The sequence below is a fragment of the Candidatus Bathyarchaeia archaeon genome (genome assembly GCA_035283685.1).
In the GTDB taxonomy this organism is placed as follows: Archaea; Thermoproteota; Bathyarchaeia; order Bathyarchaeales; family Bathyarchaeaceae; genus DATETJ01.
Window position 1 is genome coordinate 1 of the sequence record DATETJ010000004.1, and the last position, 57671, is coordinate 57671.

The following is a 57671-nucleotide window of genomic DNA, read 5'->3' on the forward strand; positions in this document are numbered from 1 at the left end:
TCAGGGTTGAATTGCACATTGACAGAGCCGCCCAAAACGACTATCAACGTGCCCACCGCGGCGAATCCGATTCCAGAAGCCTGCCCCCTGCTTATTCGCTCCTTCAGTATACTCGTTGAAACAACAGCTATGAAAATGGGCGAGAGAAAACACGCAAAAATAGCTGCGATGGACGCGCCAGCCATCTTGATCCCCGTATACTGAGCAAGATAGAAGAAAGTGACGCCAGATACAGCCAGCAACGCCAAGATGGGTAAGTCGCCTCTGTGAACAAAGGCTCTGTCGCCCGATTTCTTAACCGCTCTCAACAAAAGAGTCAAGGCAAAAAGCCCCCCAGCTAACAAAAACCTGAAAGTCGCTATGGAAATAGGCGTTAAACCCTCTACCAACGCCAACTTAACAACAACAAATGAACTGCCCCAGAACAAGATCAAAGCGACCAGCAGAAGGGTCTCAAGTTTTCCAACAGGCTTTCTTACCATAGCGCACAAGATTTCAAAACAAACCTATAAACCGTTGCAGCCAAACCCGCACGAACTAGCTCACTGCATCAACGTTACTCTATCATCTCGATACACAGGCACTGTTCCAAAATAGTCCAACTTACACGAAAACACCACATCCTTCTCAAATCCAAGCTCGACTAAATGCCGAGCATGCCTCGACTTCATCACATACTCGCGTAAAGCATCCTTCACCCGCTCAAACGCGAAGACAGCCGCCAAAGTCTCATCTGAAAGCTCAAGCCCACCAGAATGAAACTTGGAGGCAATTGCGCCAGCACAAACGAAATCCTCCAACGAGAACAAACCTTTCTCACCAGCCAAAACGAACGAAACATTCACTCTCTTCTTCTGGGCAATTTCCACAGCCTTGCTCGCAACAGCCTCGGCGTTCAGGAATGCTCCAACAAGAACATGCTCAGCCCTGCGGCATCGAACTATCGCGGCAGTCCCGCTTGTCGTCGTCATAATCACGGTTTTCCCTTCTACGATTTCGCGTACAAACTCTAATGGGGAATTTCCCAAATCGAAGCCTTTGGGTTTACGTCCCTGTTTTTCTCCCGCCAGAAGGTAATCTGGATGCTGTTCACGCAGCTTGTAAGCTTCTTTCAGAGTCTCTGTTGGAATCACAGCCTTGACCCCATCAGCCAGAGCGTTAGCGATGCTGCTGCTGCATCTCAAAACATCAACAGCGATAATCAAGTCTCCACGTTTGACCGCCTTTGGGGCATCCTTCGCCGAAAACTCAACATCGACCATTACAGACATGCTGCTTTGCCACAATGCTACCCTCAGCATCAACGACTCTTAACGCTTATCCACACACCCAAACCAACTTACCAGAGAGTATTTCGTCAGTTCTTGTTCAGTCGTAGGTAGAATACGTACATGGTTTCGATCTTTCCATATGGTCCTGCTTCCTTTAGACCATAGGCTTCTTTGTATCCCCGTTTTCGGCATATGGCTACTGCAGCAGGGTCAAACGCGTAGTAGACAAGCGAATCATAGCCTTTGCTTCTTATGTAATCCTCGAAGAAATCGAAGAACTGTTTTCCATATCCTTTTCCTCTATGCTGCTCTGTTAACCATAGCTCGTGAAGTTCGATGAAATCCTTCTCTTTTCCCATGAACCCTTGCAGGATTTCTTTGTCTTCTTTTTTCTCTAGGGTCACCTTTCCGGTGTTCTTCCGTATCGGTTTTATGCCAAATCGCATGACCGATGATTTTGTCATTCTCTCTGAACACAATAAGATTGAACCTTCCACTTTCAAGACTCCTCCTTAAGCTGTCGAGCTCTCCCTCCGCTGTATACTGTCCGAGTCTTGCCAAATATCTACTGAACTCCTGAAAATCACAACCCTCGACAAACCTCATGGTATTCTGCGCTCTTCGAGATTGGCTATAACCTTTCTGGAAAAGTCATTTCCCAAAGCCATTCAGTGCTGCCTCACATTACCAAGTTCCCAGCAAAGACAACTCAAAACTGAAGACATAAACTTGGGAATTGGATCCTGAGGATCTAAACCTCGACCTGACCGCCAACCCACAAACTGCACAGCGCGCGCAAAGTTATTATCACCCTTTAAAGCGATTATTCCTAGATATGAAAATGAAAGCGATTGTACGCACCAAATACGGATCGCCAGATGTTCTTCAGCTTAAAGAGGTAGAAAAACCTACGCCCACAGACAATGAAGTACTGGTAAAAGTCCATGCGGCATCCATAAACAAAGCTGACTTGTATCTCCTAAGAGGACCTTTCTTGGTCCGACTAATGGGAGTAGGGTTCCTAAAACCTAAGAACAAATTGCTCGGATCTGATATAGCGGGGCAAGTTGAGGTGGTTGGCAAAAACGTGAAGCAGCTTCAGCCAGGCGATGAAGTGTTCGGGTGGCGTGGCCAAAGGGCTTTTGCAGAGTACGCATGTGCTCGTGAAGATGCGGTGGCGTTGAAACCAGCCAACGTAACATTCGAGGAAGCAGCCGCCGTGCCTGTAGCGGCAATCACCGCTTTGCAGGCTCTTCGCGACAAAGGCAATGTTCAGCCCGGACAAAGGGTCTTGATTAATGGAGCGTCTGGTGGTGTGGGCACGTTTGCAGTGCAGATTGCCAAATCATTTGGGGCTGAAGTCACGGCTGTGTGCAGCACGGGGAAGTTGGATATGGTGCGCTCGATCGGTGCAGACCACGCGATTGATTATTCGCAGGAAGATTTCACTAAGAGTGGACAACGGTATGACTTGATTATCGCAGTCAACGGATATCATTCGATTCTAGATTATAGGCGTGCATTAAGCCCGAAGGGAATCTATGTCTTGGCGGGAGGCTCCAAGATTCTGGCTGGATTATTCCAGGCTGTAGTATTGGGTCGATTGATCTCGATGACCGGAAGCAAGAGGATGGGTTTCATGGGGATAGCGAAAATGAACCTGAAAGATTTAGTTTTTTTGAAAGAGCTTCTCGAAGTCGGCAAGATAAAGCCAGTCATAGATAGACGTTACACGCTAAGTCAGGTTCCTGAAGCCATGCGGTATTTTGAAGAAGGACACGCCAAAGGAAAAGTAGTAATAGCATTGGAACATAACCCGCCAGAAGCTGATTGAATCGCGCCAACTTGCAGACAAATCACAGGCGCGCGCGACGCTGCCACGTTCTTTTTCACACACGCAAATTTTTAGAGGCAGACCTTCTGAAACATCATTCTCAACATGCTATCCTCTAAAAGGTGTTTGCGCGCGCTAAATTATTAATGCAATCGCTCGCGCATGCAGTTTTGAGTGTCCGAATAAGTGTATCGCCGTTTTTCGAAACGTTTTTCACGTCCATTATACCAAAAGGATGTGATAGAATGGCGAATCTAAGATGCGAAATTCAACCCGACAGCAATGCCGAAGTCACGCGACTTGCACGCCGACAGATATACGCGACGGTGCATACATGGCGAACTTTTGCACATGTGCACCTAAACGCCGACGGTTCGGGATACGTGCAAATCACGCGCGACGGTTCGGCGCTTTGCGAAACGATCAACTTTAATGGAGAAGTGAAAGAGTGATGAGCGGCGCGCCTAAGTGTAAGAATTGCGGCGAACTATTGCTTAAAATGGTGAACGTTGACAAAAAAGAGCGCGGTGGCGGTCGGTTTGTTTGGGTGTGCGGCAATATCACCAATTATGCGCGCGTTAAAGACGCGTTCGACTATACGCACTTAGAAGTTTATTGCGCACAAACGAAGGCGAAAGAGCAATGACAACCGAATACACCGAAGCGGCGTTCTTAGATTATGTGAAGACGTCGCGGTCGAAAAACACCTATGCGATGTACGTTTTAGGATTGCGAAAGTTCAGCGAGTGGTATGAGAAAAGCATAGACGAAATTCTGAAAGAGCGACGCGCTGACGTGCAGAGCGGCGATTTATTCCAATCGCAACGCTTCGCGCGAGAAGTTGAAAAATTCCACGCCGACTTAATTGCACGCAACCACACGATAAGCAGCGCAACGACGATGACGGGCGCGATAAAAGCGATTTTCAAATTCTATGCAATGCCCGTACAAATAGGACGCGAAGCAACGAAGCGCGTACAATCGACACAAGACGTCACGCCAAGAATCGACCAAATAAAAGCAATGTATCGCGCGTGTGACAACTTGCGCGACCGACTCATAATTCAACTTGGCTTAAATTTGGCGTGGCGAATCGGCGACGTACTGAGCTTAAGACGCGACGAATTACCCGACTTGACGCAAGACGCGCCGATTGAGTTTCAACGAATCACGCAAAAAGAAGGCATATTGTCGCGCACGTTCTTAAGTGACGAAACGGTCACGTTGCTTAAAGAATACTTGGACACGCGCAAGACCGACGCGAACCCGTACCTATTCCCTAGCAACATAGGAAGCGCGCGAGCACTTGACGCCGTGACGGTCAATAGAATGCTTAAGTCAATCGCGCTCGCGTCGGGTATCGTGATCCCGACGGAAAAACGAATAAGGTTTCACGCGTTCCGCAAGCGATTCTTAAGCGAGTGCGCAAACTTGCGTATTGACGTGAATGTTGCAAAAATGCTAACTGGTAAAACCGTCGAGCCGTCAATGCTTGCATACTTAAGCGACGTCGATTTGAAAGAGTCGTTCTTAAGAATCAGCGAGCGCTTAAGATTGACTGAAAAGAAGGCGATCACAACGGCAATCGAACCAAGCGAGTTAGAAAAGCGCTTAGACAAACTTGAGCGAAAACTCGGTTTAATCGCTGCGATGAATCCCGAAATCGTACGGCGCGCCGACGAAAGACTTGAGCAACTGTTAAGCGAGTTTCCGACCGAAAAAATGACAATGAAAAAGCGAAAGACGCCGCTGACGCTTGACCAAAAACTCGACTTGATAAGCGACTTGGAATACGCGAAGATGATTCGTGAAAACGGCAACGGCGACAACGGAAACAACGAAAACGGCGCTTAGCGCCGCTCTTTTTTTTATATGTCTTGATTTGTACATACTAGCTCGTTTATGCGCGCTGTCGGCGTGCGTGTTTGTTTCTTTTGATCAAACCATAAGCGACAGCGACGGCGCGAGCAACAACAGCGAAGGTTTGTTTAGACAATCGTTCAATAATGTCGCTTTTCGCATATCCGTAATAGACGCATACCACGGGGGGTTGAATCTTGCGCATTATGCTGAAAACGGGATATTTAGGCGCTAAGAACTATATCGCAAAACATAATGCGCCGAATCAAAAGCCATTCGGCGAAGAACTGTGACCAGAAAAATCTTTTCGTGGTTATTAGGCGAAGCTGTCAGAAATTCCGACAAATTGGCAAAAACGTTATAGAGCCTGCAATTGAAGGCACATCTATAAGAAGGCGAAAAGCATGCGTGAAACCCATCAAAATTCCTAGAAGTTACGGGAATTGGGTTCTATATGAAAACAAGTAAAGAATTGAAGATTCTTAAAGTAGTTTGCAGTCAATGTAAGACGCTTAATCTAATTCCTATGTCATTTGAAGGCGAACATGTCAAGTGTGAGAAATGTGGGAAAATATTAGTTGCCAAAGAATAGTGTTCTCTGGCTATAGAAGAATAATGAATGGAAAGTTCAGAAATGATAACCATCAGTATTAAGTTGACTTTGTTGGTCTTAGTTCTGCCTGTTCTTTCAATAGTCATGGTTTTCGTTGTTGGCTTCTATTTCTACAGAGAGAGTTTTGATGCTTCTGCACTCTCTACATCAGTGTCAAGTCTCCTTTCTGCGGTGCTTGTGATTTTGTTAGTATGGGAAAGACTTAGAGACTCTCTATCTAAGAAACTCGAATACCTACACAAGAATTTCCTTTTCAGATTATTCTTAAATGTAAGAGTAAGGAGAGACTCCCTCTTTCACTCTCAAGATGAAGTGAAGAGGCTAAGAATCGACTTAGAGAAATACGGCAAATTCATGAATTTTTCACTTTACCCTAGAGGTTTAATGAGCCAAATTGATTCGTTCTTATCTTTACATGCTGAATTCTACAAGAGATTAAAAGAGATAGAAGGGTTAGCCGAGAAACAAGATGAAAAGGCAACCCAGCATCGAGACTTGATTTGGGACTATGTTGGATTAAAACCAGATTATCGTTCTACCTCTTACACTGCTGACGCCGAGGAACGATACAAAAGAATAACACAGAATATAACAAAAGAGCATCCACAATTAGTTGAAGAGGCAAAAGACTTGCTTGAGAAGACCATACGGTTAGAGAAGAGTCTATTTGAGAAACTTGAAGATTTCCTTAAAAGTAACAACTTGAGACTTGAAGAAGAGCCAAGTCGTTGGTAAAACAGTTTCATTCTTCTCTGCCTTCTCTTTTCCTTTCAGTTTGAGACCTAGTGTTAAAAGCAATCATTCAATGTCTTTCTTAGAGGTGGTTTTATGGACTTGGAGCATTTAGGAGAACCATGCAAGGACTGTAAAACCAGTATTCAATGGCTAAATCATCACTGTCCTAAGTGTGGGACTAGTTATTGTTTCACTTGTGCCTGTCGTTCTGGCTGGAAATGCCCAAAATGTGGAAATGAACTGGTCTGACAGAAGTGCGGAAACGTTATAGCCGAACCAAAAGAACTAATTAGAATCATAAAAACTGAGGATAGATAGTTGGTTCTCTCTGCTCACAAATTCTCTATTTTTTGTTCTATGAGTCTCTTAGTGCGTTTTTGATTAATGGTGATAATAAACGTTTGACTGGATACATTTCAACATATCTTAGTTTCTTAAAATCCTCTGAGATGAAAAACCAAATTTCTTTTGAGCAAGTTTCTGTTGTTGCTATGGCTTTAACGGAGATTTTGTGAAATCCCACACTTTTAACGTGTAAAGATGGCATGTCTATTGGATGTCTCTGTTGGGCAGTTAATCTCAACCTTTCACTATTTGGTAGTCTCCCAAGCGGGATTGGTTTCTGTCTCTTTCCGTCTATGTAAAGAACATATTCATGAACCATAATCTCTTCATATCCAATATTTGCCAAGTCGACCGCAAAACTGAAACCTTCGTTAAATTGCAAATCTGTGTTCGGAAAACTTGCTTCTTTTATTCTTAGAAAAGTTGACGGTTTTGATAGCGTGCCGTGATAGTCTGCCTTATAGACACTAAGAGTCTGACTGTGGCGAATTAAAGGAACAGAACCTAGCATCTCTAATTCTGGTCTTTTGCTCAACTCAGCCCATACAAATGCAAGAGTTAGTAATGCAATAACAGCAGATGATATTACTTCGGGCAATAACTCAAATTTGCCGATTATAATTACATAAAGAGCCAAGTAAAAGAAAACCACACAAACATAATAGCCAAGAACGAAACATCTAAAATCGTATTTCCTTTTTAATTCTAGGAGACGGAGAATTGGAATCACGAAAAAAACCATGATAGCGAGAACATAGATTGCAAACTGTCCGAAATCGAACATTTTTCGTGCCCATTGAGTTCTACGATGCAGAATAATATTTGTTTATCCATTTGTGAGCATGGTAGAATATTCTTCTATGCAGAAAAATAATCCTCCTACCACTTTAGAAACTTCGACTTTTTTCTGAGCCTAGCCTAATTTTTTTCTAGGCTTATGCAGAGTGCAGAATCATATGCCTAAAGAACTGTTTAGACGCTTGAACACTATACGGTTTGCGTTTGAGAGAGCGATTTTTGAACACTCTGTTCACGTAACCGCTCAGAACGGTAAGCATGGTTGAAGTGTTGGATTATCCGACGGTTCGTTGGGTTCATTCAAGCGTTTCGAATAGCCCATCAACTTCTTTTTTGTCGGGCGCTTTTATGTTCAGAATTCTTTTTTTACCTTTAGTGAACAATCCGATGTATAGATTCGTTGTCTTTATTGCATTGCCGTATGTAAGTTTAATCAACAATTCGTGTGTAATTTGAGCAAGATTAAAAATCCAAGCGCCTCTATGCGATTCTCTTTCAAAATGTTCTAAGAAAAATTTCCGCAATTTTTCAGAATCTTGTAAGACTTTTGACGCATGGATTTTTTGGGATTTGACATAGTCTTTTAGTAGTTTCTCATCGGCTAAGGCGTCGAAAAGGATTTTGAAGGCTTCGTGCAGTTTATACTCAAATTCGGTTGTTGCTGTGGCTCTGTAAACCACGTGCTTATGTGAAAGTTTTACTTTTTCAACAGAACCACGTGCTATATGAAGCCGCAAGTCTTCGTTAAGAGTTCTGCGACTAATTTTTGACGTTTTCACTAAGTCTTCGAAACGCATTTCTGAATCTTTAAGTAATTGCAGCAATCTCAACCGTCGATGATGCTGGTCGTATTTTGTGCGCATTGACAATAGTTTCACCAATAGGTATACGATTCAAAACCTATTTATAAGGCTTTACCCACACGTCATAGATGTGAAGTATAATGTCCGAAAAAGAAATGGTTGCGGAAGCTGAATCAGACGCGCGAGAACTTGCTGCGCGTGATTTAACTATTCCACGCAGTATGTCTAATTTCTACGCTGTGATTGATGCGCTTAACCCGTTGCTTGCATGGGCGCGGAATAAGGGCTACACGCAACAAGTTGGCGAAACATTATTGAAGCAGCAAATCGAAGAGCGAGAAAAACTTGTAATGCCACGAAGGCTTGCAGAAATAAAAAACAAGCAACTTCAAGAACAAAAGAAAACTGAACACGCATGGGGTTTGGTTGAGAAACACCTTTTTCCCACGTTAAACGGCGAAGCCGTATCGTGGAATACCACAGTCAAAGACGGTCAATCAAAATATGCCGAACCTATCCGTGATTTGGTGCGTCGTGCTTTTTGCGAGATTCAACGAAAAGTAGGTGAAGATTTCGAACAATGGTTACATGACGACTATGACGGGCGTGAAAAAGCATACTCTGTTGACCGCTCAGAGTTTAACGGCTCTTATGAGACGAAAAAGCAAAGATTCTTCACGTTTCGCATTGGTTTGAAGTGGAAGGTGCGGATGGAATGAGTGAAGAATATTTTAAGCGGGCGTGGGTTAAAAGGGAAAACCCGTTCGGTTTTGTCAATTTGGATGACGTTCTACCCGAAAAAACACCGCTTAAAAAAACTGCAGAAGATTTGGGTAAAGCCGCACTTGCCTATCAAAAAGCCCATGAGGAATACGAACGTGCAAGAACACAACGAGTGGAAGGTTTAGTTGCGCCCGAAGCTTGCGAACCGACCGAAGAAATGAAGCGCACGTGGCGTGAGCGTGAGCGAGCGCCGTGGGAAAGGTGACGCACGAGCGGGTGCGCGTGCAACACGGCAGCGAGCGAAGACGGCGTAATGTCACAGCGCCGTTTTTCGCTTGTTGATCTGTCGGATAATCCGACAAAAGTGACCATGCGGCGGCGTGTAAGGCGTGCGCTTGAAAGTCAACCGCTTCTTTCGCACGCCCGCACGCCCGTTGCAACACAACACTATTAAAGTGAACAAAAATGCATGCAATGCGCAACAAAACTGTTAGCGTAAAAGTGCGTGGAATTAGAAAGCGAATCGAAGGCGTGCTAAGAGCCGTTGATAAAGGCGAACACGGCTTCGGCAACTTAATCGTCGAACGCAACGGCGCGCGCATAATTATGCGTGGCAATATGGTTGTAAGCGTTGCGCTCGTTGACCAGCCTAAAGTTCCATGTGATTTTGTCGAATCTCAAAATCCACACGGCGTATGTCGATTCGACGGCGCTTCTTGCAACATTCCTGACCGTGACGCCGAACAATGCAAAAAAGTTGTCGTTGTCGATTTCATAATTACCGACGCGGTGTAAAATATGGATGTCCACTTAAAATGCTCTCAATGCTCACACGAACTAACCGAAAGACAAGTCTATTGGTTGCACGTTCAAACGCCACACAATTCAACACTTTATTTTTTCGATTCTGAAAAATGCCGACGTGACTGGATTTTACTTCATCAACCGCTACTAGAAAAAGCGTCACACATCACTAGATTTGAAGACACGTTAGAAGGCTATTTTACGCGTCCGAACGTCGGCGTTATTGGAAATTGTGGAAAGATTTGATAATGGAGATAAAACGCCTTTTTTTCTCCATTTTCGGAAGCGCAAAAACGGCTCAGAAATCGGAAAGCGTCGCGGATTGGGCGTAAAACACGGTTTTTCGGGTATGGTGTTATAATGGATGTGTTAGACCTATACACAATGCGTTATCCAAGTTTTTGGGCGCTTGATACCGAGTTTTTAATGAGCGGGCGTGTAAACGCGCCCGAAGATGTTATGTCGGTTCAATTCAGTAATGGTGATATTCAAAACAGTGTTGTGTTAGAATCGGCTGACGCGCTTAGAGTGTGGCTTGATAATCATAAATTCGTTAAAGACTGCTTCGCATTCGTTGCGCTTCCCGATTTAGCGAGTGTCGAAGAGTGGTTAGGCGTCAAACACGTGTCTTACAAATATCGTGGTTCACAGCTTATTGGGCGCGTCGCTTATGGTTCAACAAAAATGATGGTTTACGACGCGCGTCCGTTGCTTCAAAACTTTGGGCTTCGGCGCTTGGAAGATTGTGGGCGTGTAGTCGGTTATCCGAAACTCGCTAAACCCGCATGGCTTGGGCTTAGGGCGTGGCAAAACGAATCTGAACATCAAGCGTTTATAGAGTATGCGCGCGCCGACGCTGTAATCACAAGCCGAATTGTCAAGTGGTTGTATGAAAGTTTCGGCGCTAATCCCGTGGTTCACGCGAGCGCGGGAACGCTTGCACGCGACGAGTTCACGCTTTCTAAGCGTTTGAAGCGTGTTAAGAAAACCGTCGTTTTGCCACCACTTGAGCGCTTGGTTAAGGGTTGTTGTTATGCGGGACGGTCGGAAGGGTTCACGGTCGGCTTTACGCCTAGCATTGTTTACAATGATGTGCGCTCGCTTTATCCGTGTTGTTTAGTTGCGACGCGGGCGCTTGAGATTGTGGACGCTGTTGAATGCCGGACAAGCGATTTAGCGCTTGATTCGGATGATTCTGATTTAAACGAAACCCGTTTTGGATGGGTTGAAGGCGTTTTTGACGTTCCGAATAGTCGATGGGATGGTTTACCGTTGCGCGGCGTCAACAACTTTTATGCGAACGGCGTCATATCGGGTTTTTATCACACTTTCGATTTGAGCGCGGCGAACGCTCAAGTCTTGCATGTTGCACACGCTTACAAACCCGTCTTTCAACCCATCCAAGCGCATAATCGTTACGCGGATTTGTTGCTTAATCGTTTAGATCACAAACTTAGTGTAAACGAGAATATGTTTGCAAAAGCGATTTTGAACGCTCTAAGTGGTAAACTTGGACAAGCTCATCCACTTGCGCGCACAAGCAACTTTTTTGCTTATTCAACCGTCTTAGCGCATAGCCATTTTGTTATGAGTAAGCTTTTTGATAAGTGTGAAATGCCGATTTTGGCTATGGACACGGACAGCGTTTTTAGTCAATCTGATATGAGCGCTAAATATTTTGAATTAACCGACGGCGAACACATAATTCCAATATCTATGGACGCGAAAGGGCGCGGCGATTTGGCGTTTTTCCGTTCTAAGAATTACATTCTTAAACCGTTCGACGGCTCTGAACCCGTTATCGGGCGTCATGGGTGGATGTATTTCTATGAAGATTTCTTAAAATTATTCGATGGTTCGGTTAAGGAATTGCACACGCGCGCCGACATTAAACACACGCTTTTGACACGCCAAAAAGAAGCGCAAAAATTGGCTAAGGGAAGATGGAAAACCAAGCCCGTGCGTTTAGATTTGGCGAAAATTAAAGCGTTGCTTTTTGCTGATAAGAAGCGCCGACGTGAAACGTATGATTCTTATGGGCTGGTGATGGATAAGCGAAACGTTGATAGTCAAGCGTGGCGCTATGAAGATTTAATGAACATGAAAAATGAGAATCCATTAAACTTTCCAATAATTGCGTGATTCTCACAGCTTTCATCTACTCGAAAACGGCGCGCGCTCATCTACTTGATTTTTGTGAGATTCACCTACTCGAATTTTGCGAGCGAGCGACGCGACATCGACACGTCTTTACTTATAGGCGAGCTTACTATATTGTGGACGTTGAAAGACGTGTCGAAAAATAAAGCGCTTATTCGGGCGCGAAAGCGACAAAGAAGTCGATTTGTTAATGCAAGTTGAAATGATGTCATGAACCAATCAAATATTCCCCACAAGTCATAAGAACTGATACAGGGAAAGATGCGATTAATGATTTGACATGAAGAAACTCAAGCCTGAGGAAGATGCGTTTGGTCAGGAGATTTGGGCTTGCTACAAGGGCGAAGAAGCTTCTGAGATAGTAGAAAGGGATGATGGCTACTTTAATGCATCCCCAAAGGGTCCTAGACTCTATTTCTCAGAGTATGAAAATTGGGATCCAATTGACAGAAAAGCTGTGGAATTTGTGAAAGGAAGAGTTCTGGACATCGGTTGCGGAGCTGGCAGACATTCTCTGTATCTGCAGAAAATGGGTCTTGACGTATTGGGAATTGACAGCTCTCCTCTTGCGATCAAAGTCTGCAAACTGAGAGGCTTGAAACAGGCGAGAGTTATGCCAATTGAAGAATTGAATTTCAAGCCCAACTCTTTCGACACGGTTATCATGTTGGGGAGCAATTTTGGATTATTCGGCAGTTTTGAAAAGGCTAGAAAAATACTGAAGAAACTGCATAAAATGACTTCTGGGAACGGATTGATTATTGCCTGCACTCGTGACACATACAAGACTGACATTGCTGACCATCTGGAATATCACAAGCTCAATAAGGAAAAAGGCAGAATGGCGGGACAATTGAGAATAAGAATAAGGTTCAGGAAATGCGTTGGCAGATGGTTCGATTACCTGATAGTGTCCAAGAAAGAAATGGAAGAGATACTCAAAGGAACAGGGTGGAAGATCAGGGAATTCATAGATTCCGGTGACTCATTATACATAGCTGCTATTGAAAAAACCTAATAGCGCGCTCATTTTCCTTCCAAGAAGAGTTGTTTCGGCATTCTGCCTTGTTTCTTGCCGGCGTAATTGTAGAGTATGGTCGCCATGCTCTTTTCTGCTCCTGCGAGACCGTACACTCCCGCGTGTTCACTATTAAAATGACGATCAACCCGCAACCAAACAAGGAAGTAGTCAACAAACACGCGGCGCAGACTACTACTTCTGAGCAGAAACCAGCTCGGCGTTATTACTGTTTCTAAGCGGAAGTTAATAACATCTGAAACAGAAACCCACTCCACATTGCCATGATTGACGAAGCCACGCCCAAACCTGACGCAAGACAGGGCGCAAACAGAACCCAGAGCACCATACAAGAACCCAAACAGACCCCAAAAAACAACGCCCAAACTCGTTGATGTCACTGGGAACACTCTGACGACGACGCGCACACAGCCACTGCCACAGCGTGGTAGAAGAAGGCTGAAGGGAAAAGCCGCCTTCTTCTTTCAAAATCTCTTTCACCGCAGCGCCATCAACATAGCACATGTTAGTGTTTCTTAGGCAACGTCAACACTAACACCAGCACTTCCGGACAGTTCAGCCGCCACCATCTGGATAATGATGTCACTAAGAACATTGACGACGACGCCCACACACGCTTTCCCTCGAAACCCCCACATTGGAACAACCACAGAACACCACAACTCCCTTCCACACGCTCACGCGCACATAGCAAACTTAAATCCCAACCACACATGAATAGCCTAAATAACATAAACAAAAAAGGGTCACAAACTTGACACAAACCAAAGTCACACCCGAACCCTCAAAACCCCCAGAACCCCCTCCAATAACCGCCACACTAAAAAACAACAACATAACCGTGTCCTCACCAGAGAACGTTAACGAATTAACCAGCCGAGGCTACGGCACCAAACAGAACAGCAAACTAGCACTCGCATACTACGAAGCCCTCTACCTAACCAGCAAAAACATAATACAAGTACAACAGGCCAAGCCCAAAAAACCACTAACCTTCCAACAACTACTCAACCACTACAAAGCCACTGACCCAAACGCATGGGCAAAATACCTCATATACCGCGACCTACGCAGCCGAGGCTACGTAACCCGCGAAGGCTTCGGACTAGGCACAGACTTCCGCATGTACGAACGCGGCGAATACGGCACAGCCACAGCCAAATACCTCATACACGGCATCCAAGAGGGACAACCAATCACACTAGAGGACCTAGCCCAAACCCTAAAAACCGCGAACACCCAAAAAAAAGAACTCGTACTCGCCGTACTCAACCGCAGAGGCGAAGTCGTACACTACACCCTATCACGACTAACCCTAAAAAAGAAACAACTCCCCCAAGAGTGAAAGCACATTGCCACAATTCCAACCCGTACGCGGCATGAACGACTACCTACCCCAAGACGCCAAAAAAATGCGCTACGTAGAACAAAAAACGCTGGACATAGCACAACTCTACGGCTACGACGAAGTCATCACACCCATAGTAGAATCATACGAACTCCTAGCAGCCAAAGCCGGCGAAGAAATCCGACACCGAATGTACCAGTTCAACGACATGGCAGGCAGAAAAATCGCCCTACGCGCCGAATTCACACCCTCAATAGCCCGACTAGTCGCCACAAAAATGCAAACCATGCCCAAACCACTAAAACTCTTCTGCATGGGCAGCCTCTACCGCTACGACGAACCACAACTCGGCAGATCCCGCGAATTCTGGCAAGCCAACTACGAACTCATGGGCACAACCAACCACGAATCAGACACAGAAATCATAACACTAACCAGCCACCTACTCGACACAATCGGACTACGTAACCACTACCTCAAAATCGGACACGTAGGCATACTAAGAGGAATCCTAGGCCAAGAAGGCGTAACCGAAGCCCAACAAAACCAAATCATGCAACAACTCGACAAAAAACAATGGAACCAAGCCCTAACAACAGCACAAAACACCAAAGCCTCACCACAATGCCTCCAAACACTAAAAGCCCTCATCAAAACCAAAGGACAAAACCCAACAAAAACCATACAAAAAATACGGAAAACAGTCCAAAACTACGAAACCGCGAGCAAGGCAACCCAAAACCTACAAGAAATAACCGAACTACTCAAAAACAGCGGCAAAAAATCCGACATCCTAATCGACGCAGGCTTCGCCCGCGGCCTAGAATACTACACCGGAATGATCTTCGAAACCTACATACCAGAACTGGAACGAGCAGGCCTAGCCCTCGGAGGCGGAGGACGCTACGACACACTCATCGAATTATTCGGCGGCCAACCCACACCTGCAGTTGGAGTGGCACTTGGAATAGACCGCATAGTCTTAGCCACAGACAAACAAAATGCTCTCCTAAGCCCACCGGACACAAAACGTGTCGCTGTCATCCCACTAAAAGAGGAAACGCTGACACAAGCCTACAGAATCACTTCAACTCTCAGACAAGCAGGAATACCAGCAGAAATTGAACTCATGCGACGCACAGTCTCAAAGGCTCTATCAGACGCCGACCGAAAAGGCTTCCACTACTCAGTTCTCATAGGACAAGAAGAGGCTAAGAAAGGCACAGTTACATTGAGAAACATGAAAAAAAGAGAACAAAAAACAACCTCAACCGAAGAACTCATCACAGAGATTGCGCAGCAGAAATAGGCTGAATAGACAGCTGTTCCACAGACCTTTTTCTAGTCCGCAATCGTCGGAACCCTTCAGCCGCAAACGCCACCCAGCCTAATACGCCCAAAACAAGAATGAGGGTTTCAAAAACCAACAACAAGTCCATTGTAGCTGGAAAAAAATTCGCAGCAACTTTCGGATCAAAGAAATAAAAGTAATAGTTGAAATACCAGTGCAAGAGAATCGGCGCCTCGAAACCATACGCAATATATGTAACCGCAAAAAAGACCCCTTGGACAAATGTCGACGTAATCTTGCCCACCTCCCAACCAACCGGGGAGAGCACATGAGCCAACCCGAAAATCGCTGACGCAGCCACAATCATGGCCCATTCCAGTGGACTAATCCCCCTCCACACTCCATGTTCACCCACATTACGTAATCCAGCCATTCTCTTAGCTCCCTCAGGGTAGATGAAGGCAAAGACAACGAGCCTCAAGCGGCCTCTCACTGCAGACAAAGTTCCAACGTTTCGCCCAGCCAGAAACACATAAAACACTATTAGCAAACCAATAGGAACAAGCCTAAACGCCAGTTCTTCAATCAAAGGCGCATAAGCCAAATTCAGAAAAGCCTCATGTGCATTTGGAGGTAACTGCGGCTCTCCAGTCTCTACGCCAACAGCGCTCTGTGAAAGAATAATTGCCAAAGCCGCAGTCAAACACATGCTAGAAAGCAAAGGCATGGCAAACAAGAAATTATCGAAGGCATCTTGAACCCTGCCAGACACGGATCTCTTCAAAACGTCATGAAAACTCTGTCTCCACTTCCAAGCAGCCAAGAAGCATATCACATAGATTATCCAAATAACCGAAAAAACCGAGCCCACACGCAACGGAAACGGCGTATAGAACCCCACAAGAAAAAGGACCAATATAGGAAAAGGAAATGACCGCATGCCCAAGGCCAACCCTTCTGGCGTGAAAAAGAAAAAACCATAGCCCATGAGATGAACGAACACAAAGGAAGCCACAATAGTGATGGCAACTAGGCTGTACATGGCGAAGGCAAAAGACTTGACTGAAGAGCCTGACTGCGCAACTCCCACAACATAAACGCTCCATTAGAGCACTCTAAGCAACGCGGTTCTATTAATATTAACTACACAGTGAGGATACAAGCCTCTTTTTGCTATTTTTGCAACACAATGGAGTCCAGTTGCAGAAAACAAAAATAGGACCTCGACATAATCTTTAGATAAGCCCGGAGGTGTAAAAGGACGAAAATAGCACCCTTCGTCTTGATGTGCATTGTAGTACTCGCTGTGGGTTCGAGCATCGGCTTTGCACTACTTTCGGACATGACGCTCCAATTGGAAACAAAGACCTCATTCGAAGGTCCAAAGCTCACGCAGACTGTGACACAGGCTTTTCACATAATGGGCGATCCAATCGACGACCCTAAGCCAAACAACCACAATAAATGAGACCTTAATCAAAGAAAAAAGCAGCGCACAAACCATAGACTGGGAGGGAGACTGTCTATAAGCCGGCTTGAAGACTACGAGTGGATGCTCCACTACATGAAGACACTTGACCCTGTCAACGCAAAAATCATCGAAGCCTTAGGTAAGAACGATCCACGCAACTTATTGGCGTTGGCCAAGAAAATCGGTCTTCCACCCACAACAGTAACGTTCCGCATCAAGAAACTGATGAAAGAAGACTTTCTCAAGATCAAAGCCAAGATCAACTCACATAAGCTCGGTTTGATGAAAGCAGTACTAATTGCCGCCACAAACCGAGGGCATATTGAAGCCTTGCTGAAGGCTGTTGAAAATGCCGGTTACTGGACATACACAGCGCATTGTTATGGAAGATTCAATGGAGTCTATGCGGTCTTCTCTTTTCCCTTCGAATACAAGGCAGCGCTCGAAGAGTATCTGGAGAAAGCCAGACAACTGGGCGTTATCTCAAACTATGTGCTTTTGTGGACAACGAACATCTTCGAAGTCGCTCCAAACTTCACGTGGTTTGACTTTAAACGCAAAGCCTGGAACTTTGCCTGGAACGAGTGGCAGAACGAAATCCTGACCTCATCATCAGAGCTTCCTGAGCGCCTCATTGACCCAAAGTCCTACGAAATCGAAGTGGACTACATCGATCTGCTCATTCTAAAGGAGCTGGAGAAAGATGGACTTCAGGACTTCACTGAACTTGCGAAGGTGACCAAGATTACGCCTCAGGCAGTGAGACATCGCTTCCTACAGCATGTTCTTAGACGGAACTTGGTCACTGAATACGAAGTTGCGATCTTTCCATATCCGTTACAGGTGTCGGATCTTTGCGCGTTTGTTTTTGATTTCGCCGATGAGAAAGCGATGGCCAAGTTTGCCAACTCTTTGATTGACAAACCCTTTGTGATTAACCGCGCCAAAGTTATAGGAAAGAACTCGCTTGTTGTCCATTTCTACATTCCCAAGGTTGAATTTTCCCACTTTGTCGAATTGTTGAATCGTCTAGCCGTTGAAGGGATTATTGAAGACTTTTTCTATGTATCATTGGACGTAGGATCATTCAAGCGTCAAACGGTCTCATACGAGTTCTTCAACAACGGCCAATGGACATACGAAGCATCAGGGACCGTTGACAAACTAACAAGAATCATGCCCATACAACTTAAAGCGAAAACCCCCTGAGAAAGAGCAAAGTCAACGTTTTATTTTTAACAAGCAGCCCTACTCCTTATGGTGAATTACAAAAAGTCTTTTAAGGCTGTTTGCTGTCTTATATACAACTCGTGAATGGAAGGTTAGGAAAAGAAGGTTTTCGAATCTTCTTTTACTCCTTTCTCTCTCTTCAGCTCTGCTAGCCTTCCATTCACAAACAGAAGTTACAGAGGCTTTGCGATATTGTCTCCTATGGTTTAAAACGTTTTTGGAATTATCTTCTATTGATTCTTAGAAGCGGGCGGGGTGGGATTTGAACCCACGACCACAAGCTCTCTTCGGTGTTTAGGAGGCTTGCGCCCTATCCGGGCTAGGCTTCGGTAGAGGTTCAGGTCAAACTCTCTATACCCGCCCAAGATCCGCCCGCCAATCTGTTAGCCCCATGGGCTGTTATAATAGTAGCGCCAATCGAACAGATCTTTCTATCTGACCCCCACCCATGTGACGTTATCCATTCTATTCGATGTGGATCCATGCATCTAAGATGGTCTAATGCACTTTCCGCGGCTTCTCCAAAACGTTCAACTCTACCTCGACATACTAAAGTTTCATTAGGACTACGATGGTTAAGACTTTCCCATAACAATTGATGAACAACGCTGAGAGAAGGTGAACAAATTGCTCTCATGGCTTGTAAACGATCTTCTTCGCGTTCTGAAACGGGCAAGACCCTACGAGTTCAAGGTTGTCGTCATGCCCGATTTCTTCATCGACCGCTTCGTTACATATCAGGGCAGTTCAGAAGAGTTCTCATCAGCAGTGGCTGAAGTCGCTGAGAGGAGAGGCGGAAACATACACGGAATCAAACAGATGGAATTGAGAGGCGGAAACGCGGCCAATACTGCCGCAGGCTTAGCATCTCTAGGCGCCAAGGTCTATCCGATCATAACAACGGACACATTTGGATTTCACCTCCTCAAGTTCTACTTGAGAGCCTTGGGCGCAGACCTTTCCTACATAAAAGACGATGGAGAAGTGGGTTTAACTACAGCCATTGAAATCACGCATGAGAAAGAAAGAGTTAACATTATGATGGGCGACTTGGGTTCTTTGCCTGATTTTGGTCCCAAGAATCTTGCCGAAAGGGACTTCAAACTGCTCAGGGAAGCTGACTATGTGGCCGTGTTCAATTGGGCTGCCACTCGTAAATGGGGCACCGAACTCGCACAGATCGTTTTCAGATATGTCAAAGAAAAGGGAAAGGCAAAAACGTACTTCGACTCAGGTGACCCTACCCCCAACAAAGAGAACATACCCAGACTTCTGAGAAACGTGCTCCAAGCTCGCCTGTCAGACGTGTTAAGCGTGAACGAAAACGAGGCCTTTCAATACGCCAGCCACTTAGACAAAAGAGTCAGACGATTAAGACGCAAGCTCGATCACCATGAAATGGCAAAGGAGTGTGCCCGGATCCTATCAAAGAATTTAACAATTCGTGTAGATCTTCACACCACGGCCTTCTCAGGGTCTTTTGTAAAAGATAACGAGGTTATGGTGCCCGCTTTTCCAGTTAAAGGACTGCGATCTACAGGTGCGGGAGACTCATGGAACGCAGGCAACATCTACGGCGATGTACTCAAACTTCCAGACTCGTGTAGACTGACATTGGCCAACGCAGTTGCAGCTTATTATGTCTCCAGCCCAAAGGCAGAGCATCCTACCCTACCTAAGCTGATCGAATTCTGCCAAGAAAGAACGTAGACAACTAACCGCCTACGAACTTCAGAATCCTTTGTTCCAACCTGTCTAGAGTTCGAAGACGCTCAGTAACCTCATATTTGAGAATCTTGAAGGTCTCCGAGGCTATCGGGTCTCTGCGATGCAGTACAGAAAGGTAGAGACTTATCATATCAGCGGTGAAAAGCAAATAGAACATCCTAGTCAACAGGTTTTCGCCTTGGGCCCAGATTTCAAGAACGCTCTTGGCCCTTTTTTCAAAGAACCTTGCTTTCAATGTCTCGATGCGCGTACTCACTTCTTTGGGTTCATCTTCACTTCGTAACAAAACTAATGTGTAGTGCTTGAGAATCTTCGACGATGCTTCCCAACTCATGATTTCATTATGATTCAACTCAGGAAAAACGTCACATCTGGCTGGTAGCTTGCAATTCTCGTTCACTTGCGTCTTGAAACGCAAGCCCACGCTACGATACGGTCCGTGAGCATAAATTACAGGAATTGTTCCGAAAATCTGTAGAGCTGCTTTCTTTGCAGAGTTTCTCTCAATCCGAGATTCGATCGTGTACTCCTTGGTCAACCTTTCAACCATACGTGTGGCTGCCGCCACTTCTTTGTTAACTTTGTCGTAAGGTAAGATCTTGAACCTAGCTAAGACGTAGGGAATTGGAGCAAATAGATATGGAAATGAGACGCGGGCAGCGGCCATCTTTGGCAATCCGATTACTGGCAGACCGAGAGCTTTGTTAACTCGTGCTAGAGCTCCATCTGAAGAAATTGAAACAATGACACAGCCCTTGTTCAATGCATCCAACATGCAACTCAACGTTTCTTCAGTGCTGCCCGAAAAGCTAATCAGGAAAGTCAGTGTTTCGTCATCAGCGTATCTTGGAAGGTGGTAACCTCGTACAGATTCCATTGGCACAGTTACGTCAGCGTTAAGCCAGTCTCGAGTTAGATCGCCTGCAATCGCGGAGCCGCCCATGCCAGCAAAGACCACCTTGTTCACGTTTCTCGAATAGTCAATGACGCTTCTGCCGACTTCAACCTTATTTGGCATCTTGAAGTTTTTGATATTTTTTACGGCTTTTTTCATGTTTTGGGCAAACTCTAACTCGTCCTTGAACGAGCATTGGGGGTCAAGAGCCAATATTGCGTCTTTATCGTCAAGAACCGCTAAGTGTGTGGTTTTCATTTTGCACAGCTCGAATCTGCGTGGTCAGTCTAGACTCTTTTCTCTTGGAGGCAGTTTTAAAAGTTAATGTACGGGTTTGGCTCCGGGCGTGGACGGCAGAAGCTGAGAGCTTTAAACTCGCCTCATACTATGCTCTTTTCCCCGTTTTCTTGTAGAATTCCCGTGCCACAGAAATTGCTCGTTCAGCGTTTTCTTTTTTGCCAAAGTATTCGAAAGCTCTTTTGAATTCGTAGTCGGGTTCGACTTCGGCGGCTTTCTTGAAGAATTTCTGGACTTGTTGCAGTTTTCCTTCATAGAGGGCTATTTGACCAGCCACTTGATACTCGATTCGGGCGTTTCTGAGTTTTTGGTCCTCTTCGTATTGCTGTCCTTTTTCCGCGTGGAAGTCGGTTCCTTCTTTCACTGTGGTTTCTGGGTTCAGGAGAAGTGTTCTGCTCATTGCTTCGTAGAGTTCCTTGTTGCCGTTGCAGAGTTCGTCGAGCAAGGTTCTCTCTGTTGATAACGTTGCTGCTTGTCTCTCTTTCGCCGTCTCTGTTGGTTGCTTTTCCTTTTTTCGGAAAAGACCTAGTGGAGTCATGGTGGCTTGTTTATGTTTAATTGGGATAAAAAAGTTGCTACGTGGGTTGGGGTGAAAAGTCTTTTAATGGTCGAGGGTGAATTAGTGCGGAAAGGTGAAAGCTGTTGTCGGTGTCTCAGAGGAAGTTCGTCACTGAGGTTGGCGCTTTGGTTGATAAGGTTGTTTCCGTGGTTACTGTAGATGGCAAATCATATGTGGGTAGTTTGGTGGGAATTAATCCGGATAATTTGAGTCTTTGTTTGGCTGAGGCTAAGGATGAGAAGGGAGTGGTGATTCATCGCGCTATTCTGAATGGTTCTGTTGTGGCTCAGATTCTGGCGATTGAGAAGCCGTTTAATCTAAGGGCGTTGGCTGATCGGTTGGAGAAGGTGTTTCCCACGCTGGTCAAATTGTATGAGGACAAGGGGTTCATTTGGGTTATGGACAAAATCAAGGTGACTGAGAAAGGTGTTGTTGAAGGTTCAGGGCCTGCGGCTGAAAGGGTTCAAAAAGTGCATTCGCAGTTTCTCAGTGAAATCAAGGGTCAAAGTTAGATGCGCCAGCCGGAAGGTTCCTCTTTTCTTTTTTCTTCTGTGGTTTGGGATAGTAGTCCAAAGGATTTGAGGATTTCGCGTGTGCTTTCGACTGCTTTGTCGAGATGAGTCATGTCTGCTTGTAGGTGTAGCATTTTGTTGATTGCTGTGAGGACTTCGCGGGCGGCTGTGGCGTCTGCGTGGAAGCCGGGTGTTTCTGCGAGGAGGCAGAAGCCGTGTATGTTCCATAGTGGGCTTAGGCCTATGAGTAGTCCTGCTATGCCGAAGATTTGGCCTTCGATGATTTCTGCGCCTATGTTGAGTGCGTCCTTTAAGGCCTCTGGGTCTGAGGCGGCGCAGTAGAGTTTTGGTGGTTTGGTGATTTTTTCTTCGCGTCTTAGGCCTCCTAGTGTGATGACGTAGTGGCAGTTTAGGTCTTTGGCTGTGTCTAGGGTTTTTCCTGCGAGTTCGTATTGTCCTGTTGTGGTTAGGGCTTGGGTGTTTCCGTAGAGTATGATGAGGTCGCGTTCTTCGTTGTTTTTGGCTTTGTGGTAGTATAGTTCGTTTGTTGGGAATCTTGCTTTGCCGTTGCCTGATGTGATGGCTAGGTCTTGGAAGCTTGAGGAGTGGATTTCGCCGAATAACGGAGCGTTTAGCTCGTTTATGAGGTGTAGTGCGGCTATGTTGGCGACGAATCCGATGCCGGGTAAGCCTTCGATTAGGATGGGGTCGTTTAATGTGGGTTTTTCGGTTAGGTGGACTGTGCAGACCATGGTTTTTTCTCTCTCGGCAGAAGCGATTTTCGCTGTGATGTTCTTATCTGCTTCCTAGGTTCATGCAAGTTATTAAGTCATCTGTTGTGTGAGCGACTGCGTTTATGGATGGAGTAGTAACTGTTAAATTCGTGCAGTTTGTATTCTGAGCGGAAATGGTGATTGTGTATGGTGATGGCGTTTATTTTGTTGAAGGTGGGCACGGGGGAGCAGTTGAACACGGCTAAGGCGGCGAAGGAGGATATGTTGAAGGTTAAAGGTGTGAGGAATGTTTATGGTGTTTTTGGTCGTTATGACCTTGTGGTGCATGTTGAGGCGCCGAGTTTGGAGGAGCTTTCGCGGATTATTATGGATAACATTAGGGCTGTGCCGGGCGTGTTGTCTACTGAATCATTGATCATAGGCTACTAGAAGAAAGTGTGTGGGCGTTCTGCATTGGTTAGCGGCTAGAGGCTAATACGTTGAGTGCTGAAAAATTTTTTACGCGGTGAAAGTTCTACTTTTCAGTTTGTGTTCTGCCGTCTGTTGCTGGTTCTGAATGGTGTTTCTGGCGCTGTTGACTCGTGTTTTAGCGTGACGTTCAATGTTGGTAAGCGTGACGTTTCATGTTGGTAAGCGTGACGTTTGCGTATGTTAAGTGGCTCTGCGGGAAATGAAATTTCAATAGAAGAAGGCGCTAGTTCCCTTTAGCCTTCTTCTACCATGTTGCAGGTGCGTTGTGCGGCTGAAGCTGTGTGCGCGTCGTCGTCAGAACTGTTCCTAATGACGATGTCATCCTGAATAGTGGCTGGGGCTGCTTGAACAGTTGTAGTTGAACAAGCAAACCCAGATTGTTTGTGCATCGTGAATGTTGACTGCAGGAATACGGAGGCGGGTTTCTGTTTTCATGTGTTATTAACTCCCGCTTAGAAATAGTAATAACACCGACGCGGTTTGCCGGAGCTGGTTTCTTGTTCATGTGTTATTAATTTCCGCTTAGAACAAGTAATGATATCTTCTTCAGGGGTCGGTTCAGGAAGTAGATGGTCTGTGCCGCGTGGTTTGTGAACTACTTCTGGACACGCCACGATTTCATCAAGCAAACTCATATTCATCGCCCACTTCAGACCATAAAGGTTTAAAACAATGCATATAAGTTCAGGAAAGTATCGTGTTTTTTGGTTGGTTCGATTTTTTATGAAGCCGTTGGTAATTCTTGGAGCTGGGTATGGCGGTTTGTTGACGGCGGTCAAACTGGAGGAGAAAGCCGGGCATTTGGAGGATGTTGAGATTGTGCTTGTTGATCGTAATGATTATCATCGGTATTTGCATCTTGCCTATGAAGTTGTCACGAGTGTTAAGAAAGTTTCTGATATTACGATACCTTTGAGTGAGTTGTTGGAGAGGCGTAAGATTCGTTTTTTTCAGGCAAGCGTGTATGCAATTGACTTGGCGAAAAAGGTGGTGAAGACCGATAAAGGCGATGTGCCTTACTATGAGCTTGTGGTTGCGCTTGGGAGTGAACCGAGCTACTATCATATTAAGGGGGTTGAGAAACATTCTTTTTGTGTTAGTTCGGTTGAGGCAGCTGCGCAGATTAGGGATGCCTTGAAGAAGGTTGTGGCGCAGGAGGAGAACCCGAAGATTGTGGTTGGCGGTGGAGGCTTTACGGGTGTCGAGTTGGCAGCTGAAATCGCGGATGAGCTAGAATGCTGCGTCACCATTATTGAAGGGGCTGAAGCCTTGCTTCCATTGTGGGGTATTCCAGAGTTTTCTCGAAAGGTGACTGAAGTCTTGGCCGAGATGGGAGTGAAATTCATCTTCGGCAAATTCATTGTCGAGGCCAAGCCAGATGCTATTGTTTTGAATGATGGTAGCCAAGTTGAGTGTTCTCTTTTTGTTTGGGCTGGTGGGATTCAGAGCTCTCGGGTAGCCAGTAGGAGTGGGTTGAAGACTGGAAAGGATGGTAGGGTGGTGATTAGCGAGTTTTGCGAGGCTGTTGGGTTTCCAGGCATCTACGTGGTCGGTGATTGTGCTCTTGTGGTTGATTCTAGAACTGGGGATGTTCTTCCGCAGTGTATTGAAGTTGCCTTGCAGCAAGCTGAAGTTGTGGCTAAGAATTTGTATGCTGATGTGACTGAAGGCGAAAAGACAATTTACGTTCCGAAGTTTAGTGGGTTAATCTTGGCTGTAGGTGAGAGATACGGCATTGGGAGAATTTCCGGAGTAAAGCTGGAAGGACGGCTTGCGCAGACTATTAAGAAGATGATTCACTTGCATTACGTTTATCAAATAGCTGGGCTTGGACAAGTATTAAGGGAAGCCGTGTAGGCAAGCGCAACCACGAACTGTAGCATAACAAGGATGCACTTTTCTTGGAGCGCGCGTTTAGCGGTTAGGGGCTAGTACGTTGAGTGCAGAAAAATTTTTTTGCGGTGAAAGTTAGACTTTTCTGGTGCGTTCTAGGCGCTGTTGCGGGTTCTGTATGGCCTTCTTGGGGCTGTTTGGTGGTGTTCTTGCGTGACGTTCTATGTTGTTATGCGTGACGTTTAATGTTGGTATGCGTGGCTTTTGAGTATGTTGTGGCTGTGGCTGTGACGACTGTGTGCAAGAAGAAGGAGAGATTCCCTTAAGCCCGTCTTCTACGAGTTGCAGCGCGCTTTTTGGCTGAAGCTGTATGGACATCGTCGTCAGAGTGTTCCGAGTGACATCAACGCCCAGCATGCCTGCGGGCAGGTTTGGACAGTTGCAGTTGAACATGGAAGCGTAGACTGTTTGTGAGCGGTCTGAATTTTCATGAGTCGTTAACTTTCGCTAAGAGATTGTAATAACACCGAGCTGGCTTTACTCAGAAGTAGTAGTCCGAGCCGTGTGTACGTTGACTACTACTTCTATGTTGATGGGCGGCTGGCTGTGTGAGTGTTGATGCCCAACTGCTCTTAGTGTCATCAACAAGTGCTAGTGTACAGAGAAAGGTGTTGGAGTTGTTGTTGACGTTGAAGGGTCTGCTACAACAACATCTTGAATGCTAGAGGATGGGTTTCTGTTTTCATGTGTCATTAATTTCCGCTTAGAACAAGTAATGACCTCTTCTTCAAGGGTCGGTTCAGGAAGTAGACGGTCTGCGCCGCGTACCTGAGAAATGAAAGACCGACTTGGAACCCTAGGCTCGTTGCCCTAGGGTGATTATATGCGGATACGCATTCCTTCTAAGAAGGTATGCGAAAGGTTCCTACTAGTCTACGAGCTTAAAGATTGCCAGAAAGCTGTTGCCCTTTCTAACTAGCTAAGGGCGCGCGCGTAATCGCTCGAAAAAGTAATATATAATTTTCAATCTATCGTTGTTCAATGACTCATCATAGAATTGAAAATACAGAAGACATCACCGGTTTTTCTCTGACTGCTGCACGGAAAGGAGATAAGGTTAAAGTCGCAGTGAAAGGTTTCATCACATCAAATGAAAAATTATTTTTCATTGGCATCAGGGACATTTATGATATTTTTCTGCAATCATTTATTCAATTGGAAGAATGTAATCGATTCTTAATACTACGTCATAAAAACAAGAGTGCGGATGTTTATGTTAATGATTTTGAACGAGTGCTGCGATGTATCTCAAAAGGGGAATTGATACCTGGACAATTAGTGAAAAAAAACGATATTGCCGATATAGTGGCCCTAGAATTTCCTAGTATCGAAATTTCCAAAACTGATGCAATCATTTTTTGTATGAGGGTGGGTTGGAAATTCGGTCTATATTTTAATTTTTCTGCAAATCCTAATCTTGCCAGAGGGATTGAGTTAGATTTATCCCAAATCAGTCATGAATTAGGCTATGCCTATCGATTTCTATTGTTTGAAGATGAATATGAATTAATTAAGAATAGCGAATTATATCCAAAAATGCTTTCCGATGGATGGTTCCCATTTATCGAATTAATTGGCGCTGATTACCAAGAACTATCAAACTTATACTCACGTCAATGGTTAGACCAAATTGATGATTTCTTAGAGAGATTTGATGAAGGCAGAATTAATAATATGACAAAGTCTTGGTGGTCTAGAAAGCAATTTCAGGGTAAGCGAAAATTATTAGAAGCAGGAATATCAGCCTTCTTGCAAGGCAGCAATTCAGGTTATATTAATTGTATAAATACACTTTATCCTCAGATAGAAGGAATTATAGGTTTGGAATTTTTTAAGGAACATGGTAGAAAACCTAGCTTTAAAGAATTAAAGGAATATATCCGAAATAAAGCTCAAAATAGATTCTCTTCTGAAGATTCTCTTGGATTTCCTGAATATTTTTATGAATATTTAGATAAAGACATTTTTCAAAAATTCGACCTATTAACTGGAAAAATTGATTTAGCACGACATTCTTCAGCTCATGGTTATGCAAAACAAGAAGATTTTACAAAAGTAAAAGCTCTGCAAGCATTATTAATTTTGAATCAAATTTTTTTCTATCTATAAGATTAACCACGCTCAACCGAGAGGCGCGCGTGGTGAAGGCATGAGCGCAAGCGAATGCCGACAATGCGAAGGGACGGAGGAAAAAAAACAGGAGGAGGGGATAGAAATTCTATCCCAAACCCAACGGAGACGTTAATGGACAACGGGGAAAGGACAACCAATTATGGGTTAGCGCGCATGTCCCACGTAAGCAAATGTGCCGAACATAGAATCGTAATTGTGTAAGGGTCCTAATTAAGCGGATGTTTACGTTGTTGGTAGCATCTTCTGCGCTCGGACGGCTGAGCTAACTGCTTCACCCAGTATAGCTTCATCCGGAGGTGAAGGTCCAGAGTACCAGAAGGGTGGACCGTTGATGCCGTCGATGCTGGCGTAATTGATGATATTAGAGTATGCTCTGTTCACTTGCACTCCGACGTCGTAGATTGTTTTTCCCAAGCTTTCTACGCTGGAGACGTTTATTGTTGAGAAGTACGCCGCGATATATCTCAGGGTCCCTACCATCTCCCGGATGGTCATTAACTGAATCTCGTGTTCTTCGTCCAATCTAATGAGCAGCCCCAGCGAGACGTCTGAGTAGTCCAGCTCGTTTATGAGGCATCTCTTGCGAGTTGTGTCAAGTTCGGAATCAATTGGCAGTAGGCCTGAAGCAGACTCGATGTGGTTGCTGAAGCGGGCTCCCTCTCGAACCATTGAGGCCCACTGTTTGTGGATGTCAATTCTCTGCATTGTCCAAACAATTCCAGCTGCAACTCCAGCTCCTACTACTACAACCAGAAGCAGTGAAAATATCAAAAAATGCTTCAAACTTATTGAAGACTGCATGTCAAACATCTCGCACTCGATTATTGAGTTAAAAGCCAAATTAAATCTTATCACGACTTGTCTCGAGCCGCGCGCGCTTCGTCGTCGCAAGAAGTGTGTGTGTGGATAGAAATTCTATGCACAGGCATTGGCATTCTTAATAGTCTTGCCGGCCCACTTCTTCAGAACATTAGATCATCCAAATATTGCGTTTCAGGTCGTCGAATATTTGGGAGCAGCAGAGTGATGAGAACGATGTTTCCATGTGCATGGATTCTGCTAGTTTTATGGCTTGTTCGGCTGGAAAGGCTATGGCGTTTACTCCAGCTTTGACAGCCATCATGTCTGTTTCTGTTTTGTGTTTTCCTTTTGGTCTCATGCAGCCCAATACCAAGGGAGTTTTAGGCAACATCAAACGCGAAGCAACCAACACTCTGGCAACATCTGCGGGCTTGGGCGGCGTGGCTGTTTCCATCATGGTGCCATGAATCGGCATAAGAGCAATTACTATGACAGCGCTGGGCGAATATTTGGCAATCATCTCTAAGGCTTCAAACTCGCCCTTCAACCTGCCATAATGCAAGCCTACAAGCACGTGAGGCACCAACGGAATCCCAGACTCATGCAACACTCGCAATGATCTGTCATAATCAGCCACAGAAACATTGAGCTGATAAATCTCCCGAATCGTCTCATCCGAACCAATAATGTCAATTAAAGCCGCGTCCACACCCGCATCCGCAAGCCGCCCAGCCAACTCACTGTCAATGACGCCTGTGTGCACCACAACAGTCAAGCCGAGAGTTTTCTTCACCTCAGCAATCGCGTCAACAAACCGCTCCAAAGGAACAGAACCATCAGGCAAGCAGCCACCGCTAATGAGACAGCCCGAGCCACCCTTCGCCTTAACATCCTTACACACTTCAACAAGGCGCTGAGGCGACAGCGCAGGCAACATCGTGTTCAAAACCTTGCCGCCACAATGCTTACACTTCAACGCGCAAGAAGAGCCTGTCACAGATATGGAAGGAAACGCCGAGGGCGATGAACAAAAACGCTCAGACCGGTAATACATGAAGCTCGGCGCATAAAACCGAATCCGCCTACCAAAACTCCTCCAACTAACCTCACGCGCCTCAGCCAACCATTGCTCAAGCGCCTTATCATCAGCCTTAAGCACACTCTGAAGCTTATCTCTCCAAGTCTGGGTCATGAGCAAATGCACGCCTGTGAAATGTTGAGTAAATATTAAGGCAGCATTATTAACCTACTCCTTGGGTCATCATAAACAATGTATGGCTTGCTTTCACTGAAGCGCAGAGACAAGACCGAGAGAAAAATGAAACCAACGTCTGTGCTAGGTATTCGTGTTCAATGAAAACTATGGCATTATGGAGGAGGTTCCCCTCTCGGTCCCTTAAGTGTTACATAGACAATGGTAGTGATGCCTGCGATAATGCCTGCGATGAGAAGAGCCCCAAACAAAAGACCCAGAAATACACCAATAGCACTAGCAAGGGAAGAATATGGGGACGCTGGCGTGCGTGGCATCCACATAGCGAAAACCAGAAAGATTGAACCAACGATGGATACATACCAACTTGAAAGGAAGATCTCCCAGGGCTTCAATTTTATCCTGAATATCCCATAGACTACTATGGATATGGCTTCAAGCAAGAGAGCGATGGGATAGATGAAAACCACTCCCATCTCAAATAAGGCGTTAACTGGGTAGACACTATAAGTATGTGGCGCTACAACGCCCAGCCAAACAATGAAGTAAGCAAAACCCGTCCCTATCAAGAACAGAGTGAAAGTTTTAATGAAAAACCCCAAAAGCCTCGCAGGTTTCGCTTCATCCCTTAAGATCCACCTGACAGCAAGAACCGCAAACACAAGTAGCGGAAGAACATGAAGGATAGAAACATTCTCTGCCCAGACCAACCAAGCTACTCCAAGCAAAGCCAAAAGCGTAATTGCTAGGTTCAGCCTGCCTTTCTCCTTTTTCAGCAAACCCCACACAGTTAGAACAACAGCACTGGCTAATAATAGACGAGCAACAAAATCCCATACACTCCTAAACAAGATTAACCAAACCGCGATCAGTAGGATCACAAACGCGAATACCAAGGTCTTCTTGGATTTCTCTACCATAACCTCTCCTTCAGAACCATTAATCATTTCAAGTCGCATTAATAATTTAAGGAGAAAGGCTCCTTACATGAGGAATGCATTGTTAAGGAGAGAAATTATGTCACTTGTACCAGAATTTGAGTTAGGCTTGTGGAACGCCTGGATTTTCATGGTTCCCTCTTTATTACTTATCCTTCTTTGGCTTCTCGTGATGACAAAGAAACGTGCACCCGCAGCAGGTATGCGTCTGTCCAAGACTAAGCTTTCATTTTGCCTTTTTTCCAAGCTTATTTATTTTGTAGCCGTGATGTACTCTGTTTTCCTACCGCTAAAATTAGGTACGATATGGTTCTACGTAGGTCTTCCAATTACGCTAATAGGATTAGTTGGGAGCATGGTAACTGTGGTGAATTGGGCTAATACCCCAGCTGGCGAACTGGTTACCAGAGGGCTCTATCGTTTTTCAAGACATCCTGGTTATGTTACTGAAGTTTTGGTTCTTTTGGGTGTAAGTATAGCTTCGGCTTCATGGGTTTTCTTGTTGTTTCCCATCATAATTGGAGGTGGAGCCGCATATTTCATAAAGATGGAAGAAGCTCAAACCCTTGGACATTATGGTACTGCCTACCGAGAATACATGAATAGAACTCCAAGGTGGATAGGAACACCGAAATCAGAGAAAAAGGACTAGCATCCATTCGTTTCAGTTTTCAACTTGTAGAGGAAATTAAGGTAACCTTATGGTTGCATTAATAATTTAAGGAGAAATCAACGTCTAGTTCTTAGAATGACCAAGACTTGCTCCAATCAAGAAAAAAAGCGAACATGAGCACTGAACAGGATGTGCCAGAGAAAATCCGAGTTTCAGTAGGCTCCGCCATAGTACTCGGACTGCTAAAAGGCAAGCTGGACGCACCGCCCACAACAATCTACATGCTCACTTACCGAGAGGGAAAATGCCTCGCCAACTGCGGCTTCTGCCCCCAAGCCAGAACAAGCTCAAGCCGAGCTGACATGCTGGCACGCGTAACATGGCCACCTTTCCAGACCACGCAGGTCATAGAAAAAATAGCATCATCAGCAGAGAGAGGCACAGTGAAACGCGTGTGCATCCAAGCATTAAACTATCCCACAGTCCACAAAGACCTAACACACCTCACAAGACTGATTCATTCAAGCTCAAACGTGCCAATTTCCCTATCCTGCCCACCATTCACTAAGGCACAGTTCAAGGAATTAGCGGAGGCACGCGCAGACCGCATCAGCATAGCATTAGACGCAGCCACAGAACAACTCTTCAACAAAGTCAAAGGCGCAGAAACACAAAGCCCCTACCACTGGAAACAACAACACCAAGCCCTAAAAGAAGCCGTTGAAATCTTCGGCAAAAACCAAGTCTACACACACCTCATCGTAGGCTTAGGAGAAACAGAAAAAGAAATAATCCATGCCATTCAGCAGTGCACAGATTCAGGCGTCTACCCAAGCCTATTTGCGTTCACACCAATCTCAGGCACATCATTAGAAAACATGCATCAACCACCAATCGAAACCTACAGACGCATCCAACTGGCACGACACCTTATAATCCATGGAAAAACACGCTACGAAAACATGAAATTCGACCCGGAACAGCGCATCAAAGACTTCGGCATACCAAAAACCCAACTACACCAAGTCATACAAGAAGGCACACCATTCTGCACATCAGGATGCCCCGAATGCAACAGACCATACTACAACGAACGACCAGGCGGACCAATGTACAACTTTCCAAGGCAACCGTTGCCAGATGAAGTAAACGAAATAACGAGACAGCTAAACGAAGGATAAACTAATTGGACACATGGTACCTGCTTGACGCCCAAGCCCAAGGCAGCACCGTCAGCCTAAGATTCTTCAACCCAGCAACAAACGAACTCAAAGAATTCAAAGACAGCTCCTACAAACCTTACTTCCTCCTTCCCCACCCCCTCAGCCCAACAGACCAAGAAAACATACGCAGCCTCAACGCAGAGACCGAAATCGTCAAAAAAACCGACCTGTACACAAACGAACCCAAAGAAGTAACCAAAATCACAGTTTACAAACCCGAATTCCTCAAAAAAGCCACACGAAACCTCCAACACGCCTGGGAAACCGAAATCGAATTCACCCACAGCTACGCCTATGACCACGGCTTGATATTCGGCGCACAACACAATATGACACAGGACAACCATTTCACACCAGTGCTAAACCTCACACCAGACAAGAAAACCAAATTCAACACCCTCTACGCACACATCAAAAACACAGACCCGCCAAAATACGCTCAACTCGAACGCTGGTTCATAGTGCTCAACCAACCCGTCCCACAAATCAAACCAGACACCATGGACATAAGCGAAGAAACCAGCCCTGAAAAATACTTCTCAACTTTCACACTGTCAAAAATAGCCAACCTGCCCATCCCATTCACCTATGCCACACGAGGCGTAAGCGCATGGCTAAAATCAATAATACACGACTACCTCAGAAGACACAACATCCTCATACCCACATCCATGGAGCTTCGCAGAGGCTTAGAAACCCACGAAGTCCCCGGCGCCTTAACCATAACACCCAAAAGCGGAGTATACTTCAACACCGTAGTCGCAGACTTCGAAAGCCTCTACCCCAGCTGCATAGACAGCTACAACCTATCCTACGAAACAGTCGACTGCAACCACAACGAATGCAAAACCAACACCGTATCTGACACAGGACACCACGTATGCACAAAAAGAAGAGGATTCCTAGCCGCACTCATAGGCGCACTCAAAGACCTACGCATCCACTGGCTCAAACCACAAACAAAAGACCCAACACTCACAGAAACCCAACGCCACCAAGCCGAAACCACAGCCAAAATGCTAAAACTCCTAACCGTGTCAAGCTACGGCGTCTCAGTACGAATCCACGGACTAGCCTGCCCCCCACTAGCTGAATCAATCACAGGCTACGGACGCTGGGCACTACAAACCGCCTGGAACATAGCTGAACAACAGGGACTACACCCAGTCTACGGAGACACAGACTCACTCTTCCTAGAAAACGCACCCATAGAAAAGGTTGAAACCCTCACAAAAACAGTCAAACAACAACTGCACTTAGACTTGGCAGTTGAAAGACACTACTCGATCTGCGTCCTATCAGCAGCCAAAAAAGCCTACTTCGGCATCCTACCCGACGGCACCCCCGACCTCAAAGGACTAACAGCCATAAAATCAAACGCACCAAACTACATCCAAAACGTGTTCAAAAACTGCGTCAAACAACTCAGCACTGTCAAGAACGCAGAAGAGTATGAGCACGCAAAAGCGAGAATAGCCACAATGGTTGAAAAAACCATCAAAGACCTACGCGAGCGAAAGTTCGTACTCAAAGACATGATTTTCTCGGTGAAACTCTACCATGACCCACGAGAGAAATTAATGTCCAAAGTTCTGCCCCAACCCTATCAATGTGCCAAACAACTCATCGACTCTGGCAAGCAAGTGAAGGAACGAGACACAGTCCACTTCATCAAAGTCAAGCCCTTTACGTATCAAGGAAGAGAGTTCACAGTAAAACCCGCTGACAACGTCAACAACGTCTCAGAAGTCAACGTCGAAGACTACACGCGCAACCTGACCACGGCGTTGAACCAAACCTTCACGCCCATGGGCATAAACTTCAAAACAGAAACCGAACCAAAAATAACCGACTGGCTAGGCAAACAGAGCTAAACCTGTTTCCCCTTGGCCTTATCCCAAGCCTCCTGATTTCCCCAACGAACTCCAGGTGAACTATTACGAAAACAACGCCCGAACATCAGCCCAACACTTATTAGCTAACTTAAATTATCTCGCATAACATAACAATTCACCTAAACAGCAAAACTGACCGAATAACCCTAACTGCAAACGGAGGCAACGCGTGACCAATTCGCATGAAGAATCTACTCAGTTTATCAACGAAGCCCTGCGAATCATAAACCACGCACAGAAAGAAAACGTTGTCCTCAGGCTAATGGGAGGCTTCGCCATAAGGCTACACTGCCCAAAACACGACTACCTCTACGACAAACTACAGCGAAAACCCGCCTACGACCTCGACCTAGTAACGTACACCAAATTTCGACCACAAATCAAAAAAATCTTCACAGACCTGGGCTACGCTCCAATGGCTTCAATGGCGCTCATGTTCGCAACTGGAAGAAGCAGACAGATTTACACGGACGAGACGCACAACAGAAGCGTAGACGTTTTTTTCGATCGACTGGAGATGTGCCACACAATCGAATTCAAAGACAGGCTGGAGCTAGACAGCCCCACAATAAGCCTTTCAGACCTGATACTGCAGAAGCTGCAGATATGCAAGATAAATGAAAAAGACATAAAGGATATTATGATACTGCTCAGAGAGCATGAAATCGGCGAAGCCGAAAAAGAAACAGTGAACATTCACTACATCGCAAAGCTACTTTCTAAGGGTTGGGGGTTCTGGTACACAACAACATCAAACCTAAGGAAAGTTAAAGGGTTCTTAAATGATTATGCTGCTGCTCTCACAGATGAAGACCGTAAAGATGTTGCAGCCAAAATAGACAGGCTGCTGAAAGCATTGGAAGACGAACCCAAATCACTACAATGGAAGATGCGAGCGAAAATAGGCACAAACAAACGCTGGTACACAGAAGTCGAAGAACTAGTCAGGTAGGAAGAGAAGAAGTTGACAAAAATTCGCTTCCTGTTCGCAACAGACTTACACGGGTCAGAAACAGTCTGGAGAAAATTCCTAAACTCAGCAAAATACTTCAATTTAGACGCCCTTGTGCTCAGCGGCGACATGACCGGAAAACTCATCATCCCCATCATCAAGAAGCCAAATGGCAAATACTCATCCCACCTGTTCGGCGAAGCATACGAACTAACTGACGCCGACATACCACCTTTCGAGGAAAAAGTGCGCAGAGTAAGCTACATACCATACGTGACAACACCTGAAGAAGCAACCATCCTCGAAGCAGACAAAGAAAAAACCGAGAAACTATTCGAGAAACTCCAAATAGAAATCATATCGAAGTGGCTATCCCTCGTGCCCGAAAGAGTTCCCAAAAACTGCAAAGTCATACTCAGCCCAGGAAACGACGACGTGTTCGTAATCGACGACGTAATCCGAAAAGATCCAAATGTAATCTTCGGCGAAGAAGAAGTAGTGCAACTAGACGAGGAACACGAAGTCGCGTGCTTCGGATGGACAAACCGCACGCCGTGGAACAGCCCACGAGAATGCAGTGAAGAAGAACTAACCCAGAGACTCGAAAAAGTCGTGGCTCAAATCAAGAATATGACAACCGCCGTGTTCTGCTTTCACTGCCCACCATACAATTCAGTTATCGACATGGCGCCGAAGCTGACAAAGGATTTCAAGCCAGTCTATGAAGGCGGGCAACCAGTTATGATTCCTGTCGGGTGCAACGCCGTCAGGAAGATCATCGAGAAACATCAGCCGCTGATTGGGTTGCACGGTCACATCCACGAAAGCCCAGGCTTCATCAAGATAGGCAGAACCCCATGTCTAAACCCCGGAAGCGAGTACGCCGAAGGCGTATTAAGAGCCTATCTAGTCGAGATTGAAGGCGACAAGATCAAGAAACTGCAGAGAGTAGAAGCCTAAGCATGTCTCCTATTCTTGCCCACGGCGACTAACTTCGTGACATCGACGCGGAAGTCAAACGGGTTCAACTTGAGTTTGGAAGCTGGCAAGTCAAAGAACTCGGAATTGTGGTAAAGCCTCACTGAAAAGCCGCCAGCTTCGTTGCGAACAAGTGAAACCTTGGAAAACTCGCTCCATTTCTGACTCTTCTCCTCTTTCTTGCCCTTTCTCAACGTAAAACCTCTGTTGTCATACGCGAAAACCATGTGATACGTTCTTTTGTACAGCTGCCACCCGAGAAGGCCTGAGACGGCCACGTTGAGAAGCAAAATCAGGAACCGAAGAGTTACGTCGACTACGCCTATCGTAGTCGTAAGAAGAACTATCACTGCTTGCAGAAGAAAGATTATCATGCATGACTTGAAGAGGTCATAGAGCTGAACAGGTGCGTGAGTCTGACTCATAGCACAGTCCTCAGATTTTGATGAAGCGCTTCGCTTGCTTGCCAATGTACGAATCGCTATGCACGATTTTTCCCGAGTCCACGTCTATCAAAGCCACACCAACGAACTGATCCTTGAAAGATTCCACCAGTTTCCTCACAGTGTCCGTGCTCCTCATGCTCAATATGAGTAACCAAGTCCATCTCATCTCGCTTTCTTTCATGCGAGACCTAACTGATTGAACCAGTTCGGCAAACCGTTTTTTATCCAAATCCTTCACTCTTTCGGCAGACACCATAAAACATCCAACATAATAGTTGGGATTCACAGTTGCTGAAAACACTCTTGACAAAAGGAAACCCTTCATCCGTGTGTTTCCATGGACAAAAGCATCAAACGTCACATCGTCTATGCGGTAGTTTCTGAATGACTCGGCGAAATCGGCTATCCAGCGACCCTTACCGATCATAAGGCTCTTCTCAATTTTCGTTATCGCTTCTTCCACCGACAAATGGATGACACCACATGAATCCAACTAACATGATCGATAGTTACTTTAAGATTTGCGAAATAAAAAGAAAAAGAGAAAAAGGGGTTTATTCAGGTGGAATTTCCGCGTAGATTGTGCCGTAGTCGACGCCTGTTCTGGTGCCCTTGTTTCTGTAGTAGAAGTATATGAGAGCTCCAATGGCCAAGAGGATGATCGTGAAGTACCAGACCTCAGGGTAGGTTGTGCCGTAACCATATGGAGGAGCCACAACGGCATAGAGCAACCAAAGGTTACCTATCGTTGCAAGCAGGCCGATTATTGTAACCGCTGGAATTCCCCCAAGTGAGGGCTTGTAGGAGGACCGTTCATAGATGTCTTTTCGACGGTAAACGAACATGAGACCTGCGACCGAAGCCAAGAGGAAGAATATCGTGTCCCATATGTCAGTGGCCACCACGCCGCCGCCAGAGTTTATGAATCTGGATAGAATGTGATTTGAGCCTAGCCACTTGGGAAATACATCAGATTCTGCGAAGTTGCCTATGAAAGCCACTAGCATTACGAAGAGCACGGCCCATATGGGCGAGTGCCACCTTTCGTTCACTTCGGCAAGTTTCTCAGGCAGGACTCTGTCAAAAGCCATTGCGAAGACTATTCTTGAGGAAGTCAAGATGAATGGCGGAATATCATTGGCGACCCAGAAAGCTGCGAACACGAGCACTAGAATGGGCAACCAGTTTATGCCGTTTCCAAACGCGACGAAAGTTGCAATGTTCGGCATCCACGCCTTAGGCAGCGCAGATGGCAAGGTTGCGCCTCCATAAGACAAGAAAGAGTACGCGCTGAAGAACGAGTAAGTGTTGCCTGCACTTGTGACTTGTCCGACCATCATTGCTGCTCTTGCAACTAGCGCGGAAATTGATATGTAAAGGAAGACTACAAACGCGTTGGCAATGAATAAAGTCTTGGGTAAGCGTTTTGCAACTTCTTTGATCTCACCAGCCACGAAAGTTGACGCCGCGAATCCTATGTAAGCCCAGTATGCGCCCAATGAAGCATAGGCGACCGCTCCCCAGTAACCTCCTGCAAAGGGAGCCATGCCTTGCGACAAAGCATCATTAGTAAACGCCACGGGCAGCTGTCCAGTGAAAGATTGAATGCCTGACTCCATAGTCTGAGGCGAGGCAGTAAGCAGCAAACCGTAAATGAGAATGGTTATCGCTGCAGGGATCCAGAACATTATCTGAAGCAATAGACCTGCCATTCTGACGCCTAAAGTGGCAAGCAGCGAGAACAGGATGACAATGATCATTCCACCGACTAGCAGAACCTCAGGTGTGGCCAAGGTAGTAATAAGACTTGAAGGTAACCGGGCTAACTGGGAGTAGATGAGTATAGCCTCGAAAACCGCCGTGCCTATAAGCCCAAAAGAAACAGCGATGCTGAAAAACTCTGTCCAAGACGCGAGAAAACCAAGAGACGGGCTGAGAATCCTTGAGATGTACACGTAGCCGCCTCCAGATCTAGGCATCGCCGCGCCAAGAATCGCAAAGACCCACACTGTCAAGAGAACAACAATGCCTACGATTATGAAAGCCATCACTATTGGCGGTAACCCTAGAAAGTAAGCATTTTCTGGAACTATTGCTGGTCCAGTGAATTGGAACAGTCGTTTTTGCCAGCCAAGACCAACCATGTTACACACTACGATCAATATTGCCGTGAGGAAGCCGATCTCTCTGACCAGTCCAGTCGCTTTTCTGACAAACACTTTCTTCTCTGCCAAATTCTCACTCTCTCAAATGGATTTTTCTTATAGAACATAATTGCTGAATCTTTATATAATTTGTCATCCTGACGAAGGAAAATCTAACTTCGCTCCTTGAGAAAAGGCTTAATTCTGGAAGGAAAACCTCTTTCTAGCCGCATTTTTGAGCGAATACGTCAGAAAATTATTTAAGATTCTTACGTTGAACTAAGAAGAGACAAAGGAGAACTAGAAGAAAAATGAGATCAGATTATGGACTTTACGGCGTTGCAGTAATGTGCTTCATATTGGGAGCCATTTTTGCATCAAGCATTATTCCAGGGTGGGAACTTACAGCAACAGCTTCAATGGCTCGCGGGGTCACTGTTACAGTTGTTTTCATGATGATAGGCATAATAGCAGCAGCGGTGGGCTACTCGGCTAGGCCAAAAGCAATGATCCCCCCAGCAGAACCAACACCAATGCCAACTCCGACACCCACAAGTGTGGAATCAACACCACCAGCAGAGGAGTCAGTTGAGTCCGTTACTCCGCCTCCAACGCATATCGAGGAAATTTCGGTTTCGCCTGAACCTTCACCACCACAACCGACTGAGTCCTCTCCACCAGCTGTTGAGGCACCAGTGGAGGCAGCACAACCCACCCCGATTGAAGCGCCTGCAGAGGCTGCTGTAGAGGAAAAGCCCAAGCCTGCAAGAAGACGAAGGAAAAAAGCTACAGCCTAAAAGCCCTCTTTCTCAAGTTCGCTCTTATTTGTAACTCTCATTTAGTGCTTTTCTTGTGTCTTTTCAAGTAATCTTCAAGACAGTTACATTCCTGCAGCTTGCTCTCCCATTCACTGCAACTAAAGAGGATGGAGACTACTGATTTCTTTCGCCTTGCAAACTTCGCAAAGCAGAACACTGAATCGGGATACTGGTACGCGTTGTGGTAGCGACAATTGCCACAGATTTTGCGCATGTGTTCAGTCTTCTTCATCGTAGGCTCACACCCCTTAAAACTACGGGTTACCCTTTCTGTGGAAGCCCTTTCCAAGACGCTCAAGAACAGCGGCAGTCATCAGCGGAAAGGCAATCAAGGCGTCGCTAATCACCATAACTTTGCTCGCTTTGTGTTTCGTCTTCCCCCAACTTACTGTCTCTTCGATTGTTGATCCGGACAGCCCGCCCGACTCAGGTCTGTCGGTTGTGACAACAATCGAGTAGTCGAAGCCCTTGCCTGCCATCAACGCCGCATGCTGAACCGAGTTGCGAGGCACACCTCCACCCAAACAAATCATGCCTAAACGTTCAGAACGTTCGTTGATGTCCAGTAACTCAGGCACTTCCCGAAACGCATCAACCATCAACGCTTTCCCCGGTTCATTCCTTTTGTGATGTACTCTGTGCACGTAAGCGAACTCTGAATCACGCATAGCGGGCAGAAAAATGGGCACGTTAGACTCGTATGCCGAGCGCACTATCGAGTCCCTGTCTTTGAGTCTTCTTCCGATCTCACGCATAAGTTCATTGGTGGACAATGGTTTTCCCTCAGTTTTTTCTGCGATCTCATCGAATATTTTCACTAGCGCTTCATCAGCTTTCACAAAGTCTTCCTCAGGCACGAAAACATCGTAGATTCGGTAAATGTGATACTTATACAGGAGATAATCATCAACAAGCCAGTGTCCCTGATAATGATGCCCACCAACTGCCTCAATCAGGTCGTGGACCATGTTAGCTCCGGTGCTAACAAGTGCATCGATAAGTCTTCTTCTCATTAAATCCGCTATTACTGTGCGCAAGCCAGCCGGCACCATGGCTCCTGCCAACGCGAGGAAAATGGTGCATGTTTTGTCTTGAGCCATTTTCTCAAAAATGTCACAAGCCAACGCCAATCTCCCAGCGCCAAAAGAGCCAGAACTCTTGAACTGCTCAACCAGTTGGTTCACAGTCATGTCGGAGCCGAGTTTCATATGCATCACAGGCGTAGTCAAGAAATCTTCGCGTTTCATCGCTCGTTCACAACCCTAGATTTGAGTCCACTATAGTGCAGTGAGAGAATGAAAAGTTTTCCAAGGTGCAAATGAACATTTTGGTCAACTTCCATCAGAAAGCAGTTGGACGTCTAAACCTTTGCCCTCTGGCTTCAAGTCTAATGCTTGAGAACCAAAACACAAAATATTTAAGAGAAACCTTTTACAGAACTTTTTCAAATTCGAGGCTTACTACCAAGTGCAAAGACTTACCGAAGAACGCGTGCCTCATTGCCAACAACGCGGATACTTTGATGAGCATTTAATCACACTTAACGCACAAGTTTATGGTGAAGCTTACATCTACGAAGACACCTACCTTGTCTATCATGACCCTTTAGGCAAGATGCTGTGGCTGACTTTGTTCGCACTTAAAGACAGCGACAATCAGATAGACCGGCTAGAGTGCGTCAAAGCTTCACTCACGGAATTTCAGCCAAGACAAATAAGAACGGCTTCTCCAGAGGAGTTGCCGCCTGCGATTGCCGACTACTGCTGCGAGAACGCCTTCTCGGACAGCGACTACCAGATCAAACTCGACGAGTTCGACGAAAACCTGCGAGGCGGCCCCTATGACAGCCTCAGATACCGTGTGAAAAACGCTATAAAGCGAGGATACACGTTAAACGTGGGCAAGGAGATCACACCTGCTCACTCCTATATCATGGCTTATCATATATCACAAAAGAACTACAATCTCTGGGACTATCAACTCTATCTAAGACTGCAAAACTATATCATAAAAAGCTCGACAGCCAAGCTTTTCAACGTGCTTCGGGAAGGCGTATTGATAGGATTTGACGTTGTCGATTTTCTGGGCAACACGATGGCCACGCCGGTAGGCTTCTACCTAGACTATCCCTCTTTAGCGGATTTCATAATTCACAAAGAAATCGTTTATGCCAAAGAGAACAAGTTTGAATGGCTCGACATCGGATGGTCCTGCAATCAGGGGCTGGAAGAGTTCAAAAAGAAGTGGAAAGGAATCCCAAGGTTCAAGATCTGTGTGCAAGAGTATTTCGACAAAAAGCTTCTCGAAACCAGACGACGGAAAGCGCCCGCCCACATAGCGCTACGAACAGCACATGCTCAGACTTCAAACCAAGGCTAATCGCTTCGCAACGTACTGCCTAAGCTTTTCAGAGAATGGCATGCTCCGTTTTTTTGGTGGATATGCCTTTCTGCGAGTCACTGAATCGCTGCTGTTTTTTCATTCGGCCTCAAAGTATCACGTGATGCCACTCCTTTGGTAGCTACTGTACGAGTTCCTCCGTGTTTGCTTGAGACCACTGTCGAAAGGTCAAACTAGGGAAAAAAGCACAATCCTTGTCTTAGGTCCTTTAGTGGTTGCGGATATTAGAGTCGCGATTTGCCTAGTCTTTCAAGTAGCCTCTTTGTTATTGGATATTTGTTCAGGTTAACGTGTGGCAGGTATGTTGAATTAATGTACTCAGACTGAAACTCTGGATCGGCAGCTAGTTCAAAGTACTTTACTCTTTTGGATATTTCTTCAGCCCGTTCTCTCATTTCCTTTGAGGCCAGGCACATTCTTGCTCCTGTTCCTGCAGTGTTCCCCACAAAATGGATTTTCTCAATTGATATCTCTGGGTATATTCCAATTGTTCTTGCGCTCTCAGGATCTATGTAGTTTCCGAAGGCACCAGCCATGTATAGCTTGTCTATGTCGTTTTCTGTAAGGTTCATTCTTTTCATCAAGATTTCGCAGCCAGCATGCATAGCGGCCTTTGCTTTCTGCAGTTCCCTTATGTCTCCTTGTGTTATCGACAGGTCTGCATTGGTGCCCGTTTCAGTTCTCCATGCAAGCGCAAACTCCCAACCATTTTGCCCTTGCCTGAGTCTATTGGTACGTTTCGTCATTTCCTTTACGAAAGTGCCTTTGACATCGATCAGTCCAGATTTGAGTAGCTCAGCCAATGTGTCAATAAGCCCTGATCCGCATACTCCAATAGGGGCAACGTCATTTATGGTTCGGTAATTGACCTCTAATGTTTTAGGGGCGATGCTAACTTTCTCGATGGCTCCGCCTACGGCTCTCATGCCAAACTTGATTTCCATGCCTTCAAAAGCTGGACCTGATGCGCATGAGTCAATCATCGCTGATTTCTTGTTTCCGATCGCTATTTCGGTGTTGGTTCCTATGTCTATGTCCATTATGGTCTCATCTGACTCAAGCATCTTCACAGCCATAATGTCGGCGACACTGTCTGCTCCTACGAAACCGCCGATAATCGGCAGGAAGTGTACATTTGCGTTGACGTGCGATTTCAAGCCTAGCTTTGAAGCATTGGTGTCAACGCCTCGCCTTAATACGGGGGGGTAGGGGGAGAAAGCTACATGACGTGGCCAAATGCCAAGAAAAAGAAGCTGCATGCAGGTGTTGCCGACAAAGCAGAGTTCATAGACTTCCTCATATTTCAAACCTGCTTTCTTGCAACATTCTTCGATCATTTCATTAATTCCGGACACCACAGCTTTTTGAAGTTCGTTTAATGCGGTCCATCCTCCATTCATGGCGTAGGCAATTCTCGACATCACGTCTTCTCCGAATGGAATCTGGGGGTTTGCTCTAGCCACAACATCAACCACGTTGCCCTTGTTCAAATCCATTAGAAAACCAGCAAGCTTTGTGGTGCCTATGTCGACTGCGAAACCAAAACATCGACCAGTGGTGTCTCCACGCTCAATGGCAATTACCTTGTCTCCCCACATCACAGCGGTAATAGCCCATTCTGCCTCTCTCAGAATAATTGAAAGATCCTTGGCAATATCAAAGTCAAGAAAGCCTAGGCGACCATGCTCGTCTTTGAGTGAATCCAGAATTCTATCCTCATCCGACCGGGCATCATGAAGTGTTGGCTTGGGCAGTTGGAGGAAGTATTTCTTTACTAGAGGGTTGAGTTCTACCGGTACTTCGATGCCCTCTGTCTGTAGTCTTTGTTTTCCAACTCTGCTCATTTCTGGAACAAGAATAGTTGATGGAAGCGTTAGCTTAGCTTGGCAAGCTAGTCTGAAATCAGTCTCGATTTCATCATTAGATAAATAATCTAACTCTTGTTCTGTAAGCGGGTTTAATCCCTCTAGTCCCTCTTGCACTTTGACCTTACATTTTCCGCAGGTGCCTTTTCCACCGCATAGAGAAGAGATGTCAATGCCCAGTTTTTTTGCTGCATCGATGATTGTGGTTCCGCCCGGGACTAATGTTCGCTTTCCGTAGGGCTGAAACACGACTTCGATGTATGAGGACAAGGGTCAAGTCCCTTTTTCTTCTTTTGGCTTATCTTGCGCAGAATCATCGGCTGCTTTTTCACGGTTTTTCATAAAATTGACGACTACGTCACAGCCTTCTAGCGCCAGTTTGAGGCAGATTGCCCGTACGATGCCTCTTGAGCCGCCCTTAACTAGGACTACTTTGCCTTTCAGCCTCAGCTTTGATGCTCTCCCGTCGCAGACTTCTGTTCGTGCAGACTTAAGGCTTTGGATTTTTCTTTGTAAAGGGTAATAAAAAAATAGTTTGTTAAGAAAGCGAGGTTGAAACAGGGCGTGAAAGGTATGCTATAGTCTGTTTATTCCTCGGTTCCTGCTTCTTCCGTCTCTTCGGTTTCTTCCGTCTCTTCGGTCTCTTCGGTTTCTGCGGTTTCTTGGGTTTCTTCGGCTTCTTTTACTTCTGCGGTTTCGCCTTCAGCTTTAGCTTCAGCTTGACCCACCACCTCGGCTTCGCAGAATCTTCGGCTGATTCGCGTTACGCGGATCTTGACTTTGTCGCCTGGCTTGGTGTTTGGGACGAATACAACTAAGCCTTTGATTCTTGCTATGCCTTCGCCTCTTCGGCTTGCTTCTTGGATTTCCACGTCGTATTCCTTGCCTATTTCCACTGGTTTAGGTGGGAATCTGGGACCGAAGCCTCTTCCTTCTCTTCTTCCGTAGCCTCCTCCGTAGCCTCCTCTTCGTTCTCTTCTTTCATAATCCATCTTTCTCACCTCGCGTTTGGTTTACACTCTTTTTCCTTGACTTGGACTTTTTTTGCTGCGTCACTGGTTTATGCTGAGTTTTCCGTATCTGCCCACGTTGAGTTGGATTTCGCCTCTGAATGATGTGATGTAGCCGTTTTCAACTCGGATGTTGTCGTTGACGTTGACTTGTTCTATTTGGTCGTTCCATAGGGTTAGTTTGATGTTGCCTGTGCCGTCGCTGATGGTTGCGTTGGCTACGCGGTACACTTGGTCTTTGTATCTTGAGATGACTTCGCGTGGGCCTGTTTTTTCTGTGACTTTGGCTTCAACTTCTACTTTTTTCATTCCGTCTTTGAGGTCCTTTATTTTCAAAAAGTCGCCTCCCTTCAGCTAAAAGGTTAGTTTTCCGCGGTTCCCTGTGCTGTTGTTGGTGAGCGTGTCGAGAAACTTATAGAGCTGTTTGCTCGTGTTTCGAGTCTTAGTTCTGCTGCTAGGCTTTTGCTTGCTTTTAGGAGCGTTTGCGGCATGTTCTTGTTTCGTCCTCGTCGCGGAAGTGAGCCTGCCAATCGGAACGTTCAAGCTTCGTCGGCAAAAGCCGCGTTTTTATGCTTGGCTCCTTATGGGCTGAGCTACGTTTGAAGGGAATTGCTGGCGCCAAATATAAGGTTTGTTGTGAACGTTTCGGGCAGAGAGAGGGTTAGTATGAGTGCAGAAAAAAAATTTTGCGGTGAAAGTTCCAGTTTTCTGTTTGCGTTTCGGGTTCTGTTTTTGTTTTTGAATGGCGTTTCAGGTGCTGTTTACTTTTGGTTTGTGGTGCGTTTCAACATAGTTTGTGGTGCGCTTCAATGTTGCCAAGCGTGAAGTTTGCGCATGCTGCTGTATGTTGATGTGATGTGGCTCTGCGGAAGAGTAAATTCGGAAGAAGAAGGCGGTTTTTCCCTTTAGCCTTCTTCTAGCAATTGTGCGGCTGAAGCTGTGTGGATGTCGTCGTCAGAGTGTTCCGGGTGACATCAACGAGTCTGAAATGTTGTTTTTCGAGGTCTGTTTGGGTTCTTGTATGGTATTCTTGGCTCTGTTCATGCCCTGTGTTGCGTCAGGTTTAGGGCGTGGCTTCGTCAACGGATGGCGTTGTGGAGCTGGGTTCTGTTTCAGATGTTATTAACTTTCCCTTGGAGACCGTAATAATAACGACTTTCTGAGTGTCGGTATGTCGCTGTATACTTGGTGACGGCAAACGGTGCTGCAGTAAGTGAGAAAGATCTCTTGCTTTCTTGAGAAAATTCCTATGAAGGAAGCTGGTGGGAAATTGATTGTGCAGGTTCCTGAAAGGTTCTGGAGGTTTTACAATTTGGATAGAAAGCATAAGGGTGGTTTCGATAAACGGGAACAATCTTTTGATAACGGTTGCAGGAGACATAGTCGAAGAAAAGAAATACCCCTCTTAACTGGACGAAACTACTCATTTGTTATAGTACTAACCGATGGCGCGAGTGTGAGGATGCCGCCTTAGGTGCTTAGGAAGTGGTATTCAACTGAATTGGGCGAGCTTGGGGTTCCCGATAGAGACGTGGATGTGTTTCAGGGTCGAGCGCCTAAAACAGTGATAGCCAGGTTCTACACAGGCAAAGAATTACAGAGGCTGAAGAGAATCTGCGATAAAGCAGGGCTAAAAGTGCTCAGCTGACCCCATTTTTTAGAGTATAGAAACTTATGAAACGTGGTCAAGACTTAAAGGGAGGGTGTAATTTCAAGTGAATTTTTCTCTTACGCCTCAAAATAATGATAGTCATTATTGCGATTGTTGCGAAGGCTATTGTCCCACCTATGAGGAGTATTTTCCATGTGGGTTCACCGTAAAGGTTTGGAAACGTTACGGGTTCGCCGCCGGATGGGTTACTGGCTGTCGGAGCTTTATATGATGCTTCTAAGCCGAAATTTGGGTCATGTGTTAGAGTTTTGTTAACATGAGGGTAGCTTAATTGAATTCCGACGGCAGCGCTGAAACCATACGTCGGAGAGAAGTGCTGATATCCACGTTCAATCCATGGAACAACGGCGCCAACAGGCGTGGTTGTTGAGTTGTCTATTTTGAGCATCCCACCAAAATCAAAGAAACCTTTAACTTGGTCGTTGGCTGCCAAGAAAATCGTGGTTGAATTGAGCTTGTGCTGATCGTTTACAGAGTCGACCTCAAGCTTTTCCTGGTTATTCAGCACTTCAACACTTTCATTTTCCTCAGACGTATAGCGCATTGAGAACTCAATGAACAGGCGCGACGTTTCGTTTTTTGATGCGAAGTTTTCCATATCGAAATCCGTTTTTAGGCTTCCGTTGAGCGGTGAGTAATGGAACGTGTATTCTATGGGTACGAGCACCTCCTTCTCGGGCCATGGGTGTGAGAGCCCGGCGGACCCCTTTATCGACCATTCGCAGACGACATTACCGCCAGCATCGCTACGAGTTGTTACGTTGGTGATTTCTGAAAACCAAAAGTTCTTGTAATAGGCGAAAACGGTTTCATTCAGAGCGTTGCTATACGGACTTGACACCCACTCCGAGTAAGTGTAGTCAAAATATCCGTTTTCAATGGTGTCTGCATACTCCCACAATTCAACAGGCAATATGTATTCGATGGCATAACGCCCTGTATTGTTAACGAAAGCCACTCGTTGAGGTTCTTCAAGTTCAGAAAACTCAAACCTGAAGGACAGGTTCCCGTGGGGCGTAGCGCTGTTAATGAAATATCCGACATTTGTTTGAGTCACTTTCAGCCAATCATTTTCCTCGGCGGCAAGTGTTTGTTGAAAAGGTATCGAAATTACACTTGCAATTAAGTAGATATAAAGAACAGGGCGCCAAGCAACCTTGTATCTTGGTCGGCTCATTAAACGCAAGGTCGATCTAATATCAAACCAATTTCCCCTTATTTAAAGGGTAGTAAGTGCGCTGGAAGAAGGGCAGTCGAACGATTTTTCCAAATTTGGTAAACTTTTGATTGTTTTAGGAAGCGGAAGATGCCGAGCATTTTGCCAGAAAAGGTAGACTTTGGTCGCGCGCGCTAACAAAAGAGTTAATCTTCTCTTTGCACGAGGTAGAACAAGTTCTCATCTGGATCCGCAAATATGGCTGCGTAGCCGCCCCAGTACTGCTTTTTAGGTGCTTCAACAAAGTTGACACCCTTATCATACCAAACCAGCCTCAGAATCAAAAACAATGGTAGCCCGGGAGAGATTCGAACTCTCGTCAGCGGGTCCAGAGCCTGTCATTCTTGCTACTTACTACGGCTAGCCTGAAGAAAGGCATAGAATACGCTGTCCACCAGATACGCAACAAGAAAGTTAACCCAGACACCAAACTACGCTAGATGCGCAGCCTAACCCGTCAAGTAGAAGCCCTAGTAAAAGTCGCCCAAGCCATAGACAACATAGAAAGCAGATCAACACACGACTTCACTAGTCGCTCGAAAATAGACGGCACATGAAACCGTGCTTCAACGCTGTTTCGAAGTAGCTTCCTTGATTCTTTCAGCCCATTTCTCGTTATCATCTATGCTCAGGACAATTCTCGTGTAGGACTCATGCTCCAACTCAAGCACCAAAACACCCTTCTCCGTTACATACCAGAACTCTCTGCCTCTGGGCGTATGGTAAGTCCCCGCCTTTATCACCCCTGGCAGATGCGTTCCAGGAGCTCTTACTTCTCTCCAGCCTGTCCGGTGAGCCTCAGTCCCAACTTTTACAATGTTTTCCAACGGGATTTCAAACCCGCCTCTGATGGCTAAGACTTTCTCCAAGTCTCCGAGGTCTATTCTTAATTTTCCGTCGGAAATTTCTAATTTCAATTCGTTCTCCCGAGCAACACTATATTCCAGATTCTCACATGTACTAACTTGAAGCCAACTACAGAATTTCTACTTGTATCTTTCACGTCTCTTCTCGCGCTTCCGCTTTTCCCTGCGCATCCGTTTCCGCTTTGATTTCCCCTTCGTTTCAAGCAAGCCCCTGAACGGTCATAGTAGACTTTACGCAGAATAGCTGTATGTTCACTTTTAAGCGTTACTCGATAGTGGCGTGACGACTTCGCAAGTCATTTTCATCTTTCTTCATACGGTACATGAGTTCGACGATTAAGCCGTCTAGAAACACCATGCAATTGTTTTCAAACACGCTTCCCAACGGACTGAGAGGCTCGCGTTCACCCAGAATCTGACGCGCCAGATAGTCTTCTTCACGCGGCCAACCCATCTTAGTTCTCCCTTTCACCAACACCAATTGATCCGCCATCTGCCCAAGCTGAGACTCCATGTACGAAGTGATCGCCACAACCCTTGCACCAATATCCTTAGCAGCGCCCGCAGCACTCACAACCAACTTAGTCATACCCGTGCCCGAGATGGCAATGACCAAGTCGTCTTTTCCAGCCGCCGGAGTTATGGTTTCGCCCAAGAAGTAGACATTGAAACCCAAATTCATGAGGCGCAATGCAAAGGCGCGTCCAACAAACCCGCTTCGACCCATGCCCACAACAAAAATCTTCTTGTCCAGGGCGTCTAGAAGCAGTTGTATCATTCTTTCAACTTGGCTTTCATCCATTTCATCTATGGCTCTTTTGGCGCCTGAGAGAATTTCCTCTACCGCCGCCTTCAACCATTTCACGCCGACTCGCCTCGGGAAGCGAATACTCCTTTTAGACATCTAAAAATCTTGCGGTGGAATCAAGAAGCATCAAGAGTAACATGCTTCTCCCGCTTCGGAGCTGGTTTATACTCTCGGTCAAGCAACGCAGCTATCTTTTCAGCTTTCACCCTACCCACACCCTTAACAGTGCACAGCTCAGCAACCGAGGCGGAAAAAACCCTACGCACAGTTCCAAACCGCCCCAAGACGCGCTCCGCAAGCTTAGGTCCAATCGCCGGCAGAGAAGCCACAAGCGACAACTGCATCCTCTGCACATCAGCCCTTCGAACCTTCTTCTGCACCCATGGACCTTTGGGCGCACGAGTCAACCCAGAACGCTTGGCAAGAGTACGAATCAAATCCGCAGTTTGCCGTGCATTAGCAGTGAAAAACACAGTCAACCCGAACTGAAACGCAAGCGTCGCCAACGCTCCCCAATAGGCTCTCGGCTTGGCACTTTCGCCGATCAGCAGTTGCAGATCACCTTCAGCCACAAACACAGGGCGGCTATAGAATTGGCGCAACCTTCGCGCTTGATCAAACAGTCTACCCGAGTAGAGTGATTTGGCAAAATCTCGTCCTGCTTTTCTCTCCACAGCACAGTCAGAGGAAACAACATAATCACCGACCTCAAGCATCCGATAATCAACCTGCAACCCCAACGCTTTGAGAACGTCAGGCACGCCAGAATCCCTTTCTCGCTCATCCACAATCACGCGCGTTTGAAACGACATAGCAGACACTCGACCCTGCAAATTGATGAGGCAGCTGGCTCAAAAGACTTTTACTCGGTTTCTAAAACGGAAGCGGCGGTAGAAACGTGCTCAAGTGTGGAATTGACACAAAATAGCGCACGTAAACGCCCAGCGCCAGCAACCCAACTGACAGTAGCAGCAGCACCAAGTCGCCACGTTTGATCTTCAGCACATAAAGATTTGTGCGCTTGGAACTGGCACCCCAAGCCCTCGATTCCATAGCCTCAGCCAATTCTAAACTTCGCCTTATGGCGCTGACTATGAGTGGAATCAGGATTGGGATGTAGTTGCGCACGCGTTTTAGAAAGTTGCCTCGCTCCAACTCCAGACCTCGCGCCTTCTGAGCGTCCATAATGGTCTGAGCCTCCTCAGCCAGAACAGGCACAAAGCGTACAGCAGTGGTGAAGGCAAACGTGAACTCATATGGGACGTGGCTCTGCTCCAACGCTAAGCTTAGATGGTCAGGCGAAGTGGTCAAAAAGAAAACCGAAAAAGACTCAACCAACACCAGAAACCTCAACGTCATCGCCAACGAATACTCCAACAGCACACTCGTAGTCGGATAAGACCTGTAAAGATAGCCAAACACAAAATTGAAAACAAAGATGAACATCGCCAAGAAAAGGGCTCCCCGCAGCGAACGCAACCATTGTCGTTTCACGCCTGCAACAGCCACAAAGGGCAGCGGCAGGAAAAACAACACCAACAAGGGCAGAAACTCAGTGAAAAGCAACGTGACGGCGAACATTGCAATGACAAACACAAACTTGATTCTCGGATCACGATTATGAATAGGCGAGCTTACATGACGGAAGCGGAAACCTTCAAAAACGCTCAACGCTGATGCTCCTTCATGTAATTGATCAATATCGTCTTCGCTTCCGAAACGTCAATCACGTCTGAAGGCAAGCCTAAGAACGTCAAGCCATGAAAAATCTGGGAGATTTGAGGCGGCACAATCGAAGCCTCCAACGCCAGCGTGGTGTTGGTTAGAATCTGCTTGGCTTCGCCGTCGGCTATTATCCTTCCCTCTTTCATCAAGACAACCCGCGGGTTGCATTCAGCCACAAACTCAACATCATGAGTCACAACCACAACCGTCTTGCCCTGCTCATTCAGTTGGACAATAAATTGCCGAAGGTTCTCCTTCTGCCTATGATCCTGCCCAATCGTGGGCTCATCAAGTATAACCACCTTCGGATCCCAAGCAAGAACTGAGGCTAAAGCCACACGTTTCCGCTCGCCTCCGCTCAACATGAAAGGAGACGTTTTCCGATACTCAACCAAATCGAGAAGATTAACCGCCCAAGTCACGCGTTTTTCAATGGTTTCAGCGTCGAACCCGAAGTTGCGCAGGGCAAAGGCAATTTCCTCCTCAACAGTCTCACTGAATAATTGATGGTCAGGATTTTGAAAGACGAATCCAACCGTTCTGGCAAGTTTGGCCACGCTTACGTCTCTGGTGCTGACCCCGTCAACCGACACTTGGCCTTTGGCAGGTCTGAGCAGACCGTTGAAATTCTTGACAAGCGTGGTCTTTCCTGCACCGTTTTGCCCCATTATGGCGACGAATTCCCCGTCTTTGACCGTTATCGACACGCCTTTCAAGGCTTCAACGCCAGTTGGATACGTGAAGTAGATGTCTTTGACTTCTATCGTTGCCACAATGCCTCCCGCAGATATTGCGTGGCTTCCTCAGAGCTTAGGGGAATTCCCTTCAACGTGACACCGTTTTCTTCAAGAAGCCGCCAGAGGCGCACGACCTTTGGGATGCCAACGCCTAGAAGCCAAGCTTGTTCGGAGTTGAATATGTCCCGGGGTTCGCCGTCTAGCACGATTTTGCCTTCATCCATGATTATGACGTGGTTGGCGTATTTTGCAGCCAAATCCAATCTGTGCTCGACTAGTATGACGGTTATTCCCAGCTGTCTGTTGAGTTGGCTTATCACTTCGAAGATTTTCTGAGCCCCAAGAGGGTCGAGAAAAGACGTTGGCTCGTCGAAAACGATGATCTCAGGTTGCATGGCGAGGACGCTGGCGATGGCAACACGCTGTTGCTGCCCGCCTGAAAGCTCGTAAGGTGCTCTTTCCCTCAAGTCTTCGATACCCGTCGTTTTCAGCGCCCAGTCCACGCGCTCCTTCATCTCTTGCCTCGGCATGCCCAAGTTTTCAAGCCCGAAAGCTACGTCTTTTTCAACCGACAACGCGAAGAGCTGGTTTTCAGGGTTCTGAAACACGAGTCCAACGTGCATCGCCATTTCCCCTATAGTGTGACCACTGATGTTCAAGTCAGCAACCTTCAGGTCGCCTTTCAATTCACCTGCATAGAAGTGTGGTATCAACCCGTTGAAGCAGCGACAAAGAGTGGTCTTCCCGCAGCCGCTTGGACCTGTGAGTATGGCGAACTCGCCTTTTTCTACAGCTAGGCTCACGTCACTTAGAGACTGCTTGTTTGCGCCGGGATACATGTAGGTTAGGTTTTTAATCTCGATAACTGCCAATGCCTTTGTCGCCGCCTTGTTGCAACAGCAACTTGCAGATTAACTTAAGAGTAGCTACTCAATTTAGAGTTTGGTCAGTTTCTCTTTCAACAGTCTTGCGCACCGCTTTAGGCTGTCTTCAACTTCGCCTACACCATTAACTCCAGCAGAAACAGCATGTCCCCCACCCATACCATGCAAGTATTCACCAAGAGGATTGGCAATATCCCTGCCTAAATGAACCTTGGTTTTTTCATGAAAATCTTGCGTGGCGCGCATACTCATCTGGAGTTTCTCGCCTTTTTGTCCTGCCGCAACTGCAACATGCGCGCCTAAACTGATGAGTGCGCGAGCTGCTGAGGCTTGATATGCGCTGACGTTTGAAAAAGCGATTAGCCAGTTGTTGATTCCGATTAGTTTGAGGCGTTTTGACGCTTTGAGTCGTGCTATGCGTTCTGATTGATCCATAGGCAACGAAAGCAGGGACAGGGTCTCTTCAGCTTTGACTCCAGCGTCGATTAGCTCGGCTATCGCCTTGAAGGTGCTGGATTTAGCCAATACAAAATGCCGCGTGTCAAACGCTATTCCCAAAAACAGCGCCTGAGCTTCAACCGGCTTCAACTCAACCTGAGCCTCTTTATACAGACGATAGACTATTTCGCAGGCGGATGAAGCCTTCTCGTCAGCAACGCTCAGGGTTGCGAGGCTTTCAGTCTGCGGGTGGCTTGCATGATGGTCTATTACGATCAACGCTGCCTTTGACGCCTTGACTCGATCGCTCCATTCGCCCAGTTGCTGAACCGTGTTTGTATCCAGCAAGACGATGATGTCTGCTTCCTCGATTCTTGGTTGCATCGTCAACTTTGCAGGCAACGAGTTTAGCAGGGATTTTGACAGTCGACTTGGACCTTGAGCCGCAGCAGTCTCGACAGCAAGGTTAGGTCTAAGCCGCTGCAGCAGTTGAGCAAAACCAAACGCGGCACACACAGCATCTGGGTCAGCGTTTACGTGGCAGAGTAAGACAGCTAGTTTGGCTTTTCGGTTCTCGATGAGATCGATTATTTGGTGGACTTGCATGAAGACTCACGCAGATATTGCTTTATGGCGTCGAATGCTTTCTCTGTTGCTTCTTGTGCCAGTTTGTTCACATTGAGGTTCTTCGTTGATGGCGACAAGGTGATTTCCACTTCTACATTGACTGTGACGGGTTTGCTGCCTTCAGCGTCCACGGTAATATCAAGCGTTGAAATTTCCTTCTTAGGAACCTTGGACAGAACATAAGCTCTTGCTGCTTTCTCGCCTGTCTCACAGAGTTTTTCAAGTTGGTCTTCTGTCAACTCGGCTATACCGAGTTCTTCCAACAGACGCTTCACCTAAGCCCTTAAGACTCAGGCTGCGCTGGAAAAACTGGGCTTAGATCCTTCTGCAATCTGGCTTGCAGGTCTTTGGCTTGGGTTCGAAGCCTTTCTTCCTGCTTTCCTAACACGCTGACTCGTGCGTTGAACAGTTCTTTGCGCTCGGTAAGCTCGGTTGTCACTTTGGCTTTTTCAGCCTTCACCAACAATGAACCAATCGATTTGTATATTATGGCGTTGTCGTCCATCTTTGCCAACTCGCTGAGCGCTTGCTCAGTTTCCGTCAACTCCAATTCAAGCTGCTGCTTCTGCGTCAACACCGACTGCAAGGCCTGCTGGAGTTGCTGCAACCTGAGCAAACGCTCTTGAACTGGGGCTGGAAGCTTCGAGATTTCATCGCTCATGGGGCAACATTCCTATAATCAGTGGCTGAATTACGCTCAGCATTATGAACTCGAATTAATTAAGCATTTCTTGAACAATTGCTGCTATCAAGATGCTTCGAGAGCTTGCAGAACATCCATTGAAAGGCGTACCCAATGCAGATAGGAGTTCAACGCTGCCCTCAACGCAGAAGTGTCCTTTGCCTCGAAAATCATGGTCAACGTCAACGTCTTGTCTTCTTTCACAACAGCAACTTTGGAGCGACTTGTCACAGGGCTGCGAGCCTCAGCCTTGAGCGCCGTAAAGATAGCCGACAACTGCTTCCCGCTGGGAAATCTAAGATGAATCTTAGCTGTTGCTCTCATCCTTTCTCAGCACCTGCATTAATCAATCGCTTTAAGTTCAGCCATTAATGAAAGGACTCTTTTCTCTATCTCGTCTCTTATTTCCCGAACCTTTTCAATAGGTTTGCCCTTAGGATCTTCCAAGCTCCAGTCAATGACATTCTTGAGAAGTGGGGCAGGGCAAACCTGCTCGACACTGCAGCCCATCGTGATAATTCTATGGACTTCTTCCGCCATCCTCGTAGTAAGCAGTTTGGGCTTTTTCATGGATATGTCAATTCCTTTTTCCTTCATGGCTTGCACCACAACTGGATTGACTTCATCAGCTAACATGACGCCGGCGCTCGTGGCAACGACTTTGCCCTCTCCGAAATGGTTTGCGAATGCCTCAGCCATTTGGCTTCGACCAGCGTTCTCGACACATACAAATAGTATCTTTTTCAGCGCACATTTCACCTCCCAGCATTCTTCCTTGGAAAGTAATGGCTTGTTCTTAAACCCAACTTCACCACAGACAGCATCAGTGGGACTTCCATTAAAGGTCCTATGACGGTGGCTAACGCTGCGCCTGAGCCTATGCCGTACAGCGTTATGGCCACTGCTATGGCAACTTCAAAGTGGCTGCTGCTTCCTATCAAGGTTGTATCTATGGTGGTTTCGTATGCCCAGCCTGCGAGATATCCAAGCATGTAAGTCCAAGTTATCATGATGGCATAGTGCAGCAGATTCGGTGCCGCAAGGTAAGCGACCAAGAAGGGATTTTCAAGAATGACCTCTCCCTCAAACGAAAACAAGACTATGAGAGTGGTCAAGAGAGCCACTATGGATATTTTGCCGACAACAGGGATGTACCTGTTGCTGAACCATTCCTCGCCTTTCCGGGGTATCAGTGTTCTTCTAGTGATGGCACCTGATGCGACTGGTAAAGCAATGAAAACCAAAACGCTGACAGCGATCAGATCCCAAGGCACTGGAATGCTGCTTACTCCTAGATATAGCGCTGCCATCGGAGCATAAAGCAACAGCATCAAAAGCGCGTTAATCGCTGTATTAACCAGTCCCTGTGCCATGTCACCTTTAGCTAGAAACATCCACCACATTACCATGGCTGTGCAGGGTGACATGCCGAGCAGTATTATTCCAGCCTTTTGCAAAGGATCGGTCAGCATGAGATTTGCCAGAAGAGTCATCAGAGGGGGAGCTACAACCCAGTTTGCGAATAATGTCACAAGCAGAGGTTTGGGTTTCTGCGCAGCTTTCCTAACGTCGCTGAACCTTATTCCAACAACCGTGGGATACATCATGAAAAACAGCAGTATGCCAATCGGAATCGACAACTGCCTGAATTTAAGGGAATCTACGAGCTGACCGAATTGCGGCAGAAATCGTCCCACCAACAAGCCGACGATTATGCAGATGGCAATCCATACGGTTAGGTACTTCTCGAAAAGACCAAGCGTTCCGCGTTCAGCAGACGCAGATGATTGTTGCTGAGCAATCATTTTCATCTCTTGAAGACTTCCGTTCCGAGCAAGTTTGCAACCAGCTTGTGATCAACAATGCTGTAGAAGACCCATTTCACTTCCCTTCTTCGCCTAACCAAACCTGCATTCTCCAACAACCCCAAATGATGAGATGCTGTCGGTTGAGTCAAATCAAGCGCAACCATAAGTTCACAGACACACATCTCCTGCATCTCGAGAAGTCTCAGAATCCGCAGCCGCGTTTGGTCGGCTAACGCCTTGAAAAGCTTACTCTGCGTGTCTACAGTCTTGGCGTTGGCGACTTCGTTAGCCAGACGCCGAAGTTGATCAGCGTATTTTGGCGCCTCTGCAGCTTTGCATCTTCCAGACTCAATCAACCGAACAAGTCGGTCTTTCTCATTGGCAGGCATAGTTGTCATTGGCTAAACCTTCCGTTTTGAGAAACTACATGATTACATATTAACATATTTAAATATGTAGTTTCGACACTCCTTTGAAAAGCTGGAAAAAGAGACTAGAAAGAAGAAGATCCTGAGGGGTTACTCGCCTTCTTGTTCCACAGCCACTGCTTCAGTCGGCACGCCTTTTGCTGCTCGCTTGGCAATTTCGCCAAGCTTGGTTGTTGGCATATAGGCGCCACCAGCGAACACTGCGCTGCATTTTCCGCATTTCCAGACGCCTACGCTTTGACGTCGAACCGAGGTTGAACCGCACTTCGGGCATTCATGTGCTTTTTTAAGACCGGAGATGGCGGCGATGTAGCGCTTTCGGACAGTGGAGCCATAGCGAGCCTCAAATCCACGCGTTGAACCGATCTTCTTCATTCGCTTCTTGCCCATTTCTTAGTCCTTCACAACTAGTTTTCGCAGTTCAGCCGATTTCTCTTGCGCTATTTTGCTTGCCTCTAAGATCTGTTGGGTTGAGAATGTGCCGTAACCGCCCTTCTGGATCGCGCATATCTTGCCGTCTTTCTCCACAGTCATAGTCAAGCGAGCGTCCATCACCTGCTCTTCCTCAAGCCATGGATCCACAACCAGCTTGTCGTTGATTTTGGCAAACGTAACTGCAATGGGATGGTTTTTGATGGGCAGCGGCTTATAGCCCGGCTTAATCTTTACTTCGCCTTCTTTCACTTCGTAGTTGAACATTTTTGTGTTCAGAAGTGCAGCTAGAGCAGCTAGTGCTGACGCGTCGATCAAGTTGCCGTCGTGGTTGAGAACGTAAACATCGATGAACACAACGAAAACCTTCTCGCCGGCCTCTATGACTAGGTCTTCGGTGGGTATAGCTTTTGATTCGCGTATGCCACGATCCACTACACGAGCCAACTCAATCGATCTCTCATCTGGCGGTCCAGGCTCAAACGTGGGGGAAGCCAAAGGCACA

At 46.3% G+C, this 57671-nt stretch carries 62 protein-coding genes and 1 tRNA gene (1 of these 63 running past the window's edge); 25 read left to right on the forward strand and 38 right to left on the reverse strand.

What is annotated here, in order from left to right; all coding sequences use genetic code 11:
- From VJ249_04180 to VJ249_04190, 3 genes are all read right to left on the reverse strand, one after another.
- Positions 1 to 482, reverse strand: a 482-nt coding sequence (locus tag VJ249_04180) for a DMT family transporter (protein HKZ93764.1), incomplete at its 3' end; no start/stop codon positions are given.
- Positions 483 to 542: 60 nt separating this feature from the next.
- Entirely contained in the window at positions 543 to 1271 is a 729-nt protein-coding gene (locus VJ249_04185; protein ID HKZ93765.1) for a 2-phosphosulfolactate phosphatase, read from the reverse strand.
- Between the two features lie 86 nt (positions 1272 to 1357).
- Positions 1358 to 1768 (reverse strand): GNAT family N-acetyltransferase, encoded by a 411-nt coding sequence (locus VJ249_04190; GenBank protein HKZ93766.1) that lies wholly within the window; start codon positions 1766 to 1768, stop codon positions 1358 to 1360.
- A gap of 344 nt (positions 1769 to 2112) precedes the next feature.
- On the opposite strand from VJ249_04190, the gene VJ249_04195 reads away from it, so the two are divergent.
- The 4 genes from VJ249_04195 (at position 2113) to VJ249_04210 (ending at position 6313) form a co-directional block, all read left to right on the forward strand.
- Positions 2113 to 3105, forward strand: coding sequence for an NAD(P)-dependent alcohol dehydrogenase (locus tag VJ249_04195; protein HKZ93767.1), 993 nt, complete (start codon positions 2113 to 2115; stop codon positions 3103 to 3105).
- Positions 3106 to 3350: 245 nt separating this feature from the next.
- Positions 3351 to 3557 carry a hypothetical protein gene (locus VJ249_04200; GenBank protein HKZ93768.1) on the forward strand — a complete coding sequence of 69 codons (207 nt, stop codon included), beginning with the start codon at positions 3351 to 3353 and terminating at the stop codon, positions 3555 to 3557.
- Positions 3558 to 3747: 190 nt separating this feature from the next.
- Positions 3748 to 4959 (forward strand): tyrosine-type recombinase/integrase, encoded by a 1212-nt coding sequence (locus VJ249_04205; GenBank protein HKZ93769.1) that lies wholly within the window; start codon positions 3748 to 3750, stop codon positions 4957 to 4959.
- A gap of 703 nt (positions 4960 to 5662) precedes the next feature.
- Positions 5663 to 6313: a hypothetical protein gene (locus tag VJ249_04210; GenBank protein HKZ93770.1), complete on the forward strand. Its 651-nt coding sequence runs from the start codon at positions 5663 to 5665 to the stop codon at positions 6311 to 6313.
- Between the two features lie 355 nt (positions 6314 to 6668).
- On the opposite strand, the gene VJ249_04215 is transcribed toward VJ249_04210, so the two are convergent.
- Positions 6669 to 7442, reverse strand: coding sequence for a hypothetical protein (locus tag VJ249_04215; GenBank protein HKZ93771.1), 774 nt, complete (start codon positions 7440 to 7442; stop codon positions 6669 to 6671).
- A 310-nt stretch (positions 7443 to 7752) separates the two neighbouring features.
- Complete coding sequence (locus VJ249_04220; GenBank protein HKZ93772.1) at positions 7753 to 8325, reverse strand: hypothetical protein; 573 nt, start codon at positions 8323 to 8325, stop codon at positions 7753 to 7755.
- A 74-nt stretch (positions 8326 to 8399) separates the two neighbouring features.
- On the opposite strand from VJ249_04220, the gene VJ249_04225 reads away from it, so the two are divergent.
- From VJ249_04225 to VJ249_04245, 5 genes are all read left to right on the forward strand, one after another.
- Positions 8400 to 8978, forward strand: a complete 579-nt coding sequence (locus VJ249_04225; protein ID HKZ93773.1) for a hypothetical protein — start codon at positions 8400 to 8402, stop codon at positions 8976 to 8978.
- The gene (locus tag VJ249_04230; protein HKZ93774.1) at positions 8975 to 9247 is read left to right on the forward strand and encodes a hypothetical protein; all 273 of its coding nucleotides are present in this window, start codon (positions 8975 to 8977) and stop codon (positions 9245 to 9247) included. Before VJ249_04225 ends, VJ249_04230 begins: the two co-directional genes overlap by 4 nt.
- Before the next feature lie 200 nt (positions 9248 to 9447).
- On the forward strand, positions 9448 to 9777 hold the full coding sequence (locus VJ249_04235; protein ID HKZ93775.1) for a hypothetical protein: 330 nt from the start codon (positions 9448 to 9450) through the stop codon (positions 9775 to 9777).
- A gap of 369 nt (positions 9778 to 10146) precedes the next feature.
- Positions 10147 to 11928, forward strand: coding sequence for a hypothetical protein (locus tag VJ249_04240; GenBank protein HKZ93776.1), 1782 nt, complete (start codon positions 10147 to 10149; stop codon positions 11926 to 11928).
- Positions 11929 to 12226: 298 nt separating this feature from the next.
- Positions 12227 to 12964, forward strand: a complete 738-nt coding sequence (locus VJ249_04245) for a class I SAM-dependent methyltransferase (protein ID HKZ93777.1) — start codon at positions 12227 to 12229, stop codon at positions 12962 to 12964.
- A gap of 8 nt (positions 12965 to 12972) precedes the next feature.
- On the opposite strand, the gene VJ249_04250 is transcribed toward VJ249_04245, so the two are convergent.
- The gene (locus tag VJ249_04250; protein HKZ93778.1) at positions 12973 to 13392 is read right to left on the reverse strand and encodes a hypothetical protein; all 420 of its coding nucleotides are present in this window, start codon (positions 13390 to 13392) and stop codon (positions 12973 to 12975) included.
- 347 nt (positions 13393 to 13739) lie between these two features.
- Between VJ249_04250 and endA the strand changes: the two genes are divergently transcribed.
- Both endA and hisS read left to right on the forward strand, forming a co-directional pair.
- Entirely contained in the window at positions 13740 to 14330 is a 591-nt protein-coding gene (endA, locus tag VJ249_04255; protein ID HKZ93779.1) for a tRNA-intron lyase, read from the forward strand.
- Between the two features lie 7 nt (positions 14331 to 14337).
- A complete protein-coding gene (gene hisS / locus VJ249_04260) occupies positions 14338 to 15642 on the forward strand; it encodes a histidine--tRNA ligase (protein ID HKZ93780.1) in 1305 nt (434 codons plus the stop codon).
- On the opposite strand, the gene VJ249_04265 is transcribed toward hisS, so the two are convergent.
- Positions 15617 to 16714 carry a hypothetical protein gene (locus VJ249_04265; GenBank protein HKZ93781.1) on the reverse strand — a complete coding sequence of 366 codons (1098 nt, stop codon included), beginning with the start codon at positions 16712 to 16714 and terminating at the stop codon, positions 15617 to 15619. The genes hisS and VJ249_04265 overlap by 26 nt on opposite strands.
- A 474-nt stretch (positions 16715 to 17188) precedes the next feature.
- On the opposite strand from VJ249_04265, the gene VJ249_04270 reads away from it, so the two are divergent.
- Complete coding sequence (locus tag VJ249_04270) at positions 17189 to 18304, forward strand: winged helix-turn-helix transcriptional regulator (protein ID HKZ93782.1); 1116 nt, start codon at positions 17189 to 17191, stop codon at positions 18302 to 18304.
- Positions 18305 to 18572: 268 nt separating this feature from the next.
- On the opposite strand, the gene VJ249_04275 is transcribed toward VJ249_04270, so the two are convergent.
- Positions 18573 to 18688 (reverse strand) — tRNA-Arg (locus tag VJ249_04275).
- A gap of 264 nt (positions 18689 to 18952) precedes the next feature.
- Here VJ249_04275 and VJ249_04280 point away from each other — a divergent pair.
- Positions 18953 to 20035 (forward strand): carbohydrate kinase family protein, encoded by a 1083-nt coding sequence (locus VJ249_04280; GenBank protein HKZ93783.1) that lies wholly within the window; start codon positions 18953 to 18955, stop codon positions 20033 to 20035.
- A 4-nt stretch (positions 20036 to 20039) separates the two neighbouring features.
- Here the strand turns inward: VJ249_04280 and VJ249_04285 are convergent, their stop codons facing one another.
- The gene (locus VJ249_04285; protein ID HKZ93784.1) at positions 20040 to 21206 is read right to left on the reverse strand and encodes a bifunctional phosphoglucose/phosphomannose isomerase; all 1167 of its coding nucleotides are present in this window, start codon (positions 21204 to 21206) and stop codon (positions 20040 to 20042) included.
- Positions 21207 to 21333: 127 nt separating this feature from the next.
- Positions 21334 to 21783, reverse strand: a complete 450-nt coding sequence (locus VJ249_04290) for a hypothetical protein (protein HKZ93785.1) — start codon at positions 21781 to 21783, stop codon at positions 21334 to 21336.
- Between the two features lie 110 nt (positions 21784 to 21893).
- Between VJ249_04290 and VJ249_04295 the strand changes: the two genes are divergently transcribed.
- Positions 21894 to 22316 carry an Lsm family RNA-binding protein gene (locus VJ249_04295; GenBank protein ID HKZ93786.1) on the forward strand — a complete coding sequence of 141 codons (423 nt, stop codon included), beginning with the start codon at positions 21894 to 21896 and terminating at the stop codon, positions 22314 to 22316.
- On the opposite strand, the gene VJ249_04300 is transcribed toward VJ249_04295, so the two are convergent.
- Positions 22313 to 23068 (reverse strand): PAC2 family protein, encoded by a 756-nt coding sequence (locus VJ249_04300; protein HKZ93787.1) that lies wholly within the window; start codon positions 23066 to 23068, stop codon positions 22313 to 22315. The two genes, VJ249_04295 and VJ249_04300, sit on opposite strands and share 4 nt — an antisense overlap.
- Before the next feature lie 168 nt (positions 23069 to 23236).
- On the opposite strand from VJ249_04300, the gene VJ249_04305 reads away from it, so the two are divergent.
- The 3 genes from VJ249_04305 (at position 23237) to VJ249_04315 (ending at position 27523) form a co-directional block, all read left to right on the forward strand.
- Complete coding sequence (locus tag VJ249_04305; GenBank protein HKZ93788.1) at positions 23237 to 23479, forward strand: Lrp/AsnC ligand binding domain-containing protein; 243 nt, start codon at positions 23237 to 23239, stop codon at positions 23477 to 23479.
- A 765-nt stretch (positions 23480 to 24244) separates the two neighbouring features.
- The gene (locus VJ249_04310) at positions 24245 to 25378 is read left to right on the forward strand and encodes an FAD-dependent oxidoreductase (protein ID HKZ93789.1); all 1134 of its coding nucleotides are present in this window, start codon (positions 24245 to 24247) and stop codon (positions 25376 to 25378) included.
- Positions 25379 to 26395: 1017 nt separating this feature from the next.
- Positions 26396 to 27523 (forward strand): hypothetical protein, encoded by a 1128-nt coding sequence (locus tag VJ249_04315; GenBank protein ID HKZ93790.1) that lies wholly within the window; start codon positions 26396 to 26398, stop codon positions 27521 to 27523.
- 246 nt (positions 27524 to 27769) lie between these two features.
- On the opposite strand, the gene VJ249_04320 is transcribed toward VJ249_04315, so the two are convergent.
- From VJ249_04320 to VJ249_04330, 3 genes are all read right to left on the reverse strand, one after another.
- Positions 27770 to 28348 (reverse strand): hypothetical protein, encoded by a 579-nt coding sequence (locus tag VJ249_04320; GenBank protein ID HKZ93791.1) that lies wholly within the window; start codon positions 28346 to 28348, stop codon positions 27770 to 27772.
- 169 nt (positions 28349 to 28517) lie between these two features.
- Positions 28518 to 29540, reverse strand: coding sequence for a radical SAM protein (locus VJ249_04325; protein ID HKZ93792.1), 1023 nt, complete (start codon positions 29538 to 29540; stop codon positions 28518 to 28520).
- Positions 29541 to 29716: 176 nt separating this feature from the next.
- The gene (locus tag VJ249_04330; protein ID HKZ93793.1) at positions 29717 to 30481 is read right to left on the reverse strand and encodes a hypothetical protein; all 765 of its coding nucleotides are present in this window, start codon (positions 30479 to 30481) and stop codon (positions 29717 to 29719) included.
- A gap of 67 nt (positions 30482 to 30548) precedes the next feature.
- Between VJ249_04330 and VJ249_04335 the strand changes: the two genes are divergently transcribed.
- The 5 genes from VJ249_04335 (at position 30549) to VJ249_04355 (ending at position 36142) form a co-directional block, all read left to right on the forward strand.
- The gene (locus VJ249_04335; GenBank protein ID HKZ93794.1) at positions 30549 to 31151 is read left to right on the forward strand and encodes an isoprenylcysteine carboxylmethyltransferase family protein; all 603 of its coding nucleotides are present in this window, start codon (positions 30549 to 30551) and stop codon (positions 31149 to 31151) included.
- A gap of 134 nt (positions 31152 to 31285) precedes the next feature.
- Entirely contained in the window at positions 31286 to 32293 is a 1008-nt protein-coding gene (locus tag VJ249_04340; protein ID HKZ93795.1) for a radical SAM protein, read from the forward strand.
- Between the two features lie 5 nt (positions 32294 to 32298).
- Positions 32299 to 34209, forward strand: a complete 1911-nt coding sequence (locus tag VJ249_04345; GenBank protein HKZ93796.1) for a DNA polymerase domain-containing protein — start codon at positions 32299 to 32301, stop codon at positions 34207 to 34209.
- Positions 34210 to 34399: 190 nt separating this feature from the next.
- Positions 34400 to 35182 carry a hypothetical protein gene (locus VJ249_04350; protein ID HKZ93797.1) on the forward strand — a complete coding sequence of 261 codons (783 nt, stop codon included), beginning with the start codon at positions 34400 to 34402 and terminating at the stop codon, positions 35180 to 35182.
- Between the two features lie 12 nt (positions 35183 to 35194).
- Positions 35195 to 36142, forward strand: a complete 948-nt coding sequence (locus tag VJ249_04355) for a metallophosphoesterase (GenBank protein HKZ93798.1) — start codon at positions 35195 to 35197, stop codon at positions 36140 to 36142.
- On the opposite strand, the gene VJ249_04360 is transcribed toward VJ249_04355, so the two are convergent.
- From VJ249_04360 to VJ249_04370, 3 genes are all read right to left on the reverse strand, one after another.
- On the reverse strand, positions 36139 to 36585 hold the full coding sequence (locus VJ249_04360) for a hypothetical protein (protein ID HKZ93799.1): 447 nt from the start codon (positions 36583 to 36585) through the stop codon (positions 36139 to 36141). The genes VJ249_04355 and VJ249_04360 overlap by 4 nt on opposite strands.
- Before the next feature lie 10 nt (positions 36586 to 36595).
- The gene (locus tag VJ249_04365) at positions 36596 to 37075 is read right to left on the reverse strand and encodes a hypothetical protein (GenBank protein HKZ93800.1); all 480 of its coding nucleotides are present in this window, start codon (positions 37073 to 37075) and stop codon (positions 36596 to 36598) included.
- Between the two features lie 85 nt (positions 37076 to 37160).
- Positions 37161 to 38840 carry an APC family permease gene (locus tag VJ249_04370; protein HKZ93801.1) on the reverse strand — a complete coding sequence of 560 codons (1680 nt, stop codon included), beginning with the start codon at positions 38838 to 38840 and terminating at the stop codon, positions 37161 to 37163.
- A gap of 221 nt (positions 38841 to 39061) precedes the next feature.
- On the opposite strand from VJ249_04370, the gene VJ249_04375 reads away from it, so the two are divergent.
- On the forward strand, positions 39062 to 39547 hold the full coding sequence (locus tag VJ249_04375) for a hypothetical protein (GenBank protein HKZ93802.1): 486 nt from the start codon (positions 39062 to 39064) through the stop codon (positions 39545 to 39547).
- Between the two features lie 275 nt (positions 39548 to 39822).
- Here the strand turns inward: VJ249_04375 and VJ249_04380 are convergent, their stop codons facing one another.
- Entirely contained in the window at positions 39823 to 40815 is a 993-nt protein-coding gene (locus tag VJ249_04380) for a deoxyhypusine synthase family protein (protein HKZ93803.1), read from the reverse strand.
- A 220-nt stretch (positions 40816 to 41035) separates the two neighbouring features.
- Between VJ249_04380 and VJ249_04385 the strand changes: the two genes are divergently transcribed.
- Positions 41036 to 41947 (forward strand): hypothetical protein, encoded by a 912-nt coding sequence (locus VJ249_04385; GenBank protein HKZ93804.1) that lies wholly within the window; start codon positions 41036 to 41038, stop codon positions 41945 to 41947.
- A gap of 245 nt (positions 41948 to 42192) precedes the next feature.
- On the opposite strand, the gene VJ249_04390 is transcribed toward VJ249_04385, so the two are convergent.
- The 3 genes from VJ249_04390 to VJ249_04400 all read right to left on the reverse strand — a co-directional run bounded on the left by VJ249_04390 (position 42193) and on the right by VJ249_04400 (position 45179).
- Positions 42193 to 44103 carry an ASKHA domain-containing protein gene (locus VJ249_04390; protein ID HKZ93805.1) on the reverse strand — a complete coding sequence of 637 codons (1911 nt, stop codon included), beginning with the start codon at positions 44101 to 44103 and terminating at the stop codon, positions 42193 to 42195.
- A gap of 317 nt (positions 44104 to 44420) precedes the next feature.
- Positions 44421 to 44825: a TRAM domain-containing protein gene (locus VJ249_04395; protein HKZ93806.1), complete on the reverse strand. Its 405-nt coding sequence runs from the start codon at positions 44823 to 44825 to the stop codon at positions 44421 to 44423.
- A gap of 60 nt (positions 44826 to 44885) precedes the next feature.
- A complete protein-coding gene (locus tag VJ249_04400) occupies positions 44886 to 45179 on the reverse strand; it encodes an OB-fold nucleic acid binding domain-containing protein (GenBank protein ID HKZ93807.1) in 294 nt (97 codons plus the stop codon).
- 1138 nt (positions 45180 to 46317) lie between these two features.
- On the opposite strand from VJ249_04400, the gene VJ249_04405 reads away from it, so the two are divergent.
- Positions 46318 to 46491 carry a hypothetical protein gene (locus VJ249_04405; protein ID HKZ93808.1) on the forward strand — a complete coding sequence of 58 codons (174 nt, stop codon included), beginning with the start codon at positions 46318 to 46320 and terminating at the stop codon, positions 46489 to 46491.
- A 37-nt stretch (positions 46492 to 46528) separates the two neighbouring features.
- On the opposite strand, the gene VJ249_04410 is transcribed toward VJ249_04405, so the two are convergent.
- The 17 genes from VJ249_04410 to rrp42 form a co-directional block, all read right to left on the reverse strand.
- Positions 46529 to 47572: a hypothetical protein gene (locus VJ249_04410; GenBank protein HKZ93809.1), complete on the reverse strand. Its 1044-nt coding sequence runs from the start codon at positions 47570 to 47572 to the stop codon at positions 46529 to 46531.
- Positions 47573 to 47877: 305 nt separating this feature from the next.
- The gene (locus VJ249_04415) at positions 47878 to 48015 is read right to left on the reverse strand and encodes a VOC family protein (GenBank protein HKZ93810.1); all 138 of its coding nucleotides are present in this window, start codon (positions 48013 to 48015) and stop codon (positions 47878 to 47880) included.
- A gap of 282 nt (positions 48016 to 48297) precedes the next feature.
- Positions 48298 to 48648, reverse strand: coding sequence for a hypothetical protein (locus tag VJ249_04420; protein ID HKZ93811.1), 351 nt, complete (start codon positions 48646 to 48648; stop codon positions 48298 to 48300).
- A 214-nt stretch (positions 48649 to 48862) separates the two neighbouring features.
- A complete protein-coding gene (hxlB, locus tag VJ249_04425; GenBank protein ID HKZ93812.1) occupies positions 48863 to 49501 on the reverse strand; it encodes a 6-phospho-3-hexuloisomerase in 639 nt (212 codons plus the stop codon).
- Between the two features lie 20 nt (positions 49502 to 49521).
- Positions 49522 to 50217 (reverse strand): ERCC4 domain-containing protein, encoded by a 696-nt coding sequence (locus tag VJ249_04430; protein HKZ93813.1) that lies wholly within the window; start codon positions 50215 to 50217, stop codon positions 49522 to 49524.
- Between the two features lie 61 nt (positions 50218 to 50278).
- On the reverse strand, positions 50279 to 51076 hold the full coding sequence (locus VJ249_04435; protein ID HKZ93814.1) for an energy-coupling factor transporter transmembrane component T: 798 nt from the start codon (positions 51074 to 51076) through the stop codon (positions 50279 to 50281).
- Positions 51073 to 51903: an ABC transporter ATP-binding protein gene (locus VJ249_04440; GenBank protein ID HKZ93815.1), complete on the reverse strand. Its 831-nt coding sequence runs from the start codon at positions 51901 to 51903 to the stop codon at positions 51073 to 51075. Before VJ249_04440 ends, VJ249_04435 begins: the two co-directional genes overlap by 4 nt.
- A complete protein-coding gene (locus tag VJ249_04445) occupies positions 51891 to 52739 on the reverse strand; it encodes an ATP-binding cassette domain-containing protein (protein HKZ93816.1) in 849 nt (282 codons plus the stop codon). Before VJ249_04445 ends, VJ249_04440 begins: the two co-directional genes overlap by 13 nt.
- Positions 52740 to 52802: 63 nt before the next feature.
- The gene (locus tag VJ249_04450; protein ID HKZ93817.1) at positions 52803 to 53795 is read right to left on the reverse strand and encodes a DHH family phosphoesterase; all 993 of its coding nucleotides are present in this window, start codon (positions 53793 to 53795) and stop codon (positions 52803 to 52805) included.
- Positions 53777 to 54079, reverse strand: coding sequence for a DUF3194 domain-containing protein (locus tag VJ249_04455; GenBank protein ID HKZ93818.1), 303 nt, complete (start codon positions 54077 to 54079; stop codon positions 53777 to 53779). The genes VJ249_04450 and VJ249_04455 overlap by 19 nt, the downstream gene beginning before the upstream one ends.
- Before the next feature lie 20 nt (positions 54080 to 54099).
- Positions 54100 to 54477, reverse strand: coding sequence for a prefoldin subunit beta (locus VJ249_04460; GenBank protein HKZ93819.1), 378 nt, complete (start codon positions 54475 to 54477; stop codon positions 54100 to 54102).
- Between the two features lie 87 nt (positions 54478 to 54564).
- Positions 54565 to 54822, reverse strand: a complete 258-nt coding sequence (locus VJ249_04465) for a KEOPS complex subunit Pcc1 (protein HKZ93820.1) — start codon at positions 54820 to 54822, stop codon at positions 54565 to 54567.
- 18 nt (positions 54823 to 54840) lie between these two features.
- A complete protein-coding gene (locus VJ249_04470; protein ID HKZ93821.1) occupies positions 54841 to 55257 on the reverse strand; it encodes an arsenate reductase ArsC in 417 nt (138 codons plus the stop codon).
- A complete protein-coding gene (arsB, locus tag VJ249_04475) occupies positions 55254 to 56303 on the reverse strand; it encodes an ACR3 family arsenite efflux transporter (GenBank protein ID HKZ93822.1) in 1050 nt (349 codons plus the stop codon). The genes VJ249_04470 and arsB overlap by 4 nt, the downstream gene beginning before the upstream one ends.
- A gap of 2 nt (positions 56304 to 56305) precedes the next feature.
- On the reverse strand, positions 56306 to 56704 hold the full coding sequence (locus VJ249_04480; protein ID HKZ93823.1) for a metalloregulator ArsR/SmtB family transcription factor: 399 nt from the start codon (positions 56702 to 56704) through the stop codon (positions 56306 to 56308).
- A 120-nt stretch (positions 56705 to 56824) separates the two neighbouring features.
- Positions 56825 to 57124: a 50S ribosomal protein L37ae gene (rpl37ae, locus tag VJ249_04485; GenBank protein ID HKZ93824.1), complete on the reverse strand. Its 300-nt coding sequence runs from the start codon at positions 57122 to 57124 to the stop codon at positions 56825 to 56827.
- 3 nt (positions 57125 to 57127) lie between these two features.
- Positions 57128 to 57671: the 3' portion of an exosome complex protein Rrp42 gene (gene rrp42 / locus VJ249_04490; GenBank protein ID HKZ93825.1), read on the reverse strand. The gene runs 254 nt beyond the window's last position; only the last 544 of its 798 coding nucleotides appear in the window; its start codon lies beyond the right edge, outside the window; the stop codon is at positions 57128 to 57130.

What these genes read in the sequence shown, in the direction of transcription:
- VJ249_04185 (HKZ93765.1), bottom strand. Translation starts at nt 1,271, where the DNA reads ATGTCTGTAATGGTCGATGTTGAGTTTTCGGCGAAGGATGCCCCAAAG.
- VJ249_04195 (HKZ93767.1), top strand. Translation starts at nt 2,113, where the DNA reads ATGAAAGCGATTGTACGCACCAAATACGGATCGCCAGATGTTCTTCAG.
- VJ249_04200 (HKZ93768.1), top strand. Translation starts at nt 3,351, where the DNA reads ATGGCGAATCTAAGATGCGAAATTCAACCCGACAGCAATGCCGAAGTC.
- VJ249_04205 (HKZ93769.1), top strand. Translation starts at nt 3,748, where the DNA reads ATGACAACCGAATACACCGAAGCGGCGTTCTTAGATTATGTGAAGACG.
- VJ249_04210 (HKZ93770.1), top strand. Translation starts at nt 5,663, where the DNA reads ATGGTTTTCGTTGTTGGCTTCTATTTCTACAGAGAGAGTTTTGATGCT.
- VJ249_04215 (HKZ93771.1), bottom strand. Translation starts at nt 7,442, where the DNA reads ATGTTCGATTTCGGACAGTTTGCAATCTATGTTCTCGCTATCATGGTT.
- VJ249_04225 (HKZ93773.1), top strand. Translation starts at nt 8,400, where the DNA reads ATGTCCGAAAAAGAAATGGTTGCGGAAGCTGAATCAGACGCGCGAGAA.
- VJ249_04230 (HKZ93774.1), top strand. Translation starts at nt 8,975, where the DNA reads ATGAGTGAAGAATATTTTAAGCGGGCGTGGGTTAAAAGGGAAAACCCG.
- VJ249_04235 (HKZ93775.1), top strand. Translation starts at nt 9,448, where the DNA reads ATGCATGCAATGCGCAACAAAACTGTTAGCGTAAAAGTGCGTGGAATT.
- VJ249_04240 (HKZ93776.1), top strand. Translation starts at nt 10,147, where the DNA reads ATGGATGTGTTAGACCTATACACAATGCGTTATCCAAGTTTTTGGGCG.
- VJ249_04245 (HKZ93777.1), top strand. Translation starts at nt 12,227, where the DNA reads ATGAAGAAACTCAAGCCTGAGGAAGATGCGTTTGGTCAGGAGATTTGG.
- VJ249_04270 (HKZ93782.1), top strand. Translation starts at nt 17,189, where the DNA reads ATGAAGACACTTGACCCTGTCAACGCAAAAATCATCGAAGCCTTAGGT.
- VJ249_04285 (HKZ93784.1), bottom strand. Translation starts at nt 21,206, where the DNA reads ATGAAAACCACACACTTAGCGGTTCTTGACGATAAAGACGCAATATTG.
- VJ249_04290 (HKZ93785.1), bottom strand. Translation starts at nt 21,783, where the DNA reads ATGACTCCACTAGGTCTTTTCCGAAAAAAGGAAAAGCAACCAACAGAG.
- VJ249_04300 (HKZ93787.1), bottom strand. Translation starts at nt 23,068, where the DNA reads ATGGTCTGCACAGTCCACCTAACCGAAAAACCCACATTAAACGACCCC.
- VJ249_04305 (HKZ93788.1), top strand. Translation starts at nt 23,237, where the DNA reads ATGGTGATGGCGTTTATTTTGTTGAAGGTGGGCACGGGGGAGCAGTTG.
- VJ249_04310 (HKZ93789.1), top strand. Translation starts at nt 24,245, where the DNA reads ATGAAGCCGTTGGTAATTCTTGGAGCTGGGTATGGCGGTTTGTTGACG.
- VJ249_04315 (HKZ93790.1), top strand. Translation starts at nt 26,396, where the DNA reads ATGACTCATCATAGAATTGAAAATACAGAAGACATCACCGGTTTTTCT.
- VJ249_04320 (HKZ93791.1), bottom strand. Translation starts at nt 28,348, where the DNA reads ATGCAGTCTTCAATAAGTTTGAAGCATTTTTTGATATTTTCACTGCTT.
- VJ249_04325 (HKZ93792.1), bottom strand. Translation starts at nt 29,540, where the DNA reads ATGACCCAGACTTGGAGAGATAAGCTTCAGAGTGTGCTTAAGGCTGAT.
- VJ249_04330 (HKZ93793.1), bottom strand. Translation starts at nt 30,481, where the DNA reads ATGGTAGAGAAATCCAAGAAGACCTTGGTATTCGCGTTTGTGATCCTA.
- VJ249_04335 (HKZ93794.1), top strand. Translation starts at nt 30,549, where the DNA reads ATGAGGAATGCATTGTTAAGGAGAGAAATTATGTCACTTGTACCAGAA.
- VJ249_04340 (HKZ93795.1), top strand. Translation starts at nt 31,286, where the DNA reads ATGAGCACTGAACAGGATGTGCCAGAGAAAATCCGAGTTTCAGTAGGC.
- VJ249_04360 (HKZ93799.1), bottom strand. Translation starts at nt 36,585, where the DNA reads ATGAGTCAGACTCACGCACCTGTTCAGCTCTATGACCTCTTCAAGTCA.
- VJ249_04375 (HKZ93802.1), top strand. Translation starts at nt 39,062, where the DNA reads ATGAGATCAGATTATGGACTTTACGGCGTTGCAGTAATGTGCTTCATA.
- VJ249_04380 (HKZ93803.1), bottom strand. Translation starts at nt 40,815, where the DNA reads ATGAAACGCGAAGATTTCTTGACTACGCCTGTGATGCATATGAAACTC.
- VJ249_04395 (HKZ93806.1), bottom strand. Translation starts at nt 44,825, where the DNA reads ATGGATTATGAAAGAAGAGAACGAAGAGGAGGCTACGGAGGAGGCTAC.
- hxlB (HKZ93812.1), bottom strand. Translation starts at nt 49,501, where the DNA reads ATGTCTAAAAGGAGTATTCGCTTCCCGAGGCGAGTCGGCGTGAAATGG.
- VJ249_04430 (HKZ93813.1), bottom strand. Translation starts at nt 50,217, where the DNA reads ATGTCGTTTCAAACGCGCGTGATTGTGGATGAGCGAGAAAGGGATTCT.
- VJ249_04450 (HKZ93817.1), bottom strand. Translation starts at nt 53,795, where the DNA reads ATGCAAGTCCACCAAATAATCGATCTCATCGAGAACCGAAAAGCCAAA.
- VJ249_04460 (HKZ93819.1), bottom strand. Translation starts at nt 54,477, where the DNA reads ATGAGCGATGAAATCTCGAAGCTTCCAGCCCCAGTTCAAGAGCGTTTG.
- VJ249_04465 (HKZ93820.1), bottom strand. Translation starts at nt 54,822, where the DNA reads ATGAGAGCAACAGCTAAGATTCATCTTAGATTTCCCAGCGGGAAGCAG.
- arsB (HKZ93822.1), bottom strand. Translation starts at nt 56,303, where the DNA reads ATGATTGCTCAGCAACAATCATCTGCGTCTGCTGAACGCGGAACGCTT.
- VJ249_04480 (HKZ93823.1), bottom strand. Translation starts at nt 56,704, where the DNA reads ATGACAACTATGCCTGCCAATGAGAAAGACCGACTTGTTCGGTTGATT.
- rpl37ae (HKZ93824.1), bottom strand. Translation starts at nt 57,124, where the DNA reads ATGGGCAAGAAGCGAATGAAGAAGATCGGTTCAACGCGTGGATTTGAG.